We start from the raw sequence: 45,100 nt of genomic DNA, 5'->3' as shown, positions 1-45,100 counted from the left end.
CCCCAAGGGGTGCGGGCCCTTCGCCGGCAGAAGATGCTTGCGGCTGGTAGCGCGTTCAGGCGCTGAGACGAACCATGTCGGCCTGCGGGCCCTTCTGACCCTGCGAGATCTCGAACTCGACCCGCTGGCCTTCTTCGAGGGTGCGGTAGCCGTCCATCTGGATCGCGCTGTAGTGGACGAAAACATCCGCACCACCGTCGACCGCGATGAAGCCGTACCCCTTCTCCGCGTTGAACCACTTGACGGTGCCCTGAGCCATGCCTAACTCCCCTATTACTGGCCCTTGCACAGATCCACACTTCGCGGATCCGGGTCAGACCTCACCCCCCAATGGTTGGGGGCGTGCGCCGGAACGCGTCGACCGCGGCTGAATGTATCTGTCCAACTGCCGTCTGCAACAGGTCAGTCGGACGAGAAATCTGGACGACGCCGGTCCGGAATGTGGCGAGAATTCGCCTGAATCCAGGGCAAGTCGGGCCGCGCAAAGGTCACAAATGCCGCGAAAGGTGCCCACACTTTGGCTACATCCAGTCGGGCCCGCGGCAGGAATTCAGTGTTTCCGATCAGTGGATCGGGAGCGCGTTCCCCAACCCTACCGCGCTCAATCCCATGGAATTGCCCCCTCCGCTTCTCTCACGGAGGGGGCAATGCGCCAAACACCCGGTAACCGTCATTACCGAAGGTAATGATCAGCCGCCGGCCACCGCCGGAATGATCGACACGCCGGCCCCGTCCGGGGTGGCCGTCTCGAGCCCCTGCTCGAACCGCACGTCGTCGTCATTGACGTAGACGTTCACGAACCGCCGCAGCTTGCCCTGGTCGTCCAGCACCCGGGCGGCGATCCCGGTGTGGTTCTTCTCCAGGTCCGAGATGACCTCGCCGAGGGTGGCGCCCTCGGCACTCACCTCGGCCTGCCCACCGGTGTAGGTCCGCAGGATGGTAGGGATACGAACAGTCACGCTCACGACAAAACCTCCGGAAGGGACAGCGCCCTGATGGCGCGGGACGGTGTTCGACATGCGGCTGCCGCCGCGTGGGCGCGACCGGACGCAACGGCCCCGCGGGGACGAACGGCTCAGACGAGCCCGGCTTCACGGAACGAATCCAGGCTGGGACGGATCGTCGCGGTCAGCCCGGTACCGGCCACCGCGTCCAGCGTCTTCAGACCGTCCCCGGTGTTGAGCACCACAGTGGTCAGAGACGGGTCGAGCGCCCCGCTCTCCAGCAGCTTCCTGGTCACGCCGACCGTGACGCCCCCCGCGGTCTCCGCGAAGATCCCCTCGCTCCGCGCGAGCAACTTGATCGCGTCGACGATCTCCCCGTCCGTCACGTCCTCCACGGCCCCGCCCGTCCGACGGGCGATGTCCAGGACATACGGCCCGTCCGCCGGGTTCCCGATCGCCAGCGACTTGGCGATCGTGTCCGGCTTCTGCGGACGTACGACGTCGTGCCCCGCCTTGTACGCGGTGGACACCGGCGAGCAGCCCTCGGCCTGCGCGCCGAAGATCTTGTAGGGCCTGTCCTCGACGAGTCCGAGCCCGATCAGCTCCTGCAGCCCCTTGTCGATCTTCGTGAGCTGCGAGCCGGAGGCGATCGGGATCACGATCTGGTCCGGGAGCCGCCAGCCGAGCTGCTCGCAGATCTCGTACGCGAGGGTCTTCGACCCCTCCGCGTAGTACGGCCGCAGGTTGACGTTGACGAAGCCCCAGCCCTCGCCGACCGGGTCGCCGATCAGTTCGGAGCAGAAGCGGTTCACGTCGTCGTAGTTGCCCTCGATGCCGACGAGCTCACCGCCGTAGACGGCGGCCATGACGACCTTGCCCTGCTCCAGGTCGTGCGGGATGAACACGCAGGACCGGAAGCCCGCACGGGCCGCGGCGGCGCCGACGGCGCCGGCGAGGTTGCCGGTGGAGGAGCAGGAGAGGGTGGTGAAGCCGAAGGCGCGGGCGGCCTCGATGGCCTGGGCGACGACGCGGTCCTTGAAGGAGTGCGTCGGGTTGCCGGAGTCGTCCTTGACGAACAGCTTGCCGGCGTCGACGCCCAGCTCACGCGCGAGGTTGTCGGCCTGGACGAGCTTGGTCCAGCCGGGGTTCAGGTTCGGCTTGGTCGCCACGTCCGCCGGGACGGGCAGCAGCGGCGCGTAGCGCCAGACGTTCGCGGGTCCCGCCTCGATCCGCTTGCGGAGCTCCTCGGTGTCGTAGGCCGAGAAGTCGTACGCGATCTCCAGCGGGCCGAAACACTCCTCGCAGGCGAAGACGGGGCCGAGGGGCACCCGGTGTCCGCATTCGCGGCAGGAGAGCGCGGCGGCGGGGCCCAGATCGACGGAGCCGGCGGCGGAATCGGTGGTGCTTGCAACAGTCTGCACAGCCATGGAGGCGAGGCCCTTTCTCCTCATCTTCCTCACGACGCATCTCGCCGTGAGACGGATTTGGCACCTTCCCTAGCCGGGAGCCTCGCCACGTCTGTGTGACAAGAGCCGACTGGAGGGTTGCCGGGGCTTCATCGGGCCGTGTCCCTCTGCCCCTCTGGATGAGCGGTGTTCAGTTGTCGTCCGCGCGGTGACCCCGGCATGCGGTGGTCATCGGCGTTGTTCAAGACTGTAACCGAAGGCCTGCATGGTTGAGATAGTCGTCCGCACCGCGAGATGGATCACAGGCCAGTGAGGAGTCCGGGACCGTGCTGGAAGAAGTCGAGCGCTGGCTGATCGACCGCTCCTGGTCCGTGGCCGACCGCCCGCTCCACCGGATCCTGGCGGCGAAGCGTGCCACGGGGCAGACGGTGAGCGTGGTGCTGCCCGCGCTCGACGAGGAGGCGACGGTCGGCGACATCGTGTCGGTGATCCGGCACGACCTGGTGCTCCAGGTCCCGCTGGTCGACGAGGTGGTGGTGGTCGACTCGGGCTCGACCGACCGCACGGCCGAGGTGGCGGCGGCGGCGGGCGCCACCGTGGTGCACCGGGACGCGATCCTGCCCCGGATACCGGCGGTGCCCGGCAAGGGCGAGGTGCTGTGGCGGTCCCTGCTCGTCACGCGCGGCGACATCGTGTGCTTCGTCGACGCGGACCTGCGGGAGTTCTCCTCCGACTTCGTCTCCGGCATCGTCGGACCGCTGCTCACCGAGCCGGACGTGCAGCTGGTCAAGGCCATGTACGACCGGCCGCTCACGGTGTCCGACGGACACGCCTCCGGCCCGACTGCGGCCGGCCAGGGCGGCCGGGTCACCGAGCTGATGGCCCGCCCGCTGCTGAACATGCACTGGCCCCGGCTGGCCGGCTTCGTCCAGCCGCTCGGCGGCGAGTACGCGGCCCGGCGGAACCTGCTGGAGCAGCTCCCGTTCCCGGTCGGGTACGGCGTCGAGCTCGGCATGCTGGTCGACGCCCTGCACCTGGTGGGCCTGGACGCCCTGGCCCAGGTCGACGTCGGCGTGCGCAGGCACCGCCACCAGGACGGCCAGGCCCTCGGCCGGATGGCCGCCGCGATCTACCGCACCGCCCAGCTCCGCCTGGCCCGCGGCCACCTGATCCGGCCGTCCCTCACCCAGTTCGAGCGGGCGGGCGACAGCTTCGAGCCCCGTACGTACTCCGTCGACACGGAGGAACGGCCGCCGATGGCGGAGATCGCGGAATACCAGGCGCGGCGGGTGGCCTGACCCGTATACGGCCGATCCGTGCGTTTGAGGCCCGTGGGGCCGGGCTAGGTTGAGGCGTATGGCTGTCACGCAGGCTGCTCAAGGTGCTCAGGTGTTGGTCGCGTCGAACCGCGGGCCCGTCTCGTACACGGTGGAGGACGACGGGTCGCTGCGGGCCAAGCGGGGCGGCGGCGGACTGGTGTCCGGCCTGTCGGCGATCGGCCCGGACGTGGGGGCGCTGTGGGTGTGCTCGGCGCTGTCCGACGGCGACCGCGAGGCGGTGCGGCGCGGGGCCGGCGAGGACGGCGTGCGGATGCTGGACATCCCGGCGGACGTGCACGCGGACGCGTACAACGGGATCGCCAACTCGGTGCTGTGGTTCGTGCACCACATGCTGTACCAGACGCCGCTGGAGCCGGTCTTCGACGCGGAGTTCCGCCGGCAGTGGGCGTCGTACGAGAGCTACAACCGCGCGTTCGCCGAGGCGCTGGCCGAGGAGGCGGCGCGGGGCGCGGCGGTGCTGGTCCAGGACTACCACCTGACACTCGTCCCCGGGATGCTCCGCGAGCTCCGCCCCGACCTGCGCATCGCGCACTTCTCGCACACGCCGTGGGCGCCGCCGGAGTACTTCGCGATGCTGCCCGACGACATCGCGCGGCAGGTGCTGCGCGGGATGCTCGGCGCCGACCGGCTCGGCTTCCTCACCCACCGCTGGGCGGACGCGTTCACCGCGTGCTGCGAGCGGTTCGCGGACGGGCTCGGAAAGACGCGCGTCGGGGTGCACGGCCTCGGCGCCGACGCGGACTTCCTGCGCGCCCGGTCCCACGAGGCGGACGTCGAGGAGCGGATCACCGCGCTGAAGGAGGAGATCGGCGAGGGGCGCCGGACGATCGTCCGGGTCGACCGGACCGAGCTGTCGAAGAACATCGTGCGCGGACTGCTGGCCTACCGGCAGCTCCTGGACGACCACCCCGAGTGGCGCGAGCGCGTCGTGCACGTCGCGTTCGCCTACCCCTCCCGGCAGGACCTCGCCGTGTACCGCGACTACACCGCCGAGGTGCAACGGGTCGCGGAGGAGATCAACGAGCGGTACGGCACGCCCGGCTGGCGGCCGGTCGTCCTGCACGTCAAGGACGACTTCGCGCGCTCGCTCGCCGCGTACCGGCTGGCGGACGTGGCACTGGTCAACCCGATCCGCGACGGCATGAACCTGGTCGCCAAGGAGGTCCCGGTCGTCTCCGACGCGGGCTGCGCGCTGGTGCTGTCGCGGGAGGCGGGCGCCCACGAGGAACTGGGCGAGGACGCGCTCACGGTCAACCCGTACGACGTCGTCGAGACCGCCGGCGCCCTGCACGAGGCCCTGACGATGGGCCCGGACGAACGCGCCGAGCGCGCCAAGCGCCTGGCGGCGGCGGCGACCGCGCTGCCCCCGGCGCGCTGGTTCCTGGAGCAGCTGGAAGCGCTGCGGGAAGGCACGCCCGGCTGACCGGAGGTATGGCCGGTCACGCAGGCGTGCGGGGCGGCGGTCGTGGATAGGTTGGGCGTATGGGCAGCCATACGGATTCCACGGACCCGAACGCCACACCGACGCCCGCCACGCAGGCCGGGCGGGAAGGGCTGGAGGCGCTTCTCTCCCGCCCGGGGAAGGCGCTGATCGGGCTCGACTTCGACGGGACGCTCGCGCCGATCGTGGCCGACCCCGAACAGGCCCGCGCGCACCCGGACGCGGTGGACGCGCTCGCCGCGCTCGCGCCCAAGGTGGCCGCGGTCGCGGTCGTCACCGGCCGGCCCGCGGGGGTCGCGGTCCGGCACGGCGGCTTCGCGGGCGTCCCCGGCCTCGAACACCTCGTCGTTCTCGGCCACTACGGCGCCGAGCGCTGGGACGCCGTCACCGGTACGGTCACCGCCCCCGCCCCGCACCCCGGTGTCGCCACCGTCCGCGCGGAGCTGCCGGGGCTGCTCGACCGGGTCGGTGCGTGGCAGGGCACGTGGATCGAGGAGAAGGGCGGCCGGGCGGTGGCCGTCCACACCCGCCGGGCCACCGAGCCGCAGGCCGCCTTCGAGGCCCTGCGCGAGCCGCTGACCGACCTGGCCACGCGGCACGGCCTGATCGTCGAGCCCGGCCGCATGGTCCTGGAGCTGCGCCCGCCCGGCATGGACAAGGGCGTCGCCCTGATGGAGTACGCGCGGGACATCGGCGCCGAGTCGGTCCTGTACGCCGGCGACGACCTGGGCGACCTGCCCGCCTACACGGCCGTCGACAAACTCCGCGCCGCCGGCGTGCCGGGTCTGCTGGTGTGCAGCGGCAGCGACGAGGTCAGCGAGCTGCGGGAACGCGCGGACCTGGTGGTCGACGGGCCGGCGGGGGTCGTACGGCTGCTGCGGGGGCTGGCGGGGCGGATGCCCTGACGGCCGCCGGCCCCGAGGGTGTTTCGCCCCCGCCGCCCCTTCCCTGCCCGTCCCTGGGGCTGTGCCCCGGACCCCGCCGGCCCTGGACGGGCCTTGTCCTCAAGCGCCGGACGGGCCGGTGGGGCTCAGCGCTCCGTGCGGCGGGTGTCCCGGACGCGGCGGAGGCGGTTGACCGTGACCGGGTCGTGGGCCAGGGCGCGGGGGTCGTCGAGGAGGGCGTTGAGGAGCTGGTAGTAGCGGACGGGGGCCAGGCCCAGTTCCTCGCGGATCGCGCGTTCCTTGACGCCGGGGCCGGAGAAGCCGCGGCGCTCCAGCGCGAGGATGTCCTGTTCGCGGCGGGCCAGTCGCGTGCCGGCCTCGTGCGCCTCGTCCCCCGTGTCCATGCCCCGCAGATTACTCCGCGTTCTCCGCGCGCGTCGCCGTCGCCTGGAGTCCGCCGAGGACGCCGGCGGGGCTGCCGTTCGGGGCGACCGCCTTGCCGATCTGCTTCTTGACGGCCGCGTTGACCGTCGCCCAGGAGGTGTTGCCGACCGGGTAGAGCTCCGAGGTCGTCAGCTGGTCGAGGAAGGGCTTGAGGTCCTTGTCCTGCTCGGAGGAGGCCATCGCCCGGGACGCGGAGGTGGTGACCGGCAGCAGGTTGTACTCGCGGGAGAAGTCGAGCACGTTCTCCTCGCTGTAGACGAAGTCGAGAAACTCACCGACCTGGTCGCGGTGGCCGTTCTCCTTGAAGGCCATCATCCAGTCGGCGACACCGAGCGTGGCCCGGCTCCCGCCGTCGATGCCCGGCGTCGGCACCATGCCGAACTCCACGCCCTTCGCCTTCGCCGTCTCCATCAGCGAGGGGTGCCCGTTGAGCATGCCGACGTCCCCGGCGGCGAACGCCGCGAACGCGTCGGCCCGGTCCAGCTTGCCGGGCGCGACGGGACCGGTCAGGCCCCTGCCGACCAGCTCGTCCTTCAGCCAGGCGAAGGTCTCGACGTTCTGCGCGGAGTCGATGCTGTACGTGCCCATGATGTCGGTGTAGCCGCCGTCGCCGCTGAGCAGCCACTGCATGGTCTCGGCCTGCGCCTCCTCCGGGCCGAGCGGCAGCGCGTAGGGGTACTTCACGCCCTTCGCCTTGAGCGCCTCGGCGGCAGCGGCGAGCTCGTCCCAGGTCCCCGGCGGGGTGATGCCGGCCTCGGTGAACAGCTTCTTGTTGTAGAACAGCACGCGCGTGGAGGAGGCGAACGGCAGACCGTACTGCACGCTGTTGACCTCGCCCGCGGTGCTCAGCTGGGAGAGGAAGTCCGCCTGGACGGGGATGGAGAGCAGGTCGCCGGCCTTGTAGAGCCTGCCCTCGGCCGCGTAGTCGGCGTACGCGCCGATCTGCGCCATGTCCGGCGGGTCGCCCGCGTCGACCATCTCCTTGACCTCGCGGTCGACGTCGTTCCAGGAGTGGACGGTGACGTCGATCTTCACATCGGGGTGTTCGGACTCGTACCGCTCGACCAGGTCGGCCCAGTACTTCTTGGAGCTGTTGGCCGCGCTGTCGCCGTAGTCGGCGGCGACCAGCTTCAAGGTCACCTCGGATGATCCGCCGCCGAATCCGCATCCGCCGAGGACTCCCGTCAGTCCCAGTGCGGACACCACCGCGATCGCCCTTGTCCCGACCCGCCGCTGCACGTGCCTTGCCCCTGCTCCGGCGCATCCGCGCCATCCGAAAGAATTTCGATAATCGGAATAAGGTCTACACCACGCGAGTGGACTAGACCTCTTGCGGGTCCCCGGTCCACACTGTTCCCCGTGAAACACGTCATCGCCCTCGATGTGGGCGGCACCGGGATGAAGGCCGCCCTGGTCGGGGCGGACGGCGAGCTGCTGCACCGGTCCCGCCGGGCCACCGGCCGCGAGCGCGGCCCGGACGCGGTCGTCGCGGACATCCTCGACTTCGCGGCCGAACTGCGCGCCCACGGTGTACGGCGGTACGGCGAGCCCGCATCCGCCGCCGGCGTCGCCGTCCCCGGCATCGTGGACGAGGCGGAGGGCATCGCCGTCTACGCCGCCAATCTCGGCTGGCGCGACGTCCCGCTGCGCGCGCTGCTCACCGAACGCCTCGGCGGCGTCCCCGTCGCCCTCGGCCACGACGTGCGCACCGGCGGTCTCGCCGAGGGCCGCGTCGGGGCGGGCCGGGGCGCCGACCGCTTCCTGTTCGTGGCGCTGGGTACCGGCATCGCGGGCGCCATCGGCATCGACGGCCGGGTGGAGGCGGGCGCGCACGGTTTCGCGGGCGAGATCGGCCACATCGTCGTACGGCCCCAGGGCGCCCCCTGTCCGTGCGGGCAGCGCGGCTGTCTGGAGCGGTTCGCGTCCGCCGCCGCGGTGAGCGAGGCGTGGGCGGCGGCCTGCGGTGATCCCGGCGCGGACGCGGCGGACTGCGCGAAGGCCGTCGAGTCCGGGGACGTACGGGCCCGCCGGGTGTGGCAGGAGGCGGTGGACGCGCTCGCCGACGGGCTGGTCACCGCGCTCACCCTGCTGGACCCCCGCACGCTGATCATCGGTGGCGGGCTCGCCGAGGCGGGGGAAACCTTGTTCACACCCCTGCGGGAGGCCGTCCGGCGGCGGGTCACCTTCCAGAAAACGCCGTCCCTGGTCCCCGCGGCCCTCGGGGACACCGCCGGATGCCTGGGCGCGGGGCTCCTCGCCCGGGATCTGATCGACACCACTGACCCCTCGTACCCCTCGGAGGTAACCACCTGATGGCCCCCACCAAGGTTCTCACCGGCGCCCGGGTGGTACTGCCCACCGGGACCGTGGACGGCGGCCGCGTGACCGTCGAGGGCACGCGGATCGCCTCCACGGGACCCGAGAACGCCGAGACGCTCGACCTGAGCGGCCACTGGCTGGTCCCCGGCTTCGTCGACCTCCACAACCATGGGGGCGGCGGGGCGTCCTTCACCAGCGGCACCGCCGAGGACGTCCTGAAGGGCGTGCACACCCACCGCGCGCACGGCACCACCACGGTGGTCGCCTCCGCCGTCACCGGTGACCTGGACCTCCTCGCCCGGCAGGCCGGGATGCTCGCCGAGCTGGCCCAGCAGGGGGACATCGCCGGCATCCACTTCGAGGGGCCGTTCATCTCCCCCTGCCGCAAGGGCGCGCACGACGAGCAGCTGCTGCGCGACCCCGACCCGGCCGAGGTCCGCAAGCTGATCGACGCCACGCACGGTCAGGCGAGGATGGTGACGCTGGCCACCGAGCTGCCGGGCGGCCTGGACTCCGTACGGCTGCTCGCCGAGCACGGGGTGATCGCGGCGGTCGGGCACACGGACGCCACGTACGAGCAGACGCTGCGGGCCATCGACGCGGGCGCGACCGTCGCCACCCACCTGTTCAACGCGATGCCGCCGCTCGGCCACCGCTCCCCCGGCCCGATCGCCGCCCTGCTGGAGGACGAGCGGGTCACCGTCGAGCTGATCAACGACGGCACCCACCTGCATCCGGCCGCGCTCCGGCTGGCCTTCCACCACGCGGGCGCGGCCCGGGTCGCCTTCATCACCGACGCGATGGACGCGGCCGGCTTCGGCGACGGCCGCTACCTGCTGGGCCCGATGGAGGTCGAGGTCGCGGACGGTGTGGCCCGGCTGGCGGAGGGCGGCTCGATCGCCGGCTCCACGCTCACCCTGGACCGCGCCTTCCAGCGGGCGGTGACGGTGGACGGGCTGCCCGTCGAGGACGTCGTAAGGGCGATCTCCGCCAACCCGGCCCGGCTGCTGGGGATGGACGACCGGATCGGCTCCCTGGAGCCCGGGAAGGACGCCGACCTGGTGGTCCTGGACGACGGGTTCGACCTGGTGGGCGTCATGCGCCGGGGGGAATGGGTGGTCGATCCCCGACTGGGCTGATCCGTCCCGCGGCCGATGGACGACGACCGGTCCGGGGGGTGGGCCGACCGCCGTCCGTTTGGCATGATCGTGACCACGGGTTCCACGGCAGGCGCAGGCACAGAGGGGGAGGTCGGCCCGGTGATCCTCACGGTCACGCTGAACACCGCTCTCGACATCACCTATCGCGTACCGTCCCTGCGGCCGGGGACCTCCCACCGGGTCGCCGAGGTGACGGAACGCCCCGGCGGCAAGGGCGTCAACGTGGCCCGGGTGCTCGCGGCCCTCGGGCACGAGGTGACGGTCACCGGCTTCTCGGGCGGCACGACGGGCCGGATCCTGCGGGACCGGCTCGCCGGGGTCCCGCGCCTGACGGACGCGCTGGTCCCGGTCTCCGGCACGACCCGGCGCACCGTCACCGCGGTCGACGAGCGCTCCGGCGCCACCACCCGGCTCAACGAGCCCGGCCCGGTGATCACCCACGCCGAGTGGTCCGCCTTCCAGGAGGTCTACGAGGACCTGCTGGCCGCCGCCTCGGCGGTGGCCCTGTGCGGCAGCCTGCCCCCGGGCGTCCCGGTGGGCGCGTACGCGGGCCTGATCCGCACCGCCCGCGCGGCCGGGGTCCCGACCCTCCTCGACACCAGCGGCGCGGCACTTCGCCGCGGGGTCGCCGGGCGGCCCGACATCCTCAAGCCCAACGCCGACGAACTGGCCGAACTCACCGGCTCCCACGAACCGCTGCGCGCCACCCAGGAGGCCCGTCGGCGCGGCGCGGGCGCGGTGGTCGCCTCCCTGGGCCCGGAGGGCCTGCTCGCGGTGACCCCCGGGGGCCGCTGGCGCGCGACCCCTCCGCAGCGCCTGCACGGCAACCCGACCGGCGCGGGCGACTCGGCCGTCGCGGGCCTGCTCTCCGCCCTGGTCGAACACCGTTCCTGGCCCGACCGCCTCGCCCGGGCGGCGGCCCTGTCGGCGGCGACGGTCCTGTCCCCGGTGGCCGGCGACTTCGACCGGGCGGCCTACGAGGACCTGCTGACCGGGGTCACGGTGACCGGGGAAGCGAATGCGGCGTAGGGCAGGTCACTTCTTGACCTGGCCCTCCTTCAGCCACAGCTGGTCCAGCAGGACGTTGCACTTGTCGCCGTCGGCGCAGGAGACCGAGATGGTGTTGGAGCCCTTGTTGAGCGTGGGCCAGGCGAAGGTCTGGGTCCAGCCCTTGGAGAAGTCGCCGTCCTTGGCACGGGCGAAGTTGTCCATGTTGAGCTTGGAGCCGAACGGCTTGCCGTTGACGGTGAGCGTCATCGACTGGGGGTCGTCGGTGGTGCTGTAGCGCACGAAGACGGTGTAGGCGCCGTCCTTCGGGATGCCGTCGACGGTCCAGGTGACCGAGGCGCCCGGCTGGTCGAGGCCGGCCACGTAGATACCGCCGTCGGACTGCGCGCCCTCGACGTCCGACGCGAGGGCGGCCGTACCGCCCAGCCGCATCGCCTTCGCGTCGACGGTGGGCAGCTCCGCCGCCTCTTCCTCGTCCGCGCCCTTGCTCGCCGACGAGGTCGGCTCGCCGCTCTCCTGGGACTGGGTCGGCGTGGAGTCCGCCTGGTCGCCGCCCTTGTCGTCGTCGCCACCGATCATGGCCACGCTGATGCCGATCACGACCGCGGCGACCACCGCGACCGCGCCGATGAGCAGGCCCTTGGTGTTCGGGCCGCGGCCCCGGCCGCCCCCGCCGTGCGACGGCTGGTGCGACTGGACGGTGGTGGCGCCGCCGGGCAGCGTCTCCGGGGCGGCGTAGTGGGGGGTGTTCGGCTGGCCGTGGGCGCCCTGCTGCTGTGGTGCCTGCGGGGCGGGACCGGACTGGCCGTACTGGCGGGTCCCGACCGGCCGCACCCGGTTGAGCGAGTTCGGGTAGCCGTAGCCCCCGGACGGCGGCTGGGCCCCGTTGGCCTGCCCGTCGGCGTAGAGGTAGCCGAACGGGTCGTCGTCCTCCGGCGTGCTCGCGCCGTTGTTGCCGGCCGTCATCCCTTGGGTGCTCCTAGCTGCGGATCGGGTGCGGTACGAGGGGGGTGGAGAAAACGAGCCTACCCGCTTCCCCTGGCCCGAACGGGTGACCCAGACCGCATCAAACCACTGACCTGCGGTTCATCCCGCACGCCGGTGCTGTTTGGGACGAGATCGTTTCTCGACGTACATCCGCTCGTCGGCTGACTTCAGCACTTCGTCCGCCGTCATCCCGCAGTGCGCCCACCCGATGCCGAAGCTGGCCCCGACCCGCACGGCCCGTCCCTCGGCCCGGATGGGCTGGATGATCTCGTTGCGCAGCCGTACGGCGAGGTCCTGGGCGTCGGCCCGGCCGAGGCCGTCGGCGAGGATCACGAACTCGTCGCCGCCGAGCCGGGCGACGGTGTCGCCGTCCCGTACGCCGTTGCCGAGCCGGCGGGCGACCTCGATGAGCACCGCGTCACCCGCGTTGTGCCCGAACCGGTCGTTGATGGACTTGAAACCGTCGAGGTCGCAGAAGAGCACCGCGAGCCCCTTGGCGCCGTCGTCGAACTCCGCGGCGGGCGCGACGGCGTGCACGTGGTGGTCGTAGCCGTCGTAGCCCCCGTGCCCCTCCGTGCCCGGCGGGAAGTCGAAGTCGTGACCCCGGTCGAAGGCGGGCGGGCCGTAGGCGGCGTCGAAGGAGTCCGCGGAGTCGAAGGACTCGAAGGGCGCCATGGTGTCGACGGCGGCGGGCAGCCCGCTCTGCGGCGGTTGCCGGCACAGCCGGGCGGACAGCCGGGACCGCAGCTCGGCGGAGTTGGGCAGCCCGGTGAGCGAGTCGTGGGAGGCGCGGTGGGCGAGCTGGAGCTCGCGGCGCTTGCGCTCCTCTATGTCCTCGACGTGGGTGAGGAGGAAGCGGGGGCCGTCGGCGGCGTCGGCGACGACGCTGTTGCGCAGGGACACCCAGACGAAGGTGCCGTCACGGCGGCCCAGGCGCAGCTCGGCCCGGCCGCCCTCGGGGGAGGTGCGCAGCAGGGTGCCTATGTCCTCGGGGTGGACGAGGTCGGAGAAGGAGTAGCGGCGCATCGCGGAGGCGGGGCGGCCCAGGAGGCGGCACAGGGCGTCGTTGGTGCGCAGGATCCGGCCGTGCTGGTCGCCGCCCATCTCGGCGATGGCCATGCCGGAGGGGGCGTACTCGAAGGCCTGCCGGAAGCTCTCCTCGCTGGCCCGCAGCGCCTGCTGGTCGCGCTCCAGGCGGACCAGGGCGCGCTGCATGTTGGCGCGCAGACGCGCGTTGCTGATCGCGATGGCGGCCTGGAAGGCGTACATCTGGAGGGCCTCGCGGCCCCAGGCGCCGGGCCGGCGGCCGTTGCGCGGGCGGTCCACGGAGAGGACGCCGACCAGTTCCCCGGAGGTGCCGCCGCCCTGCGGGCCGGGGGCGTACATCGGGGCGAAGAGCCGGTCGGAGGGGTGCCACTCGTCCTCGAAGCGGGGCGCGGGCCCGTCGGTGTACCACTGCGGGACGTCGTCGTCGTCGAGGACCCAGCCCTCGGTGTGCGGGATGAAGACCAGGTCGCCCCAGCGTTCGCCCATGCTCAGGCGGCGGTCCCAGGACTCGCGGGAGCCGGCCCGGCCGGTGATGAGGGCCTCGGCGGCGGAGTTCCCGGCCAGGGCGGCGACGACCAGGTCGCCGTCGGGACGTACGAGGTTGACGCACGCCAGCTCGTAGTTGAGGGCGCCCACGACGCCGTCGGCGACCGTCTGCAGCGTGTCCGCCAGGCTGCGGGCCGTGTTCATGTCGGCCATGGCTTGGTGGAGTTGTCGCAGCGACGCAAGACGGACGTAGGGTTCCGACTCGGTCTCCATCCTCGCCCTCCCCCCGAGACCTCGCAGCGAATCAAGGGTTGTCTTCGGCGTATCGTCCCAGCAGCTTCCCCGCCACTGAATCACAGCGCGCTGCTCACTCGGTACACAGGGTCAACAATTCTTGCCCCTTGTGACTCAAGTCACAGCTAAACGTGAACAATTGCGTGGCCTTTCCGCGGTTTCCCCGGGTGTTTGACGAACGCAGTTTTTGTGGTGCTTGTGCAGGGACTGTGCCCGTCTCGGGCGTTGGTCCTAGGTCCCGGCTCGGGCCGGGGCCCGATGCGGTGCCTGTGGAGCGGAGATTAGCGTTTCCGGCGTGCCGAACACTTCCGCCCCGTCCACGATCACCGCTGCGCCCGCCGCCCGGCATGCTGAGGGGGTGAGCAACGACGAGTTCCGAGCCGCCCTGTCCCGGCTGGCCGCCGGCGTGGTCCTGGTGACCGCGAAGGAACCGCCCCTGGACCCGGACGACCCCGCGGCGCCGGCCGGCGAGGACGTCGGCATGACGGCCACCGCGTTCCTGTCCGTCTCCCTGGACCCGCCGCTGGTGCTGGTCAGCCTGCGCAACGGCTCCCGCATGGACGAACTCCTCGACGAGCAGCCCCTGTGGGCGGTGTCCGTGCTCTCCGAGAGCCAGCGGCACGTCGCGGGCCGCTTCGCGATGAAGGGCCGGGTCAGCGACCGCCTGCTCTTCGCGGACATCCCGTACCTGCGCGGCGAGCACAGCGGGGCGCCGCTGGTGGGCGGCGCGCTGGCGACCCTGGAGTGCCGCACCGAGCAGCGGGTGCCGGCCGGGGACCACACGCTGGTGATCGGCCGCGTCCTGACCGCCCGGGTGCCGAGCGCGGACGGGGGGCCGCTGACGTATTTCCGTGGCCGTTACCGGCAGTTGGGCTGAACGCTTTGCGTGCGTAGCCGAAATCCCTTTTGAGGGACGGGATTTCCGTGTTTAAGGTGCCCGGGTGACGACGACCACGGCACTCCGCCTCGAAGAGATCACCGCGAAGAACCTGAAGGCCGCCCTCGGCATACGGGTCCGCCCCGACCAGGAATTCGCCGTCGACCCGGTGGCGGACTCCCTCGCCGAGGCCTACGTGCATCCCGGTAAGGCCTGGCCCCGCCTGATCATGGACGGCGACCGTGCGGTCGGCTTCCTGATGGCCTTCCTCGACATCGACTGGCACGACGACGGCAGCGTCATCCGCTCCGGTCTGTGGCGGCTGAACATCGCGGCGGAGGAGCAGGGCAAGGGGTACGGACGGTTCGCCGTGGAGTCGGTGGCCGAGGAACTCCGCCGCCGGGGCATCAAGGAGTTCTACGTCACCTGGCACCCCGGCGACAACGGCCCCGAGGGCTTCTACCTGGGCCTGGGCTTCCGCAGGAACGGCGAGGTCGCCGAGGGCGAGACGGTGGGCGTGCTGCCCCTGGACTGAACGCGGGTGCACTGCCGGGGGAAGCGTCGGGGCGGGCATCACACCCCGAAAGGACACGGCGGAAAACCCTCGAGAGCGGGCATCACACCCCGAAGGGGCGCGGGGAACTGCGCGACCAGCCACGACGGACCCGCAGGGACACTCATCGGGCACCCCCGGACCTCCGGGTCAGCCACCCGCGCAGGAACCACCCGGGACCGGGGCCACGCCCTCGGGGAACTGGGGCCACGCCCCGGGGAACTGGGGCCACGCCCCGGGGAACTGGGGCCACGCCCCGGGGGCAACCGGGGTCACCCCCAGTCCCGCGCGGAGCGCCCCCGCTTGGTATCGGACCGCTGCTTCTTCTCCCGCAACCGCCGCTCGTTGATCCCGCGCGGAATACGGGTCGGCCTGCGCGGCTTCGGCGGCGGCGCGGTCGCCTCCGCGAGCAGCGCCGCGAGGCGCACCGCGGCGGTCTCCCGGTTGCGCCACTGCGAGCGGTGCTCCGAAGCGCGAACGGTGATCACGCCGCCGGTCAGCCGCCCGGCCAGCCGCTCGAGCGCCCGCTGCTTCCACACCTCGGGCAGCGCCTCGGTGCGGGCGAGGTCGAAACGCAGTTCGACCTGGGAGTCGCTGGTGTTCACGTGCTGTCCACCGGGCCCGGACGACCGCGAGAAACGCCACATGAGCTCGGTCTCGGGCAGGGAGACGGAGCCGCGGATGAGATAGGGACCGGACATGCCGTACAGGTTCCCGCGTCTGACCGGGCCACGTCACCCGAATATCCCGGATCGCGGGTAAAGAAAGCAAAGACACCCGGAACCTCTCGCACCCCTCTCCGCGTTCAAGGTGGTAGCTGTAGCTTCTAGCCGTACGTAAACGAGGGAAGGGACTCCCAACAATGGCTGTAAGCCTGTCCAAGGGTGGCAACGTCTCGCTCACCAAGGAGGCTCCGGGCCTGACCGCCGTCACCGTGGGCCTCGGCTGGGACGTCCGCACCACCACCGGCACGGACTTCGACCTCGACGCCTCGGCGATCGCGGTCAACACGCAGGGCAAGGTCTACTCGGACGGCCACTTCGTGTTCTTCAACAACAAGCAGACCCCGGACAACACCATCGTCCACACCGGTGACAACCGCACCGGTGAGGGCGCCGGCGACGACGAGGCGATCAACGTCAACCTCGCCGAGCTCCCGGCCGACATCGACAAGATCGTCTTCCCGGTCTCGATCTACGACGCCGAGAACCGCTCGCAGAACTTCGGCCAGGTGCGCAACGCCTACATCCGCATCGTCAACCAGGCCGGCGGCACCGAGATCGCCCGCTACGACCTGTCGGAGGACGCCGCCACCGAGACCGCCATGGTCTTCGGCGAGCTGTACCGCAACGGCGCGGAGTGGAAGTTCCGCGCCGTCGGCCAGGGCTACGCCTCGGGCCTCGTGGGCATCGCCCAGGACTTCGGCGTGAACGTCTGACGGACACCCCGCTTCCGCATCGGAGCCCCCGGCCCGGCTTCCCGCCCGGCCGGGGGCTCCGGCACACGGTCAGGGCCGCTCCGGCCGCCCCTCCCCGTACAGCCAGTCCTCCCAGATCCCGGCGAAGTCCTCACCGGGGGCCGACTTCTCCACGTACGACGTGAAGTCGCCGGTGTCCGCGTTGCCGTGGCGGTGCTCCCGCGCCCAGCCCCGGAGCAGGGCGCGGAAGGCGTCGTCGCCGACCGTCCGCCGCACCTTGTGCAGCACCATCGCACCGCGCCAGTACACGGGAGTGGCGGAGATGTGCGCCGCGTCCGGCGGCTCCGCGGGCGGGAAGGACCAGAGCGCCTCATTGGTCTCCGCGTCCGGGAAGTACCCGCCGGCATACAGCGCGTCGAAGGTCCGCTGTGCGGTGGCACCGCCGTGGTCCTCCTCCCACAGCCACTGCGCGTACGTCGCGAAACCCTCGTTGAGCCACATGTCCCGCCAGGTCCTCGGAGTGACGGAGTTCCCGTACCACTGGTGGGCGATCTCGTGGACCAGCAGCCCGGTGTCGGGGGCACCGGGGAAGACCGGCCGGTTCTGGGTCTCCAGGGCGTACCCGGCGTCCTCGGGACGCTCGACGATCGCCCCCGCGGAGGAGAAGGGGTACGGGCCGAAGGTCCGCTCCGCCCAAGCCAGCACCTCGGGAATCCGGGCGAGGACCGCACGGCTCGCCCCCGCCTGCTCCGGATCGACGGCCGTGTACACGGGCAGCCCGCCGGCGGTCGCCGTCCGGCGGACGTCGTACCTGCCGATGGCCAACGTCGCGAGATAGCTCGCCATCGGCTCACCGGTACGCCAGCGGTACACCGTACGGCTCCCCTTCCCCTCCTCACCGGCCGGCTCCCCGTTGGACACGGCCCGCAGCCCCTTCGGCACGGTCACCGAGACGCTGTACGTCGCCTTGTCGGAGGGGTGGTGACTGCCCGGGAACCACGCCATCGACCCCACCGGCTCCCCCAGCGCCAGCGCCCCGTCGGCGGTACGCAGCCAGCCCTCCTGGGAGCCGTCCGGGTCGGTGAGGGTCAGCGGGGCGCCGGAGTAGCGGACGGTCACCCGGAAGGTGCCGTCCACCGCCTCGCGCGGGCGGACGGTCAGCTCCTGCCCCGCCCGGCTCCAGCGGGCGGCCGCACCGTCGACGGTGACCTCCTCGACGTCGAGCCCCTTGAGGTCGAGGTTCAGCGCGGAGAGGTCCTCCGTCGCCCGGGCGGTGATCGTCGCGGTGCCGGTGAGACGGTGCGCGCCGGGGTCGTAGGCGAGATCGAGGGCGTAGTGGCCGACGTCGTAACCGCCGTTCCCGGCCTTCGGGAAGTACGGATCACCCACGCCGGGGCGGCCGGCGGCGCCCCCGGCCCCGGCCCCACCCCCGCAGCCGGCCACGGACACCACGAGCAGGACGGCGGCGACGCCGCGGAAGGCAGGGCGGTGGAAGCGCACCCCGGGATCCTATGAGGGCCGACGTGCCACGGCGTGACACCATCACCCACGTGCTCGACATCGGCTACGCCCTCTCCAACCGCTTCCCCGACCCCCCGCAGACCGACTACCGCCGCGCGGACGTCCACGCCCTGCGGCACGACCTGTTCTGCGGGGACGTCTACCTCGCCGACACCGTGTCGGACCGCGAGCTGTCCACAGCCTGGGGATGGGTGCCCGTACTCGACTTCGCGTGGGCGCTGTGCGACATCGTGGAACTCGTCGACCGGGACCCGGCCGGCTCCCGCGCCTCCCGCCCCCAGCACGCGGAGCTGGACTTCACCGAGTCCACCGACCGCCTGCTCTTCGAACGCCGCTTCGGCTGGGTGGACATCGAGGCGGAATGGCTCCCGGCCGCCGAACCCCCGCTGACCTTCTCCCACGCCGAACTCCGCCGCGAAGCCCGCGACTTCCTCCACGACCTCCTCGCCGACCTGACCGACCTCCACGAGGACCTGGGCGAGAACCCGGCCATCTGGACCCTCCAGGCCCGCTATCCCCGCATGGAATAACGCCCCCTCACCCCCTCAGCCCTCCACCTCGATCCCCAGCTCCCCCGCCAGCACCGGCGCCAGATCCAGCAGCTGGGCCGCGCTGATCACCGCCCCCGACAGCCGGTCCACACCCCGCGCGATCTCCAGAGAAGCGGCACCCCGCAGATCCACGTCCCGCAGCGTGGCCCCCGAGAGGTCCACACCCTTCAGGGCACAGTCCACGAACTCCACACGCTCCAGCCGGGCACCCCCGAAATCCGGCTCGACCAGCACACAGCCCTCGAAGACGACGTCCCTGAGCCGAGCCGAGCGCAGGTTCAAGAAGTCGATCTTCCCGCCCCGGACCAGCACCCGCTCCAGCACCGCCCCGTGCAACTGCGTCCCCCCGAGACGCGCGTCGGTCAGCTCGACATCGCGCAGCGTCGCCTCCGCGAGATCGGTGCCCACACCCCGGACACCGGCGAGCACCGAGTCCAGCACCCGTGCCCGGGACAGCCGCGCCCCGCCCAGCGCGCACCCCGTCAGCGCGCAGTCCATGAAACGCGCACCGCCGCCGTCCTGCCCGGTGAGGTCCGCCTCCCGGAACTCCAGCCCGTCGTAATCCCCGTCCGGCTCCAGCCCACCCCCCTCGTACCGCTCCAGCACGGGCAACCGCAGCTCCGGACGCCGCGCCCCCTTCACTCCCGTACCACCCACCGCTCTCCTCGCCATGACCCCATGCTGCACCCCGCCACTGACAATCCCCCGGCCTGGGAAAACCCCGCGCATGTCACATTCCGGCGCCCTCGCTCCGTCTTCTCCACAAAGCCGGAAGACGACCCGACCGAGGGAGACCCCCAGCCATGCACCGCATCACCGTCATCGGCGGCGGCTTCGCCGGACTCACCGCGGCCATCACCGCCGCGGAAGCGGGCGCCAAGGTCACCGTCCACGAAGCCCACCACACCCTGGGCGGCCGGGCCCGCACCGCCGAAGGCCCCTACCGGACCAACGACGGACCACACGCCCTCTACAACGGCGGCCCGCACTGGACCTGGCTCCGACAGCGCGGCCTCATCGGCCCCCTCGCCCCGCTCCCGCCCCTGGAAGCGGCCCGGCTGCGCCTCCGCCACCGGGGCGTCCTGCGCCGCACCCCGCCCTTCGCGATGCTGAAACTGCTGCGCCGCGGCGGCGCCGAGGCCCCCGTCGACACCGACTTCCTCACCTGGGCCACCGAAATCACCGGCGAGGAGGGCGCACGGGCCGCCGCCCACTACGCCGCGGTCGCGCTGTTCCACCACGACCCCGGCGCCCTGTCCGCCGCGTTCGTGCAGGAACGCCTGCGTCGCGCCACCAAACTGCCCCCGGAGGCCCACTACCCGCGCGGCGGCTGGGGCGGGCTCATCGACCGGATGGCCGCCCGCGCATGGAACCTGGGCGTCCGGGTGGAAACCCTGTCCCGCGTCCACACCCTGCCCACCGGCACCCCCGTCATCGTCGCCACCTCGCTCGACTCCGCCCGCCGCCTCCTCGACGACCCCTCGCTGACCTGGCCGAGCGGCCGCACCGCCCTGATCGACCTCGCCGTACGCACCCGGCGCGGCGACGCGTTCGCCGTGTCCGACCTCGACGCGCCCGGCTGGCTGGAACGCTTCACCGCCCAGGACCGCACCCTCGCCCCCACCGGCGAACAACTGATCCAGGGCCAGATCCCCATCGCCCCGCACGAGACCAGGACGGACGGCACCACCCGCGCGGAAGAACTGCTGGACCTCGCCTTCCCGGACTGGCGGGAACGGGTCACCTGGCGGCGGGACGCAGTGGCGAACGGCCGTACCGGCGCCGTCGACCTGCCCGGCACCAGCTGGCGCGACCGCCCCGCCGTCGACCGCGGCGACGGCGTCTACCTCGCCGGTGACCAGGTCGCCGCCCCCGGCGTGCTCTCCGAGGTCTCCTTCAACAGCGCCCTGACGGCCGTCTCCCTCGCCCTCGGCCGGAACACGCTTGACCTCAAGCATGCTTGAGGTCGAAGAGTGGGAGCCGTAGCGGCAACACACCCGGCGACCCGATCCCCTGGGGGAAACCCACATGCACGCCATCCGCCTGCACGCCTTCGGCCCGGCCGAGAACCTCACCTACGAGGAGGTCGAGGACCCACGGCCGGGCCCGGGACAGGTCCGCATCGCCGTCCGCGCGGCCGGCGTCCACCTCCTGGACACGGCCCTGCGCGAGGGCATGCGGGGCCCCGGCCCGGCCCCGGCCACCCTGCCGACCGTCCCCGGCCGCGAGGTCGCCGGAGTGGTCGACGCACTCGGCGAGGGCGCCCCCGAAGACCTGCTCGGCCACCGCGTCGTCGCCCACCTCGGCTTCGCCCCCGGCGGCTACGCGGAACGGGCCGTCACCGACGCCGACCGCCTCCACGAGATCCCGGAACGCCTCGGCTTCGCCGAAGCCGTCGCCATGATCGGCACGGGACGCACGACCATGGGCATCGTGCAGTTCGCCGAACCCGGCCCCGGCGACGTGGTCCTCGTCCCGGCCGCGGCCGGCGGCATCGGCACCCTCCTCGTGCAGTACGCCAAGAACGCCGGCGCCACCGTCATCGGCCTGGCCGGCGGCCCCACGAAGACGGCCCGGGTGACAGCGAACGGCGCCGACCTCGCCGTCGACTACACCGACCCCGACTGGCCCGGACGACTCGACGCCCACCGCGGCAAGGTCACCCTCGTGTACGACGGCGTGGGCGGCGACACCGCCCGCGCGGCGGTCGGTCTCCTCGCCCCCGACGGCCGCCACGTCGTGTTCGGCTGGTCCTCCCAGGGCATCAGCAGCGACAGCCCGTACGTCGTCGAGGGCCTCTCGATCAACGTCCTCGGCCCCGAGATGATGCGCAGGGCCGGCGGCCCCAACCCCGTCCGCACCCTCGAACTGCGCGCCCTCGCGGAGGCCGGCGCGGGCAGGCTCACCCCCGCCGTGCACCGCTTTCCGCTCGCCGAGGCCGCCGCCGCCCACCGGGCCCTGGAGAACAGGGAGACGACCGGAAAAGTCGTCCTGGAGCCGTAGCGGGCGCCACTACTGTGCGAGAGGTGATCGACATCCCCGCGGAACTCGCCGCCGCTCAGGAGAAGTACAACAAGGAGGCGGGCCGCGCCTTCGTCGCCGCCCTCCCGGACCTCACCGCCGCCTTCCTGGACCGCTGGGACCTGCGCGTCACCGGAACACCCATGCACGGCGTGAGCGCCCTCGTCCTCCCCGTCACCCGCGCGGACGGCACGCACGCGGTGCTCAAGCTCCAGATCCGCGACCACGAGACCGACGGCGAACCGGTCGCCCTGCGCCTGTGGGACGGCGACGGAGCCGTCCGCCTCCTCGACCACGACGAACCCACCGGCACCATGCTCCTGGAACGCCTCGACGCCACCCGGATGCTCGCCCACCAGGACGACGTCCACGAGACCGTCCTGGTGATCGCCCGCCTCCTCGCCCACCTCCACGCCACCCCGGCCCCCGAGCACATGCGCCGCCTCGGCGACATCGCCGCGTCCATGCTGGAACGGACCCCCTCGGCCCTGACCCGCGTCCCGGACCCGGCCGCCCGCCGCCTCGTCGCCGACTGCGCCGCCGCCGTACGCGAGGTCACCGACGAACCCGGTGACCGCCTCCTCCACTGGGACCTGCACGACGAGAACGTCCTCGCCGCCGACCGCGCCCCCTGGCTCGCCATCGACCCCAAGCCCCTGGCCGGCGACCCCGGCTTCGACCTCTGGCCCGCCCTGGCCAACCGCTTCGACCCCGACGACGTCATCTGGCGCTTCGACGCCATGACCGACGTCCTCGGCCTGGACCGCGCGCGGGCGCGCGCGTGGACGTACGGCCGGCTGCTGCAGAACTGCCTGTGGGAGACCGAGGACGGCCGCCCGCTGGACGAGGCGGACCTGGAGATCATCCGGCGCCTGCGGGGCCTTACGGCATGAGAAATCCCGGGCCGAAAACGGTCCGGCCCGGGATGGGTGGAGCCCCCTGTCGGATTCGAACCGACGACCTGCTGTTTACAAGACAGCCGCTCTGGGCCGGACTGAGCTAAGGAGGCATCGCACACTACAAGTGCCGTGCGCGAAGGGCTGCTCCACTGTACACAGAGCGCCTTCCACACAGCCACGGAGTTCTCCGTCCCGCACGCTGCAGGAACCGACCGTAACCATCCGTGCACCCGTTCGCCGATCGGTCCGACGCGCTGTTCCGAAGATCGGACCGTCGGGAGGCGATGAAGCGGGAAGCTCTGGGCGAGGTCAGAGGACAGCCGCTCCGGCGAAGGCCCAAAGCGCGTCGCTCTGCCACCCGTCCCGACCCCGGGCCCCCGCAGTCGAAAGTTTCCCCGAAATTCACACCCCTGGAACTACTGACAACCAGGTGAACGCCGGGTACCGTCCTGTGCCAGTTCACTCGTGTGGACCACACCACAACGGAGCACCCGTCGTGGCATCACCTTCCTACTCGGATCGTCCGGCACGTTCCTGCCGGTAGAAGGGGACCATTCACCATGGCCACTGTCACGTTCGACAAGGCGACCCGGATCTACCCCGGTTCCACCAAGCCCGCCGTCGACGCCCTGGAAATCGACATCGCGGACGGCGAGTTCCTCGTCCTGGTCGGTCCGTCCGGTTGCGGCAAGTCCACCTCGCTCCGCATGCTCGCGGGGCTCGAGGACGTCAACGGCGGCGCCATCCGCATCGGCGACCGCGACGTCACGCACCTGCCGCCGAAGGACCGGGACATCGCCATGGTGTTCCAGAACTACGCGCTCTACCCGCACATGTCGGTCGCCGACAACATGGGCTTCGCGCTCAAGATCGCCGGCGTCAACAAGGCGGAGATCCGGCAGAAGGTCGAGGAGGCCGCGAAGATCCTCGACCTCACCGAGTACCTGGACCGCAAGCCGAAGGCGCTCTCCGGTGGTCAGCGCCAGCGTGTCGCGATGGGCCGTGCGATCGTGCGTGAGCCGCAGGTGTTCCTCATGGACGAGCCGCTGTCCAACCTGGACGCCAAGCTCCGTGTGTCCACCCGTACGCAGATCGCGTCGCTGCAGCGCCGCCTGGGCATCACCACCGTCTACGTCACCCACGACCAGGTCGAGGCCCTCACCATGGGTGACCGCGTCGCGGTCCTCAAGGACGGTCTGCTCCAGCAGGTCGACACCCCGCGCAACATGTACGACAAGCCCGCGAACCTGTTCGTCGCCGGCTTCATCGGTTCCCCGGCCATGAACCTGGTCGAGGTCCCGATCGCCGACGGCGGGGTGAAGTTCGGCAACTCGGTGGTGCCGGTGCAGCGTGACGCGCTCTCCGCGACCAGCGACAAGACCGTCACCGTGGGCGTCCGCCCCGAGCACTTCGACGTGGCCGGCGCCGACACCGACAAGGGTCTCGCGGTCACCGTCAACGTCGTCGAGGAGCTGGGCTCCGACGCGTTCGTGTACGGCACCGCGCAGGTCGGCGGCGAGTCCAAGGACATCGTCGTCCGCGTCGGCGGCCGTGAGGTGCCGGAGAAGGGCAGCGTGCTGCACGTCGTGCCGCGGGCGGGCGAGACCCATGTGTTCTCGACGTCGACCGGTGCGCGCCTGTCCGACTGACGCTGTTTCGCCGAAGGGCCCCGCAGGTCACTGCGGGGCCCTTCGCGCTGTCGACAAATACCCCGGCACACCGGTCATTTCGAGCGGTGTACGTCAACACGCCGCCCGGAGTCCGGGGTTCCGGGTCCCTCGTAACGGTGACGGAATGTTTTCTTTCCGCTACCGGGCGCTACCCTCACTCGCGTGAAGCACTCCACTAACCGTCAGACGCGTCGCGGCCGGGGCCCCGCCCGCCGGATCGGCCGTTCCCTCGCCTTCGTCCTGCCCGTCGTCCTGGTGCTCTCCGGGACTCTCGCGGTCGCGCAGGTCAACTGGTCGGGGGCGCCCTCGAGCCCCGTGCTCACGGCCGCCTCCGGCGCGTCCTCCCGTGCCGACGCCCGGGCGCCGCAGCACGTGCTGCGGGACAAGCTGCTGGTCGAACTGCAGGAGGAGAACCCGGGCGTGGCGCTCACCCACCTCCAGCAGGCCGTGAACGACCGCCCGTCGCTGGCGAAGCACTGCGCGTCCATCGCCCGCGCCCTCGGCAAGGCGGCGGTCCGCGTCCACGGCCCCGCCAAGGCCCAGTCCTACGCCCGCCCGGTCTGTGACACCTCCTTCGCCTCGGGGGTCACCACAGCCGACCGCTGACCCCTGTTCCGCGCCGCGTACAGTGCGGGCATGACCGATCCGCGTGCCGTCGCCCGCCCCGTGCAAGCCGTAGTCCTGGCCGGGGGCCAGGGATCCCGGCTTCGTCCGTACACCGACGACCGCCCCAAGCCGATGGTCGAGATCCCCGGCACGGGAACCCCGATCATCGGCCATCAGCTCTCCTGGCTCGCCGAGGAGGGCGTGACGGACGTGGTGGTCTCCTGTGGCCACCTCGCCGAGGTCCTGCAGAAGTGGCTGGACTCCGCCGACCTGCCCCTCTCCGTCACCACCGTCGTCGAGACGGAACCCCTCGGCCGCGGGGGCGGTCTGAAGTACGCCGCCGCCCGCCTCCCGCACCCGGACCGGCCCTGGTACGCCACCAACGGCGACATCTGGACCCGTTTCTCGCTGCGCGACATGGCCGACTTCCACACCGAGCGGGACGCCGTCGCGACCCTCGCCCTGGCCCGCCCGCGCATCCCGTGGGGCGCGGTGCGCACGGACGGCTTCGGGCACATCACCGACTTCATCGAGGCCCCGCCGTCGACCTTCGAGATCAACGCGGGCGTGTACGTCTTCTCCCCCGAGTTCGCCGGTCTGCTCCCGGAGCGCGGCGATCACGAGCGCACCACGTTCCCGCATCTGGCGCGTGAGCGCCGCCTGGCCGGTTTCCCGATCCCCCAGGGCTCCTACTGGCGCGCGATCGACACCGCGAAGGACCTGACGGAGGCGGCCAGGGAACTGGCGTCCCAGGGCCGCTGAATTCTTTCCCTCCGCCCGTCACATCGTCCGGTCGCCGTCCGTCAGTGACGTGACGTGGCGACACCGCCGCGTCGTACGGGTGGAAGGAAGGGACCGCACGATGCTGACCGACGTCATGTACGTGACGATCAACGTGACCGACCAGGACCGGTCTCTGAGGTTCTACACGGAGCAGCTCGGCCTGGAGAAGCGCGTGGACCATCAGGGTCCCGAAGGGCGCTTCCTCACGGTGGGCGTCCCGGGCAGTGCTCTGGAGTTCCTCCTGTGGCCGCACGCGGCGGCCGCGGGGCAGCCGGCCGGGGGAGAGCCGGGCAGTGCGCTCGCTTCGGTCTTCCTCGAGTCGGACGATCTGAGGAAGGACTTCGCGGTGTGGCGCGACCGCGGTGTGCCGTTCGACCGGTCCGAGCCGGAGGACTACCCGTTCGGGGTGCGCATCGAGGCCGTGGATCCGGACGGCAACCGGATCGCGCTGCGCCAGCGCGGCCGGGCGAGCGGGGTGTGACGGCCGGCCGGTCGTAGCGCCGCCCCACGACAACGGGGTCCCGCACGGACGACGTGCGGGACCCCGTTGTCGTACGCGGGTGGCCGCCCCTACCCCAGGAGGCGGCCCACGAGTCCGGGGTCCCCGGAGGAGCCGCCGCTGCCGCCGCTCGGTGTGCCGCTGCCGCCGGAGGCGCCGGCGCCGCCCGAGGTCGGGCCGGAGCTGGTGCTCGGTGCCTGGTCCGCCGGGGAGGACTGCCGGGGCGGGGCCTGGCCGGCGCTGCCCCGGGTCTGGCTGGGCGCGCCGGTGGCCGCGTCGATGCCCTGGGTCGCCCCGGGGGTCGTGGCACCGGCGGACGGGCTCGCCGCGTCCGAAGCGGCGTCCCGGGTGGGCGAGGTGGAGGCGGACGGGGTCCGCTTCTCCTTCCGGAGCTCGCCGGACTCCTCCGGCAGCGGTGAGCCGGGGAGTTCGTTGCGCGGGGCCTCGCCGGGCCCGGGGACGACCACGCGGTCGGCGTCCCGCACGGCACCACCGAGCAGGGAGCCGACGAGCATGCTGAACCCGCAGACCACGAAGGTGACCAGGGCGCCCCGGCGGAGCACGTACCGGCGCAGGTCCCAGATGTCGGCGCGGGGACCGAGCCGGCGCCAGGCCCGGCCCGCGAGGCGGCCGTCGACGGAGTAGACGGGGGCGCCCGCGATGATCAGCGGTGACCAGGCGGCGAGGTAGATGATGTCGGGCGTCTCGTAGGCGGGGACGCTCTTCCAGCTGACGGTGACCAGCAGCGCCGCCGAGAGCGTCGCTCCGACGACGGCGGCCAGGCGTTGCCAGCAGCCGAGAGCGGTCAGGACACCGACGACGACCTGTGCGAAGGCGATGGCCAGGCCGGAGCCGACGGGGTGTTCGAGGGCGAACTGGCGCAGTGGCTCGGCGACTTCCCAGGGGTGCAGGGTGTGCAGCCACGTGACCATGGAGCCGCGCTTGCCGCCCTCGAAGTAGAGGGGGTCGCACAGCTTGCTCATCCCGGCGTAGACGGAGATGCCGCCGAGGAAGACGCGCAGCGGGAGCAGGACGACGCCGAGGTTCATCCGGCGTCCGGGGTAGTAGGCGTGCCGGGCCGCGTCGTCGCCGTGCCGCCTGGCGTGCCGGCCGGTGCTCTCGGACTCGTCGCCGTACGGGGGTTCGTCGTAGGCGGGTTCGTCGTAGGCGCTGCCGACCGTGCGCATCGGGGGCAGCAGGGGTCCGTCGGCCGGGCGGCGCTGGGCGCCGACGAACGGGGTTTCGAGGGGCTGGGTGGCCGGGTCGTCGGCGTGGCCGTACCCGGCGCCGGTGCGCGGGACGACCCGGGTGGCCCCGGCGTCGGTGAACGGCTCGTCGGCGTGGTGGACGCCTTCGTGCCGTACGGCCTGGAGCAGCCGGTGGGCGCCGGTGTCGTCGGGCGCGGACCGGCCGCTCCAGACGACGGGCCGGCGGCGGGCGGGCGCCTGGCCCGGCATGCCCACGGTGGTGACGACGGGGATGCGGGCGGTGTCCTCGGCGGCGCTCACGTGCCGTGCGATCCGCGGCGACGGGGCGCGCCGCGCCGAGACGCCCAGCTGCACGCGGAAGCTGGCGTGATTGACGATGACCTGGGCCGGATCGCTCGGCACCTTCACCATGCTCAGCGCGGGAGCGTCGTCGAGTCCCGACGAGCGGTCCCCCGTGGGTGTGCGGGGTGTTCTGGTGTCCACACTCATCTAACCGAGTGACACGGCGTTAGGACACTGCCTTGACCCGCCGGAAGTGTCCGGACCGCGTCAAGCCTGCCCGGACCACCCGGAACACCCCGCGCGGGTGACCCCGCCGAACACCCGTTCAGCTCCGTCGGCGCGCCGCCTCGTACAGCACGATGCCCGCCGCCACACCGGCGTTGAGCGACTCCGCGCCGCCCGGCATCGGGATCCGTACCCGGACGTCGCAGGTCTCGCCGACCAGTCGGGAGAGCCCCTTGCCCTCGCTGCCCACGACGATGACGACCGGCCCGCCCAGCGCGTCCAGGTCGCCGACCTCGGCCTCCCCGTCGGCGGCCAGGCCGACGACCGCGATCCCGGCCTTCTTGTACGCCTCCAGCGCGCGCGTCAGGTTGGTGGCGCGGGCGACGGGCGTACGGGCGGCCGCACCGGCGGACGTCTTCCAGGCTCCGGCGGTCATCCCGGCGGCGCGCCGCTCGGGCACGACGACGCCGTGGCCGCCGAACGCGGAGACGGACCGGACGACCGCACCGAGGTTGCGCGGGTCGGTGACCCCGTCGAGGGCCACGATCAGCGGGTCCTGCCCCTCGTCGTGGGCGTTCGCGACGAGGTCCTCGGGGTGCGCGTACTCGTACGGCGGGACCTGGAGCACCAGGCCCTGGTGGTTCAGGCCGTTGGTCATGCGGTCGAGCTCGGGACGCGGCGCCTCCATGAGGTTGATGCCGCCGCGCTCGGCCGCGAGCTGGAGCGCCTCGCGCACCCGCTCGTCGTTGTCGATGAACTGCTGGACGTACAGCGTGGACGCGGGCACGCCCCCGCGCAGCGCCTCGACGACCGGGTTGCGGCCGACGACGAGTTCGGAGGTCGAGCGGCCACCGCCGCGCCGCGGCTGCGGACGGCCGCCCTGGGCGCGGCGCACCTTCGCCTGGGCGGCGCGCTGCTTGGCGTGCCCCTTGCGCATCTCGGCGGGCGGCGTGGGCCCCTTGCCTTCCAGGCCCCGGCGCCGCTGGCCGCCACTGCCGACCTGCGCGCCCTTCTTGCCGGACATGCGGCGGTTGTTCGCGGCCATGAGGTATCCGTCTCCGTGAAGTCGTGGGTGGTGCTGCTTTTGTACGTACTTTGTGCGTACGTCTGTGACGTGTGTCTGTGAAGTGTGCCGCCCGGAGGCCCGGACGGCACAGTCGATCTTCGGACGCCCAGGTCAGGGCCGGTGGAGGCCTGGCACCTCAGCGCGGGCCGAGGCTCCAGCGCGGCCCCTGCGGGCTGTCCTCGATGACCAGGCCGGACTGGCCCAGCTGGTCGCGGATGGCGTCCGCGGTGGGCCAGTCCTTGCGGGCGCGGGCGGCCTCGCGCTGGTCGAGGACCATGCGGACCAGGGTGTCGACCGCGCCGTGCAGGTCCTCGCCGCGGTCGCCCTCGCCGGCCCAGTGCGGGTCCAGCGGGTCGAGGCCGAGCACGCCGAGCATGGCGCGGACCTCGGCGAGCCGGGCGACGGCCTCCTCCTTGTCGTCGGCGGCCAGCGCGCTGTTGCCCTGCCGGACGGTGGTGTGCACGACGGCGAGCGCCTGCGGGACGCCCAGGTCGTCGTCCATCGCCTCGGCGAACGCGGGCGGCACCTCGTCGGCGGGTTCGACGACGCCCCCGGCCTTCTCCAGCACGCGCTGCACGAAGCCCTCGATCCGCGCGAACGCGGACTCCGCCTCGCGCAGGGCCTCCTCGCTGTACTCGATCATCGACCGGTAGTGCGGGGTGCCGAGGTAGTAGCGCAGCACGATGGGCCGCCAGCGCTTGACCATCTCGCTGACCAGCACGGAGTTGCCGAGCGACTTCGACATCTTCTCGCCGCTCATGGTGACCCAGGCGTTGTGCACCCAGTACCGGGCGAACTCGTCGCCGTAGGCCTTGGCCTGGGCGATCTCGTTCTCGTGGTGCGGGAAGATCAGGTCGAGGCCGCCGCCGTGGACGTCGAAGGCGCTGCCGAGGTACTTGTGCGCCATCGCCGAGCACTCCAGGTGCCAGCCGGGGCGCCCGCGGCCCCACGGCGTCTCCCAGCTCGGCTCGCCGGGCTTGGCCGCCTTCCACATCGCGAAGTCGCGCGGGTCCCGCTTGCCGGTCTCGCCCTCGCCGGACGGCTGGAGCAGGTTGTCGAGCTCCTGGTTGGACAGCCTCAGGTACTCGGGGAACGAGGCGACGGCGAAGTACACGTTGCCGTCGGCCTCGTAGGCGTGTCCGCGCTCGATGAGGCCGCGCATCATCTCGACCATCTCGGTGATGTGGCCGGTGGCGCGCGGCTCGTAGGTCGGGGGCAGGCAGCCGAGGGCCCGGTAGCCGTCGGTGAAGGCGCGCTCGTTCTCGTAGCCGATGGACCACCAGGGGCGGCCCTGCTCGGCGGACTTGGCGATGATCTTGTCGTCGATGTCGGTGACGTTGCGGACGAACGTCACCTCCAGGCCGCGGTACTCGAACCAGCGGCGCATGATGTCGAAGTTCAGGCCGGAGCGGATGTGGCCGATGTGGGGTGCCGCCTGCACGGTGGCACCACACAGGTAGATCGAGACGCAACCCGGCCGGAGCGGGGTGAAGTCACGGATCTGCCGGGCGCTGGTGTCGTACAGGCGAATAGTCACGACACCAGGGTAGTAGGCGTGGACGTGTGCGCGGTGCGCCTCGCTGTTTCGACGACCTTTGTCACGGGCAGGCCCGGTTGTCTGTCGCCTGCGCGCCCGGTGGGGGCTGGTCGCGCCCACGCGGCGGAGCCGCATGTCGACACGGCCCCGCGCCCCTTCAGGTGGGACCACTTACCCCTCTTGCACGACGAGCGCCGTCGCTACTGCCATGAGGCCCTCTTCCCTGCCCGGGAAGCCCAGGCCGTCGGTGGTGGCTCCGGAGACCGAGACCGGAGCACCCGCTGCCTCCGAGAGAAGTTTCTGCGCCTCGTCCCTGCGCCTGCCGATCTTCGGGCGGGGGCCGACGACCTGTACGGCGATGTTGCCGACGCGGAAGCCGGCTTCCCGGACGACGCGCGCGGCCTCGGTCAGCAGGGTGACGCCCGACGCGCCCGACCACTCGGGGCGGCCGGTGCCGAAGTGCTGCCCCAGGTCGCCGAGGCCGGCGGCGGAGAAGAGGGCGTTGCAGGCGGCGTGGGCGACGACGTCCGCGTCGGAGTGGCCGGCGAGGCCGGGGCCCTCGCCCTCCCACTTCAGGCCGGCGCACCACAGCTCGCGGCCGTCCTCGAAGGCGTGGATGTCGGTGCCGATGCCGACCCTGGGCAGGGGGTACGGCTGCTCAGAAGCCATCGTTGAGCCTCCTGCGGGCCAGGACCGCCTCGGCGAGGACCAGGTCGAGGGGGCGGGTGACCTTGAAGGCCTCCTCGTGCCCGGGGACGGTGACGACGGTGAGGCCGAGCTGTTCGACCATGCTCGCGTCGTCGGTGACGTCGTCCTTCACCGTCTCGTGCGCGCGCACGAGGGTGGCCCGGTCGAAGCCCTGCGGGGTCTGCACCGCCCGCAGCAGCGACCGGTCCGGGGTGGCGACCACGGGTTCCGGCTCGCCCGGGGCTGCGGGCTCGACCTGCTTGACGGTGTCGGCGAGCGGCAGCACGGGCACGACGGCCGGCGCTCCGTCGCGTACGGCCTCGATGACGGCGTCGACGGTGTCCACGGGGACGAGCGGGCGGGCCGCGTCGTGCACCAGGACGATGTCGTAGCCGGGCGGCAGCGCGTCCAGACCGCGTTTCACGGACTCCTGGCGGCTCTCGCCGCCGGGGACCACGACGAAGTCGGTGCGGTCGGGCAGCGCGTGCGCGTCGAGCAGCGACTTGACCTCGGGGGCGCCGTCGGACGGGGCCACGACGACCACCAGGGAGACGGCGCGGGAGTCGGCCATCGCGCGGACGGCGTGGACGAGCATGGGCGTGCCGCCCAGCGCGCGCAGCGCCTTGGGGGCGCCCGGGCCGAGGCGTACACCACGGCCGGCGGCCGGGATCACCGCCGCCGTACGGGCGGTGGTACGGCCGGGTGCGGGGTTCGGCGACGGCGGGGGGAGCGGATCGTCAGACATCGGTTCCTGTCAGGTTTGTGTGCTCGGCCCAGGTGGGTATGGCCTGGGCGTACCCCCTGCTCCCGGAGCGGGGGGAGTGCCGGGCGTTCCGCCCTGACCAGCCCCTTCCGTGATGCTGGTCGAGTCGACCGCCCGGGTCCGGTACGCCAGGGGCGGGGACGTGAGTCATGACACATTCCCCGGTGCGGCGCAAGTGCGACGCGGACAAGGCGTCCGGGTGCGGACATGCCGCAGCGCCCGGCGACGTCCATGACGTCATCGGGCACCGCGGCATTTCGATGTACTGAGTGCTGAGAGTGGGCTGCACACCAAGACGGCGACCCACGGGCTGCGACTCAGGAATCTCAGGAGGCGAGAACCTCGTCGAGCAGGGCCTCGGCCTTGTCCTCGTTGGTGTTCTCCGCGAGGGCGAGCTCGCTGACCAGGATCTGACGCGCCTTGGCGAGCATGCGCTTCTCACCCGCGGAGAGTCCGCGCTCGCGCTCACGACGCCACAGGTCACGCACGACTTCCGCGACCTTGATGACATCGCCCGAAGCGAGCTTCTCCAGATTTGCCTTGTAACGACGGGACCAGTTCGTGGGCTCCTCGGCATACGGAGCGCGCAGCACCTCGAAGACCCGGTCCAGCCCGTCCTGACCGACCACATCACGTACGCCGACGAACTCCGCATTGTCCGCTGGCACACGTACCGTCAGGTCACCCTGGGCGACCTTCAGCACCAAGTAGGTCTTGTCCACGCCTTTGATCTGGCGAGTTTCGATAGCCTCGATCAGCGCGGCCCCGTGATGGGGATAGACCACGGTGTCGCCAACCTTGAACGTCATGTGACAGGTACCCCTTCCGTGGCTATCCAGGGTAACACGGATACGGCGTCTTCTGAATGGCGTTTTCGCAGGTCAGGGCCATTCTCGGGGCTTGACAACAGCGACAGGAACGTGCTGCGGACGCCTAGCGGAAGCAGGTATTCGCAGGTCGGAGCGGCTCTTCGGCGCAAGCGAAACGCGTACGGTACACGCATCCGGAGCCCCGCACGAGCAGCCGAACATCCCCATATGTCCGGTTCCAAGTGCTCGACTTCCGCTACTCCGTTCGGTGCGCGGAGCCGGGTTCCGGTCGAATCCGGAATTGATCACGCGGTGCGAGGATGAGCGGCCGGTGATCAATTCCGGAGTCCTCCGCTCATTCCTTCGCGGGAAATGCGCGATCACTATGGGAAATGGCGCGGGAGTACGGCGGGAAAGTGACCCAAGTGACTGGTGAGTCACTTGGGTCTCAAGAGGCGGAGCGCGCCCGTCCTCCACTGCCGATGAGGCCGTGCCGGGGGTTCCTGGCACGCCTTCCCCGGCCGACACGGGACGTCTCGGGAGGGTCGGGTGCGGCCGCGCGGGAACGGCTCGGTAACCTGAGGCCGCTGACAGACACTTAGGGCGGCTTCATCCGGTCGCCGAACGACTCGAGTCAAGGAGTTGCCGCCGCCGTGAGCAGCAGCCTTCGACGCGGCGCTCTCGCCGCCGCCGCCATCGCGTTCTCGATCGCCTCGCTCTCCGCGTGCGCGGCCGGCAACAACGCCCAGAGCCTGCAGATCCAGCCGGACAACGCGTCGACGACCGTCGGCGACATCAAGGTCCAGAACGCCGTGGTCATCACCCAGCCCGACCTGGAGTCGACGGGCCCGGCGGTCGTCTCCGCCACCCTGTTCAACGAGGGCCGCACCGACCAGACGCTGGAGTCGGTCACCGTCCCCGGCACCGGCAAGACCGCCGAGCTGACTCCCGCCGAGGGCGGCAGCCTCACCGTCCCGGCCGGCGGCTCGCTGATCCTCGGCGGCGAGGGCAACGCCTCCGCCGTTCTGCCCAGCAGCCGTGAGGCCGTCCGGGACGGCAATGCCCAGAAGGTCACCTTCACCTTCAGCAAGACCGGTGACGTGAGCCTGCGCGCGATCGTCTTCCCGGCCGAGCACTTCTTCGAGAGCTGGGGCCCGACCGAGGCCGCGGCCGCGCCGGGCGCCTCGACGGAACCGTCCACGGAGCCCTCGGCGGAGTCCTCCGGCGAGCCGGCCGACGGCAGCACGGACGAGGCCGGCGGCGCCCCGGAGGACACCGGGACCGGCGAGACGACGGAGACCGACGCCCCCTCGGGCACCCCGACCGACGCGGCCTCCGCAAGCGCGCAGACCGGCCACTGAGCACGCGCACGACAAGAACACGCTGAAGGGCGGGACCCCTGAGGGGTCCCGCCCTTCACGTCACCGCGGGCCGTACGTGCCGCGTCAGCTGCGGGCAGTCGTGCCTCCCTCAGTGCCTCAAGGGCCTGGGAGGTACCCCCCAGGGCGGCACGGGTGGGCGCGACGGCGCCCCGCGAACGCGGGCCGCGCGACACCCCCCGCTCAGCACCCGCACCGGCACCCGCGCCAGCACCGGCCACCGCAGCGCCGCAGGCCTACGGCTCGAACTTGTACCCCAGCCCCCGAACCGTCACCAGATACCGCGGCGCCCCCGGATCCGGCTCGATCTTGGCGCGCAGCCGCTTGACGTGGACGTCGAGCGTCTTGGTGTCACCGACGTAGTCGGCACCCCACACCCGGTCGATGAGCTGCATCCGGGTCAGCACCCGCCCCGCGTTCCGCAGCAGCATCTCCAGCAGATCGAACTCCTTCAGCGGCAGGTCGACCTTGGTGCCGCCCACGGTCACCACGTGCCGGTCGACGTCCATCCGCACCGGCCCGGCCTCCAGGGCCGCCGGAGCGACCTCCTCCGGCTCACCGCGCCGGCGCAGCACCGCGCGGATACGGGCCACCAGCTCCCGCGAGGAGAACGGCTTGGTGACGTAGTCGTCGGCCCCTATCTCCAGCCCGACAACCTTGTCGATCTCGCTGTCCTTGGCCGTCACCATGATGACGGGAACGTTGGAACGGCCGCGCAGCTGGCGGCACACCTCGGTGCCCGGCAGCCCGGGCAGCATCAGGTCGAGCAGAACGAGGTCGGCGCCGTTGCGCTCGAACTCGTCGAGTCCGTCGGGCCCGGTGGTCGCGACAGCGACCTCGAAGCCCTCCTTGCGGAGCATGTACGACAGGGCGTCGGAGAAGGACTCCTCGTCCTCGACGACGAGCACTCGGGTCACGGAAGGACCTCCGGGGAGGGAAGCGTTTCGTACGCGGATGGATCGGAAGAGTGGGGGGATGGGTGGGACGACCGGCCGGCCTCGCTGTCGAGGCCTTCGCTGTCGTCCCGGTGGGACATCTGATGGGCGCGGGCGCGGGCCGCGCCGGCCTCCGGCAGCCGCAGGGTGAAGGTGGATCCCTGGCCCTCGGCGCTCCACACCGTGACCTCCCCGCCGTGCGAGGCGGCCACGTGCTTCACGATCGCGAGGCCCAGCCCCGTACCGCCGGTGGCACGGGAGCGGGCCGGGTCGACGCGGTAGAAGCGCTCGAAGACGCGCTCCTTGTCCTTCTCCGAGATGCCGATACCCTGGTCGGTCACCGCTATCTCGATCAGGTCCCCGCCGGGCTGGGCGACCGTACGGGCCGCGATGCCCACGCGGGTACGGGCGGGTGAGTAGTTGACCGCGTTCTCGACGAGGTTGCCGAGCGCGGCGGCGAGCTGGCCGCGGTGGCCCCACACGTGCAGGTCGGCGGTGCCGCCCGCGGCCATGGTGATCTCCTTGGCGCCCGCCTGGTGCCGGCAGCGGTCGATCGCCTCGGCGACCAGTTCGTCGACGCGGATGGGTTCGGCGTCCTCCAGCGGGTCGTCGTTCTGCACCCGGGAGAGGTCGATGAGCTCCTGCACCAGGTTCGTCAGCCGGGTCGCCTCGATCTGCATGCGCCCGGCGAACCGTTCCACCGCCTCGGGGTCGTCGGAGGCGTCCATCACCGCCTCGGAGAGCAGCGAGAGCGCCCCGACGGGGGTCTTCAGCTCGTGGCTGACGTTGGCGACGAAGTCGCGTCGTACGGCTTCGATGCGGCGGGCCTCGGTGAGGTCCTCGACGAGCAGCAGGACGAGCCGGGAGCCGAGCGGCGCCACCCGCGCGGACACCGCGAGGGCCTCGCCGCGTCCGGTCCCCCGGCGGGGCAGGTCCAGCTCGACCTGGCGTATCTCGCCGTCGCGCCGGGTGTCGCGGGCCATCTGCAGCATGGGCTCCACGGCGAGCTTGCCGCCGCGGACCAGCCCGAGGGCGTACGCGGCGGAGCTGGCCTTGACCACGCCGTCGGCCTCGTCGAGGACGACGGCGGACGAGCGCAGCACGGACAGGACGGTGTCCACACCCGGCGGAAGCACCGGGTCCGTGTGCAGCGAGGTGCGCGTGGGGCGCCTCTGCTCGCGCTCGCTGAAGCGGAACGCCAGCATGGCGATGACGCCGGTGAGCACTCCGGCGATCGCTGCCACTGCGGCGACCGCCGCGTTCACGTCCATGCCTCCAGGTTAGGCATGGTGCGGCCGATGCCCACAGCCGTCGGTGGGCGACCTCGAACACTCGTCGCCCAGAGTTCACCTTGGAGCCAGGGGTGATTCATTTGAGGGGCCGGAATCGGACGCGTACGGGACGGAACGTGGGAGCGTGGGGAGGAGACCAGGCCCCTGAAGCCCGGACGGAAACGCACGAGAGGAACCCTGATGCGGGACGCGTACCACGAGGAACTGGATTCGATCGGCGACGGTCTGGTGGAGATGGCCCGGCTGGTCGGGTCGGCGATCGGACGCGCCACGACGGCCATCCTCGACGCCGATCTGAAGCTGGCGGAGAACGTGATCGAGGCCGACCAGAAGGTCGACGAGCTCCAGCACGACCTGGAGGCCCGGGCCATCGCCCTGCTGGCCCGCCAGCAGCCGGTGGCGACCGACCTGCGCATAGTCGTCACCTCGCTGCGGATGTCGGCCGACCTGGAGCGCTCGGGCGACCTGGCCCAGCACGTGGCGAAGCTCGCCCGGCTGCGTTACCCGGAGCGCGGGGTCCCGCGGGACCTGCACGCCACGATCCTGGAGATGGGCCAGCTCGCGCAGCGCCTGATGGCGAAGGCGGCCGAGGTGATCATCACCAAGGACGTCGACCTGGCGCTCCAGCTGGAGCAGGACGACGACGCGATGGACCTGCTGCACCGCACCCTCTTCCAGCACCTGATGGACGACCGCTGGAAGCACGGCATCGAGACGGCCGTCGACGTCACGCTGCTGGGCCGGTACTACGAGCGCTTCGCCGACCACGCGGTCTCGGTCGCCAAGCGGGTGGTGTACCTGGTCACCGGCGAGCACGCGGACGAGATCCAGGCGGACCTGCAGCCGGAGATCCAGGCGGTGCCGGGGGCGGAAGGGGCCTGATCAGGGGCGCACCCGCGCGACGGGGCCCGGCCGGAGGGCGTACGAGCCTCAATGCGCCGTTGATGCGCCCGGCCGGGCGGGCGTCCAATGGGGGCAGGTGTGCACAGGTGCCAGCCCCGAGGAGGGACCCATGGCCGATTCCCCCAGCACGACACCCGACCCCGCGCGGGAGCGCGAGACCGAGCAGCCCGCCGAGATCAGGAACCTCACCCTGATCGCCGCCTGCGGCTGCGGCTCGGGCTGCGGCTGCGGCTGCCAGTCGGGCAGCCCCTGCCAGTGCGGCTGACGGCGTACGCACCCGCCCCGTACCGACCGAGGACCCCGGCGCCCACGACGGCGCCGGGGTCCTCCGCGTGCCGGTGGACGCGGTGGGGCGCAGCATGGGAGGTGGGTGGCGGAGACGCGACTCGGAATCCGGAAGGAGGTGCGAGCCATGACCCAGTTCATGGACGTCCACCACGGCATGGAGGGCATCACGGAGGAGAAGCTGCGGCAGGCCCATGAGGCCGACCTCGCGATACAGCAGGAAGAAGGCGTGTACTTCCGGCAGGCCTGGGCGGACCCGGAGTCCGGCACGATCTACTGTCTCTCCGAGGCCCCCTCCGCCGAAGCGGTCCAGCGCATCCACGAACGCACCGGCCACAAGGCCGACGAGATCCACGCGGTACCGCTGTCGGTGTGAGGTCGTCGGCATGAAGCCGTCGACATGCACGGGACGCCCGGCATCCTCGCGGAGGCCGGCGCTCCTCAGGAAGCGCCGACCTCCGCGGCCCTCGTCACCGCCACCGCCTCCTTCTCGTCCCCCTCCCCCGCCTTCTCGTCATCCTCCCCCGCCTCTTCCGACAGCCGCCGCATCAGCAGCCCGTACCCGAGACCCGCGACCGTACCGACGACGGCGCACAGCCCCCACAGCCACTCGGCCCCGAACCGGTCGATGACGAACCCCGCCATCAGCGGGGCGACCAGGGCGGCCACGGCCCAGGACATGGTGTACATGCCCTGGTAACGCCCGCGCCCGTGCACCGGGGAGAGCCGCACGACGAGGCCGGTCTGGGTCGGCGCGTTGACGATCTCGGCGAGGGTCCACACGCAGACCGTGAGGGCGAAGACGCCGACCGACCCGGCGAACGCGGTGAGGCCGAGGCCGTAACCGGCGAGCAGCGAGGAGATCACCAGCAGCCGTCCGGGGTCCCGGTGTTCGATGAACCGGGTGACCGGGATCTGCAGTACGACGATGAGGACACCGTTGACGGCGATGGCCATGCCGTAGTCGGCCGGGGTGAACCCGGCCTCGCCCATCGCGATGGGCAGGCCGACGGACGCCTGCTGGAAGATCAGCGCGATGAGGAAGGACAGCCCGACGACGCCCATGAACCGTCCGTCGCGCAGCACGGTCCCCAGCCCCACGTTCTCCTCCCGCGCCGCCTCGGCGCTCCGCACGGGCTTCGACTCGGGCAGCTTCAGGAAGACGACGACGGCACACACCAGGGTCATCAGGGCCTCGATCAGGAACCCGGCGAGATAGCTGTGCTCGGCGATGAAGCCGGCCGCCGCGGAGGAGATCGCGAAGCCGAGGTTGATGGCCCAGTAGTTGAGCGAGAAGGCCCGGATACGGTCCTCCGGCCGCACGATGTCCGCCATCATCGCCTGCACGGCCGGCCGGGAGGCGTTGGAGGCCATGCCCACCAGGAAGGCGACGGCGGCGATGCCGACCGGGTCGCGCACGAACCCGAGAGCCGCCACGGACACGGCCGTGGAGACCTGCGCCACGAGCAGCGTGGGCCGCCGGCCGAGCCGGTCGGTCATCACCCCGGCGCCCAGGGACGAGATCACCCCGCCGAGCCCGTGCAGCGCGGCGACGAGACCGGCGTACGTGGCGGAGTAGCCGCGGTCCAGGGTCAGGTAGAGCGCCATGAAGGTGGCGACGAAGGCACCGAGCCGGTTGACGAGGGTGCTGGTCCACAGCCACCAGAACGCCGGAGGCAGTCCGGAGACGGTCTCCCTGACAGCACGCCTCGCACGGACGATGGACGACATGGAAGGACCCCCGAGATGTAAGCGGCCAAGACGGCAGGCACAACTTACAAATGCGCGCTCCGCGGGAACCACTCAATTAACAGTTCTCGTCAACCGTCCGCCAAGCGGGCAGGGCGCGCGGCCCGTCCAGGACGTCGATTACGCTCGGGCACATGGCCGACGCACCGTACAAGCTGATCCTCCTCCGCCACGGCGAGAGCGAGTGGAACGAGAAGAACCTGTTCACCGGCTGGGTGGACGTCAACCTCACCCCGAAGGGCGAGAAGGAGGCGACGCGCGGCGGCGAGCTGCTCAAGGACGCCGGCCTGCTGCCCGACGTGCTCCACACCTCCCTCCAGAAGCGCGCGATCCGCACCGCGCAGCTCGCGCTGGAGGCCGCCGACCGCCTGTGGATCCCGGTGAACCGCAGCTGGCGCCTGAACGAGCGTCACTACGGCGCCCTCCAGGGCAAGGACAAGGCGCAGACCCTCGCGGAGTTCGGCGAGGAGCAGTTCATGCTGTGGCGCCGCTCCTACGACACCCCGCCGCCGGCGCTCTCCAACGACGCCGAGTACTCCCAGTTCTCCGACCCGCGCTACGCGACCCTCCCGCCGGAGGTGCGGCCGCAGACGGAGTGCCTGAAGGACGTCGTCGTCCGGATGCTCCCGTACTGGTTCGACTCGATCGTCCCCGACCTCCTGACCGGCCGCACGGTCCTGGTCGCCGCCCACGGCAACAGCCTGCGCGCCCTGGTCAAGCACCTCGACGGCGTCTCGGACGCCGACATCGCGGGCCTGAACATCCCCACGGGCATCCCGCTGCACTACGAACTCGACTCCGACTTCAAGCCGGTCACCCCCGGCGGCACGTACCTCGACCCGGAGGCGGCCGCGGCGGCGATCGAGGCGGTCAAGAACCAGGGCAAGAAGAAGTAAGCGCTCGCCAGTAAGCCCCCTGCCTGCGGTTTCTCCGCCGGTAGGGGGCTTACCGGTTGGACTGGGCCGCCTCGCCCAAGGCTGAGGAGAAGGGCTGGGCTGAGGGCTTTCAGCTCTCCGCCCAGGTGGAGGGCCAGGTGTCAGCCGGCTCGAAGGAGACGACCGTTCCCCCGAAGCGGCTCGGTCCGGAGTCCCGGGAAGCGGCGATGGAGTCGACCAGACCTTCAGAGGGCGTCAAGTCCGTTTCTATAGGCGGTGCCTTGGTCGTGAGGACCGGGCCGGGGTCGGATATTCCGGTGTCCTGCCCGCCCCCTGAGGACGCAAGATGGCGCGCATGACTTTGGCCACTCCCACACTGCACACCGCTCGCCTGCGACTGCGGCCCTTCACCGACGCCGACGCGGACCTCCTCTTCGCGCTGCACAGCAGCGCCTACGTGCTGCGCTACTGGGACTCCCCGCCGTGGACCGAACGGGCTCGCGCCGAGCGCTTCATCGCGATGTGCGGAAAGCTGGCGGACGAGGGCACCGGGGCGCGGGTGGCCATCGACCGTGCTTCTGACGGGGCCTTCGTCGGCTGGTGCGGTCTGACCGGATGGAACCCGGACCACCGCAGCGCGTCGTTGGGCTACTGCCTCGACGATGCGATGTGGGGCCACGGCTACGCGACGGAGGCCGCGCACGCCGTGCTGCGGTGGGCATTCGACACACTGGACCTGAACCGGGTTCAGGCCGAGACCGACACGCGTAACGTGGCATCTGCCCGGGTTCTGGAGAAGATCGGGTTCGTGCGGGAAGGGACGATGCGAGAAGACTGCGTCGTGAACGGCGAGGTGTCCGACTCGTGGGTGTTCGGGTTGCTGAGGCGGGAGTGGCGGCCGTCGACCGTGCCGCAGCACCAGCCCGTTAGGGTCCGTCGCGAAAGTGGATTTTGATCATTGGTGATCGTCTTTCGTGGGGCGTCGTGATCACAGCCGGTCAGTGAGGTGACTCGCCGCCATTCGAGCCGGTCCTGGAAGCCATCCGGGTACCTCGCCCCGGCCCGGGCAGGCAAGGCGTACGACTCCCGTCGTAACCGGGCCCGCCTGCGCAGACGTGGGATCAAGGCGGCCGTTTCGGTCCCCTCCGACCGCGTCCGCGACCGCCGGAAGCTCGGCTCCCGAGGCGGTCGGCCGCCGAGGTCCGGCAGAACCGACCACCGCGAACGGCATGCCGTCGTGTGCGGGATCAACCGCCTCAAGCGCCACCGGGCAGGGGCCACGAGATACGACAGGCTTGTCGTCCGCCACGAGGCGACCGTGCCGGCCGCAGTCCTCGACGAGTGGCGGTGACAAGTGAGTTCGCCGCCGGCCTCAATCTGCCGGCGCCGGCACGGCGCAGGCGTCGGCGACAGCCCGTGTATCCCAGTAGAACGGACGGACCTCGGTGATCCGCCCGTCCTTGACCGTGATCGCCTGCAGAATCGGGAAGCTGAGTTCACGGCCGGTCGCACGAGCGCGAGCACGGACCTGTGTGAGTACGACCGCAGTCTCACCGGTGGCGAGAAACTCCTGCTCCACCATGTCGAACGACTCCCACACTTCTCCCATCACGAGGAAGAACTGCGCCAGACCGTTGTGCCCACGCCAAGTACCTCCATAGGGCAGGGCATCTGCTTGATGCAGTTCGACATCCGGCGCGAAGAAGGGGGCGAGCAGGTCGAACGAAGCCTCGCCAGGACCTCCTGCCGCCAGGTACTCCGCCTCAGCCGCATACATACCGGCGAGGACTGTCGCTGACTCCGTAGTGGATGACATCATCATGCCGCCAGCATGAACACCACGGCAGGACCTCGCTGGCGGCAATCAGACATCGTTGTGCGTCGCGGTCGGCACTTCCACAACCTCACAGGGCAATACACCCAGAGCTGCGCATCAGGAGCCCGAGTGCAAAGGGCTGCTCGTCGGGGCAGGCCCTTCGGCCGCTCAGGCAACCGTCCGCCGAGACCTGCCCGTCGACGTGCTCGGACCACCGGCCCCGGTCGGCTTGCCGCTCCTGGAACCAGGCCACGAAGCCGGCCTCGGGCCCGCTTCCCTCCCTCACGTCCGCGTAAGGAGCCGCACCTCCGTCGGATCGATGACGAGCAGGGCGAAAGTCCTACGGTCCCGGTGGGGCCGGCCGTTTCCCCGAACCGGGCTCGAAGCTCTTCGAACCGCGATGCGGGCGCATCGGAGATGCCGTAGCGGCCGAGGACACCCGCCTCTCGAAGCCGCACGCCGAGGCACCGGGCGAGCGGCCTGGCAGGCGGTACTGGGCTCTACTCCATGAAGTCGGACCAGATCGTCTGCTGGGTGCCGGAGGCCGTGATGCCTCCGGAGTGGCCGCGCAGGCGGAGGTAGTCGGTGAAGAGGTCGGCGTGGCCGTCACGGTCGGAGTCGCGCAGGCGCAGCCGTTCGCCGAAGGACTCGCCGGCTTCCAGGCCGTCCGGCACGCCCGCGGTGTCGCGGTCGATGAACTGCGACTTGGATCCGGTGAGCCCGGAGGCGCTGCCGCGCAGGATGTGGACGGCGCCCGCGTCGGCGTGGCCGCGGAGGTCCTCTCCGGGGGCGGCGACGGCGAGGTCCGGGTAGCCGTCGCGGTTGACGTCGCCGACGGAGATCCGTGCGCCGAAGCGGTCGCCGGCCTCCATGCTGCCGGAGACGCCCGCGGTGTTCTGGTTGACGCGGGTGACGCTGCCGGGGCCGCTGGAACCGCCACGCCAGACGAGGACGCCGCCCGCGCCGTTGGCGTTGGGGTGTCCGAGCGCGATGTCCCCGTAGCCGTCCTTGTTGAAGTCGGCGATCCGGGCGTCGACCTCCCAGCTGGTGTCCTCACCGGTGCCGAGCTTGTAGGTCTTGCCCCGGGTGAGCGTGCTTCCGCCGCGGATGAACCAGGCGCCGCTGACGGTGTGTTCGGTGCCGTCCACCCCGCCGACGACCACGAGGTCGGAAGCCTTGTCCTTGGTGACCCTCCCGGCGGTCAGGTGCTCGGCGAACATCTTGTCGTTGGTGAGCTTGGTGACCTTGCCGCTGAAGCCGGATCTGGTGAACGAGCCGGCGTACACGTGCGCGGTGTGGTCGTTGATCAGGGCCAGGTCGGGCTTGCCGTCGCCGTTGAAGTCCCCGGCGGCGAGGTCGAGACCCATCTGGCCGTACTTTCCGGGCGCCTTGTTCGGGACGGTGGTGCCTCCGGACAGTCCTGACGCGGACCCCCAGATGATCGTGGTCCCGCCCTGCTCCTTGCTCGCGCCGACGTCCTCGCCGTAGACGCCGACGGCCAGGTCGGCGTATCCGTCGCGGTTGAAGTCGGCGGCCGCCATCGCGTTGCCGAAGCCGTCGTCCCACTCGTTGGCGCCGGGGATGCCCGCGCTGTTCTGCGTGATGTTCTGCTTGCGCCCGTCCGGTCCGGTGGCCGTGCCGTAGATGATGCCGACCGTTCCGGAGCCGTCCGAACCCGCGTCGGTCACGCTCCCGCCGTACGCGTAGTCGCGGTAGCCGTCACCGTTGAAGTCGTCGGCGTACTTGGCGGGGGCGGCGGACGCGGCGGGGGCGGCGAGGATCGGCGTGCAGAGCGCCGCCACGAGTGCGGAAGCGGCTGCGAGGGCGGTACGCGAGGAGGGCATGATTCTCCGAGGTCCGAGAAGCGTCCTGTGGACGGACGCTTGAACTGTGATCTTGGACGCGCGCGGACCGTCAATGGTTGTACACCGGCAACGACCGCTTTCCCCTCGCATCGTCCTCGCGCACGTACTGACGCAGATCGGCGAAGCGGATACGGCGATGACGCCCCACGAGCCGGAAGGGGATCTCGCCGGACTCCAGAAGCCCGATCAAGCAGGGGCGGGACACGTCCAGTATGTCGGCGGCCTGCTGGGCCGTCGGCTCCGTTTCGGCCGGCATGACTTGAACGCCCTGTCCGTCGGCAAGGGCTGCCGGTATCGATGCGGACATCTCCGCCACGAGCCGCGGCAGGACTAGGGCTTCGTCGTCGGGGGCCCGTCTCCGGGTGGACCCGGATTTGCCGGATCGGCAAACGCGCTCGGGCTTTCGGAACGGCCTTCCGCATGATCGGATTACGGAAGACCACCGGTCCTTGAGGAGGACGCATGCACCAGAAAGCCACGGAGACCTCCCACCGGCTGATTCCCTCGCCGGGAGGGCGGATCCATCTCGTGGAACAGGGAAGCGGGCCGCTGGTGCTGCTCGTGCACGGGTTCCCTGAGTCCTGGTACTCCTGGCGCCACCAGTTGCCGGCCCTCGCCGCGGCGGGGTACCGCGCGGTCGCCGTCGATGTGCGGGGGTACGGGCGCTCCTCCAAGCCGGCCGCGACGGACGCGTACCGGATGCTCGATCTCGTGGAGGACAACGTCGCCGTGGTGCACGCCCTCGGCGAGGAGTCGGCCGTGGTCGTCGGACACGACTGGGGCTCGGTCATCGCCGCGAACTCCGCCCTGCTGAGGCCGGACGTCTTCCGCGCGGTGGGGCTGCTGAGCGTTCCCTACACTCCGCGCGGCGGGCCCCGGCCCAGTGACGTCTTCGCCGGGATGGGCGGCGACGAGGAGTTCTACGCCTCGTACTTCCAGCAGCCGGGCCGCGCCGAGGCGGAGATCGAGCCGGATGTACGGGGCTGGCTCGCGGGCCTCTACGCGGCGCTGTCCGCCGACACCATGGCCGCGCCCGGCGCTCCCGATCCGCACTTCGTCGGCAAGGGCGGGGCCATGCGCGACCGGTTCCCCGTGGGCCGGCTGCCCGGCTGGCTGAGCGAGCGGGAACTCGACGTCTACGCGGCGGAGTTCGAACGAACGGGCCTCACCGGCGCGCTCAACCGCTACCGGAACATGGACCGCGACTGGGAGGACCTGAAGGCCTTCGACGGTGCGCCCATCACTCAGCCGTCCCTGTTCGTCGGCG

At 71.5% G+C, this 45,100-nt stretch carries 47 protein-coding genes, 1 tRNA gene and 1 riboswitch (1 of these 49 running past the window's edge); of the genes, 24 read left to right on the top strand and 24 right to left on the bottom strand.

The features are described 5' to 3' along the window. Positions 1 to 55 precede the first annotated feature (55 nt). The 3 genes from ACFXAE_RS20275 to thrC all read right to left on the bottom strand — a co-directional run bounded on the left by ACFXAE_RS20275 (position 56) and on the right by thrC (position 2,371). Positions 56 to 259 (bottom strand): cold-shock protein, encoded by a 204-nt coding sequence (locus ACFXAE_RS20275; RefSeq protein WP_004929928.1) that lies wholly within the window; start codon positions 257 to 259, stop codon positions 56 to 58. Between the two features lie 430 nt (positions 260 to 689). Continuing rightward, a complete protein-coding gene (locus ACFXAE_RS20270) occupies positions 690 to 965 on the bottom strand; it encodes a ubiquitin-like small modifier protein 1 (RefSeq protein ID WP_030864454.1) in 276 nt (91 codons plus the stop codon). Between the two features lie 110 nt (positions 966 to 1,075). Continuing rightward, positions 1,076 to 2,371, bottom strand: a complete 1,296-nt coding sequence (gene thrC / locus ACFXAE_RS20265) for a threonine synthase (protein WP_384716441.1) — start codon at positions 2,369 to 2,371, stop codon at positions 1,076 to 1,078. A gap of 17 nt (positions 2,372 to 2,388) precedes the next feature. Continuing rightward, positions 2,389 to 2,536, bottom strand: a riboswitch (SAM riboswitch). 140 nt (positions 2,537 to 2,676) lie between these two features. On the opposite strand from thrC, the gene ACFXAE_RS20260 reads away from it, so the two are divergent. The 3 genes from ACFXAE_RS20260 to otsB are packed head-to-tail and all read left to right on the top strand — an operon-like array spanning position 2,677 to position 6,036. Continuing rightward, positions 2,677 to 3,648, top strand: coding sequence for a glucosyl-3-phosphoglycerate synthase (locus ACFXAE_RS20260; protein WP_384716438.1), 972 nt, complete (start codon positions 2,677 to 2,679; stop codon positions 3,646 to 3,648). 58 nt (positions 3,649 to 3,706) lie between these two features. Continuing rightward, positions 3,707 to 5,113 (top strand): trehalose-6-phosphate synthase, encoded by a 1,407-nt coding sequence (locus tag ACFXAE_RS20255; protein WP_384716436.1) that lies wholly within the window; start codon positions 3,707 to 3,709, stop codon positions 5,111 to 5,113. Between the two features lie 59 nt (positions 5,114 to 5,172). Continuing rightward, the gene (otsB, locus tag ACFXAE_RS20250; RefSeq protein ID WP_384716433.1) at positions 5,173 to 6,036 is read left to right on the top strand and encodes a trehalose-phosphatase; all 864 of its coding nucleotides are present in this window, start codon (positions 5,173 to 5,175) and stop codon (positions 6,034 to 6,036) included. A gap of 125 nt (positions 6,037 to 6,161) precedes the next feature. On the opposite strand, the gene ACFXAE_RS20245 is transcribed toward otsB, so the two are convergent. Both ACFXAE_RS20245 and ACFXAE_RS20240 read right to left on the bottom strand, forming a co-directional pair. Next, a complete protein-coding gene (locus ACFXAE_RS20245) occupies positions 6,162 to 6,419 on the bottom strand; it encodes a DUF3263 domain-containing protein (RefSeq protein ID WP_384716431.1) in 258 nt (85 codons plus the stop codon). A gap of 10 nt (positions 6,420 to 6,429) precedes the next feature. Then, the gene (locus ACFXAE_RS20240) at positions 6,430 to 7,698 is read right to left on the bottom strand and encodes an extracellular solute-binding protein (RefSeq protein ID WP_384716428.1); all 1,269 of its coding nucleotides are present in this window, start codon (positions 7,696 to 7,698) and stop codon (positions 6,430 to 6,432) included. Positions 7,699 to 7,818: 120 nt separating this feature from the next. On the opposite strand from ACFXAE_RS20240, the gene ACFXAE_RS20235 reads away from it, so the two are divergent. The 3 genes from ACFXAE_RS20235 (at position 7,819) to ACFXAE_RS20225 (ending at position 10,967) form a co-directional block, all read left to right on the top strand. Continuing rightward, entirely contained in the window at positions 7,819 to 8,772 is a 954-nt protein-coding gene (locus ACFXAE_RS20235) for an ROK family protein (protein WP_384716425.1), read from the top strand. Continuing rightward, a complete protein-coding gene (gene nagA, locus ACFXAE_RS20230) occupies positions 8,772 to 9,917 on the top strand; it encodes an N-acetylglucosamine-6-phosphate deacetylase (protein WP_384716422.1) in 1,146 nt (381 codons plus the stop codon). The genes ACFXAE_RS20235 and nagA overlap by 1 nt, the downstream gene beginning before the upstream one ends. A gap of 120 nt (positions 9,918 to 10,037) precedes the next feature. Then, positions 10,038 to 10,967 (top strand): 1-phosphofructokinase family hexose kinase, encoded by a 930-nt coding sequence (locus tag ACFXAE_RS20225; protein WP_384716419.1) that lies wholly within the window; start codon positions 10,038 to 10,040, stop codon positions 10,965 to 10,967. Between the two features lie 6 nt (positions 10,968 to 10,973). On the opposite strand, the gene ACFXAE_RS20220 is transcribed toward ACFXAE_RS20225, so the two are convergent. Together ACFXAE_RS20220 and cdgB are read right to left on the bottom strand one after the other, a co-directional pair. Next, entirely contained in the window at positions 10,974 to 11,912 is a 939-nt protein-coding gene (locus ACFXAE_RS20220) for a carbohydrate-binding protein (RefSeq protein WP_384716416.1), read from the bottom strand. Positions 11,913 to 12,032: 120 nt separating this feature from the next. Next, on the bottom strand, positions 12,033 to 13,739 hold the full coding sequence (gene cdgB / locus ACFXAE_RS20215) for a diguanylate cyclase CdgB (RefSeq protein WP_384716413.1): 1,707 nt from the start codon (positions 13,737 to 13,739) through the stop codon (positions 12,033 to 12,035). Positions 13,740 to 14,055: 316 nt separating this feature from the next. On the opposite strand from cdgB, the gene ACFXAE_RS20210 reads away from it, so the two are divergent. Both ACFXAE_RS20210 and ACFXAE_RS20205 read left to right on the top strand, forming a co-directional pair. Then, complete coding sequence (locus tag ACFXAE_RS20210; protein ID WP_384716411.1) at positions 14,056 to 14,637, top strand: flavin reductase family protein; 582 nt, start codon at positions 14,056 to 14,058, stop codon at positions 14,635 to 14,637. A 64-nt stretch (positions 14,638 to 14,701) separates the two neighbouring features. Further along, positions 14,702 to 15,172 carry a GNAT family N-acetyltransferase gene (locus tag ACFXAE_RS20205; RefSeq protein ID WP_384716408.1) on the top strand — a complete coding sequence of 157 codons (471 nt, stop codon included), beginning with the start codon at positions 14,702 to 14,704 and terminating at the stop codon, positions 15,170 to 15,172. Positions 15,173 to 15,462: 290 nt separating this feature from the next. Here the strand turns inward: ACFXAE_RS20205 and arfB are convergent, their stop codons facing one another. Next, complete coding sequence (arfB, locus tag ACFXAE_RS20200; RefSeq protein ID WP_384716450.1) at positions 15,463 to 15,900, bottom strand: alternative ribosome rescue aminoacyl-tRNA hydrolase ArfB; 438 nt, start codon at positions 15,898 to 15,900, stop codon at positions 15,463 to 15,465. Positions 15,901 to 16,052: 152 nt separating this feature from the next. Here arfB and ACFXAE_RS20195 point away from each other — a divergent pair, with 152 nt between their 5' ends. Further along, positions 16,053 to 16,628 carry a TerD family protein gene (locus tag ACFXAE_RS20195; protein ID WP_384716404.1) on the top strand — a complete coding sequence of 192 codons (576 nt, stop codon included), beginning with the start codon at positions 16,053 to 16,055 and terminating at the stop codon, positions 16,626 to 16,628. A gap of 69 nt (positions 16,629 to 16,697) precedes the next feature. Here the strand turns inward: ACFXAE_RS20195 and ACFXAE_RS20190 are convergent, their stop codons facing one another. Next, positions 16,698 to 18,107, bottom strand: coding sequence for a M1 family metallopeptidase (locus tag ACFXAE_RS20190; protein ID WP_384716401.1), 1,410 nt, complete (start codon positions 18,105 to 18,107; stop codon positions 16,698 to 16,700). A gap of 50 nt (positions 18,108 to 18,157) precedes the next feature. Here ACFXAE_RS20190 and ACFXAE_RS20185 point away from each other — a divergent pair, with 50 nt between their 5' ends. Then, positions 18,158 to 18,658, top strand: a complete 501-nt coding sequence (locus tag ACFXAE_RS20185; RefSeq protein ID WP_384716447.1) for a hypothetical protein — start codon at positions 18,158 to 18,160, stop codon at positions 18,656 to 18,658. A 15-nt stretch (positions 18,659 to 18,673) separates the two neighbouring features. Here ACFXAE_RS20185 and ACFXAE_RS20180 read toward each other — a convergent pair whose 3' ends face one another. Beyond that, entirely contained in the window at positions 18,674 to 19,351 is a 678-nt protein-coding gene (locus ACFXAE_RS20180; RefSeq protein ID WP_384716398.1) for a pentapeptide repeat-containing protein, read from the bottom strand. Positions 19,352 to 19,482: 131 nt separating this feature from the next. Between ACFXAE_RS20180 and ACFXAE_RS20175 the strand changes: the two genes are divergently transcribed. The 3 genes from ACFXAE_RS20175 to ACFXAE_RS20165 all read left to right on the top strand — a co-directional run bounded on the left by ACFXAE_RS20175 (position 19,483) and on the right by ACFXAE_RS20165 (position 22,593). Beyond that, positions 19,483 to 20,643 (top strand): FAD-dependent oxidoreductase, encoded by a 1,161-nt coding sequence (locus tag ACFXAE_RS20175; RefSeq protein WP_384716395.1) that lies wholly within the window; start codon positions 19,483 to 19,485, stop codon positions 20,641 to 20,643. Between the two features lie 64 nt (positions 20,644 to 20,707). Beyond that, positions 20,708 to 21,682 (top strand): zinc-binding dehydrogenase, encoded by a 975-nt coding sequence (locus ACFXAE_RS20170; protein ID WP_384716392.1) that lies wholly within the window; start codon positions 20,708 to 20,710, stop codon positions 21,680 to 21,682. Positions 21,683 to 21,696: 14 nt separating this feature from the next. Continuing rightward, positions 21,697 to 22,593: an aminoglycoside phosphotransferase family protein gene (locus ACFXAE_RS20165; RefSeq protein ID WP_384716389.1), complete on the top strand. Its 897-nt coding sequence runs from the start codon at positions 21,697 to 21,699 to the stop codon at positions 22,591 to 22,593. 37 nt (positions 22,594 to 22,630) lie between these two features. Here ACFXAE_RS20165 and ACFXAE_RS20160 read toward each other — a convergent pair. Next, positions 22,631 to 22,709, bottom strand: a tRNA-Thr gene (locus ACFXAE_RS20160). Positions 22,710 to 23,159: 450 nt separating this feature from the next. On the opposite strand from ACFXAE_RS20160, the gene ACFXAE_RS20155 reads away from it, so the two are divergent. From ACFXAE_RS20155 to ACFXAE_RS20140, 4 genes are all read left to right on the top strand, one after another. Then, positions 23,160 to 24,248 (top strand): ABC transporter ATP-binding protein, encoded by a 1,089-nt coding sequence (locus tag ACFXAE_RS20155; RefSeq protein ID WP_384716386.1) that lies wholly within the window; start codon positions 23,160 to 23,162, stop codon positions 24,246 to 24,248. Positions 24,249 to 24,431: 183 nt separating this feature from the next. Then, positions 24,432 to 24,875, top strand: a complete 444-nt coding sequence (locus ACFXAE_RS20150; RefSeq protein ID WP_384716383.1) for a hypothetical protein — start codon at positions 24,432 to 24,434, stop codon at positions 24,873 to 24,875. A gap of 30 nt (positions 24,876 to 24,905) precedes the next feature. After that, positions 24,906 to 25,637, top strand: a complete 732-nt coding sequence (locus ACFXAE_RS20145) for an NDP-sugar synthase (RefSeq protein WP_384716379.1) — start codon at positions 24,906 to 24,908, stop codon at positions 25,635 to 25,637. A 100-nt stretch (positions 25,638 to 25,737) separates the two neighbouring features. Continuing rightward, the gene (locus ACFXAE_RS20140; protein ID WP_384716376.1) at positions 25,738 to 26,139 is read left to right on the top strand and encodes a VOC family protein; all 402 of its coding nucleotides are present in this window, start codon (positions 25,738 to 25,740) and stop codon (positions 26,137 to 26,139) included. Positions 26,140 to 26,228: 89 nt separating this feature from the next. Here the strand turns inward: ACFXAE_RS20140 and ACFXAE_RS20135 are convergent, their stop codons facing one another. From ACFXAE_RS20135 to ACFXAE_RS20110, 6 genes are all read right to left on the bottom strand, one after another. Next, complete coding sequence (locus tag ACFXAE_RS20135; RefSeq protein WP_384716373.1) at positions 26,229 to 27,854, bottom strand: DoxX family protein; 1,626 nt, start codon at positions 27,852 to 27,854, stop codon at positions 26,229 to 26,231. A gap of 118 nt (positions 27,855 to 27,972) precedes the next feature. Next, a complete protein-coding gene (rlmB, locus tag ACFXAE_RS20130; protein ID WP_384716370.1) occupies positions 27,973 to 28,917 on the bottom strand; it encodes a 23S rRNA (guanosine(2251)-2'-O)-methyltransferase RlmB in 945 nt (314 codons plus the stop codon). A gap of 157 nt (positions 28,918 to 29,074) precedes the next feature. After that, positions 29,075 to 30,475 (bottom strand): cysteine--tRNA ligase, encoded by a 1,401-nt coding sequence (gene cysS / locus ACFXAE_RS20125; RefSeq protein WP_384716367.1) that lies wholly within the window; start codon positions 30,473 to 30,475, stop codon positions 29,075 to 29,077. Positions 30,476 to 30,646: 171 nt separating this feature from the next. Then, on the bottom strand, positions 30,647 to 31,144 hold the full coding sequence (gene ispF / locus ACFXAE_RS20120; protein WP_384716364.1) for a 2-C-methyl-D-erythritol 2,4-cyclodiphosphate synthase: 498 nt from the start codon (positions 31,142 to 31,144) through the stop codon (positions 30,647 to 30,649). Further along, positions 31,134 to 31,907 carry a 2-C-methyl-D-erythritol 4-phosphate cytidylyltransferase gene (gene ispD, locus ACFXAE_RS20115; protein ID WP_384716361.1) on the bottom strand — a complete coding sequence of 258 codons (774 nt, stop codon included), beginning with the start codon at positions 31,905 to 31,907 and terminating at the stop codon, positions 31,134 to 31,136. Before ispD ends, ispF begins: the two co-directional genes overlap by 11 nt. Before the next feature lie 344 nt (positions 31,908 to 32,251). Continuing rightward, entirely contained in the window at positions 32,252 to 32,734 is a 483-nt protein-coding gene (locus tag ACFXAE_RS20110) for a CarD family transcriptional regulator (protein ID WP_003953493.1), read from the bottom strand. A gap of 653 nt (positions 32,735 to 33,387) precedes the next feature. On the opposite strand from ACFXAE_RS20110, the gene ACFXAE_RS20105 reads away from it, so the two are divergent. Then, positions 33,388 to 34,095, top strand: a complete 708-nt coding sequence (locus ACFXAE_RS20105) for a DUF461 domain-containing protein (RefSeq protein ID WP_384716358.1) — start codon at positions 33,388 to 33,390, stop codon at positions 34,093 to 34,095. Positions 34,096 to 34,349: 254 nt separating this feature from the next. On the opposite strand, the gene ACFXAE_RS20100 is transcribed toward ACFXAE_RS20105, so the two are convergent. Both ACFXAE_RS20100 and ACFXAE_RS20095 read right to left on the bottom strand, forming a co-directional pair. Beyond that, positions 34,350 to 35,030: a response regulator transcription factor gene (locus ACFXAE_RS20100; protein WP_030829297.1), complete on the bottom strand. Its 681-nt coding sequence runs from the start codon at positions 35,028 to 35,030 to the stop codon at positions 34,350 to 34,352. Next, a complete protein-coding gene (locus ACFXAE_RS20095; protein ID WP_384716355.1) occupies positions 35,027 to 36,319 on the bottom strand; it encodes a sensor histidine kinase in 1,293 nt (430 codons plus the stop codon). The genes ACFXAE_RS20100 and ACFXAE_RS20095 overlap by 4 nt, the downstream gene beginning before the upstream one ends. A 201-nt stretch (positions 36,320 to 36,520) precedes the next feature. Here ACFXAE_RS20095 and phoU point away from each other — a divergent pair, with 201 nt between their 5' ends. The 3 genes from phoU (at position 36,521) to ACFXAE_RS20080 (ending at position 37,904) form a co-directional block, all read left to right on the top strand. Continuing rightward, positions 36,521 to 37,222 (top strand): phosphate signaling complex protein PhoU, encoded by a 702-nt coding sequence (gene phoU / locus ACFXAE_RS20090; RefSeq protein WP_384716353.1) that lies wholly within the window; start codon positions 36,521 to 36,523, stop codon positions 37,220 to 37,222. 130 nt (positions 37,223 to 37,352) lie between these two features. Continuing rightward, a complete protein-coding gene (locus ACFXAE_RS20085; protein ID WP_217128661.1) occupies positions 37,353 to 37,508 on the top strand; it encodes a hypothetical protein in 156 nt (51 codons plus the stop codon). 147 nt (positions 37,509 to 37,655) lie between these two features. Then, positions 37,656 to 37,904 (top strand): SCO4226 family nickel-binding protein, encoded by a 249-nt coding sequence (locus tag ACFXAE_RS20080; RefSeq protein ID WP_384716349.1) that lies wholly within the window; start codon positions 37,656 to 37,658, stop codon positions 37,902 to 37,904. Between the two features lie 65 nt (positions 37,905 to 37,969). Here the strand turns inward: ACFXAE_RS20080 and ACFXAE_RS20075 are convergent, their stop codons facing one another. Continuing rightward, positions 37,970 to 39,259, bottom strand: a complete 1,290-nt coding sequence (locus tag ACFXAE_RS20075; RefSeq protein ID WP_384716346.1) for an MDR family MFS transporter — start codon at positions 39,257 to 39,259, stop codon at positions 37,970 to 37,972. 152 nt (positions 39,260 to 39,411) lie between these two features. Here ACFXAE_RS20075 and ACFXAE_RS20070 point away from each other — a divergent pair, with 152 nt between their 5' ends. Continuing rightward, positions 39,412 to 40,173 carry a phosphoglyceromutase gene (locus ACFXAE_RS20070; RefSeq protein WP_384716343.1) on the top strand — a complete coding sequence of 254 codons (762 nt, stop codon included), beginning with the start codon at positions 39,412 to 39,414 and terminating at the stop codon, positions 40,171 to 40,173. Between the two features lie 109 nt (positions 40,174 to 40,282). Here the strand turns inward: ACFXAE_RS20070 and ACFXAE_RS20065 are convergent, their stop codons facing one another. Further along, positions 40,283 to 40,411 carry a hypothetical protein gene (locus ACFXAE_RS20065; protein WP_384716453.1) on the bottom strand — a complete coding sequence of 43 codons (129 nt, stop codon included), beginning with the start codon at positions 40,409 to 40,411 and terminating at the stop codon, positions 40,283 to 40,285. Positions 40,412 to 40,507: 96 nt separating this feature from the next. Here ACFXAE_RS20065 and ACFXAE_RS20060 point away from each other — a divergent pair, with 96 nt between their 5' ends. After that, on the top strand, positions 40,508 to 41,107 hold the full coding sequence (locus ACFXAE_RS20060; protein WP_384716444.1) for a GNAT family N-acetyltransferase: 600 nt from the start codon (positions 40,508 to 40,510) through the stop codon (positions 41,105 to 41,107). 417 nt (positions 41,108 to 41,524) lie between these two features. Here ACFXAE_RS20060 and ACFXAE_RS20055 read toward each other — a convergent pair whose 3' ends face one another. The 3 genes from ACFXAE_RS20055 to ACFXAE_RS20045 all read right to left on the bottom strand — a co-directional run bounded on the left by ACFXAE_RS20055 (position 41,525) and on the right by ACFXAE_RS20045 (position 44,140). Further along, the gene (locus ACFXAE_RS20055; protein ID WP_384716340.1) at positions 41,525 to 41,974 is read right to left on the bottom strand and encodes a nuclear transport factor 2 family protein; all 450 of its coding nucleotides are present in this window, start codon (positions 41,972 to 41,974) and stop codon (positions 41,525 to 41,527) included. A gap of 494 nt (positions 41,975 to 42,468) precedes the next feature. After that, entirely contained in the window at positions 42,469 to 43,812 is a 1,344-nt protein-coding gene (locus tag ACFXAE_RS20050; RefSeq protein ID WP_384716337.1) for an FG-GAP repeat protein, read from the bottom strand. A 70-nt stretch (positions 43,813 to 43,882) separates the two neighbouring features. Then, positions 43,883 to 44,140: a helix-turn-helix domain-containing protein gene (locus ACFXAE_RS20045; protein ID WP_384716334.1), complete on the bottom strand. Its 258-nt coding sequence runs from the start codon at positions 44,138 to 44,140 to the stop codon at positions 43,883 to 43,885. A gap of 155 nt (positions 44,141 to 44,295) precedes the next feature. On the opposite strand from ACFXAE_RS20045, the gene ACFXAE_RS20040 reads away from it, so the two are divergent. Next, a protein-coding gene (locus ACFXAE_RS20040) for an alpha/beta fold hydrolase (protein ID WP_384716331.1) crosses the window boundary here: on the top strand, positions 44,296 to 45,100 show its 5' portion. It continues 179 nt past the right edge of the window; 805 of the gene's 984 nt are visible here — the first part of the coding sequence; its start codon is at positions 44,296 to 44,298; the stop codon falls past the right edge of the window.

Origin of the sequence: Streptomyces sp. NPDC059454, assembly GCF_042749965.1 — a bacterium.
Classification (GTDB): Bacteria; Actinomycetota; Actinomycetes; order Streptomycetales; family Streptomycetaceae; genus Streptomyces.
Note: the sequence above shows the minus strand (reverse complement) of the source record. Positions and strands in the feature narration are given on the sequence as shown.

Excerpts from the sequence above, each read along its gene's own strand:
- phoU (WP_384716353.1), top strand. The coding sequence starts at position 36,521 with ATGCGGGACGCGTACCACGAGGAACTGGATTCGATCGGCGACGGTCTG.
- ACFXAE_RS20145 (WP_384716379.1), top strand. The coding sequence starts at position 24,906 with ATGACCGATCCGCGTGCCGTCGCCCGCCCCGTGCAAGCCGTAGTCCTG.
- ACFXAE_RS20080 (WP_384716349.1), top strand. The coding sequence starts at position 37,656 with ATGACCCAGTTCATGGACGTCCACCACGGCATGGAGGGCATCACGGAG.
- ACFXAE_RS20170 (WP_384716392.1), top strand. The coding sequence starts at position 20,708 with ATGCACGCCATCCGCCTGCACGCCTTCGGCCCGGCCGAGAACCTCACC.
- ACFXAE_RS20245 (WP_384716431.1), bottom strand. The coding sequence starts at position 6,419 with ATGGACACGGGGGACGAGGCGCACGAGGCCGGCACGCGACTGGCCCGC.
- otsB (WP_384716433.1), top strand. The coding sequence starts at position 5,173 with ATGGGCAGCCATACGGATTCCACGGACCCGAACGCCACACCGACGCCC.
- ispF (WP_384716364.1), bottom strand. The coding sequence starts at position 31,144 with ATGGCTTCTGAGCAGCCGTACCCCCTGCCCAGGGTCGGCATCGGCACC.
- ispD (WP_384716361.1), bottom strand. The coding sequence starts at position 31,907 with ATGTCTGACGATCCGCTCCCCCCGCCGTCGCCGAACCCCGCACCCGGC.
- rlmB (WP_384716370.1), bottom strand. The coding sequence starts at position 28,917 with ATGGCCGCGAACAACCGCCGCATGTCCGGCAAGAAGGGCGCGCAGGTC.
- ACFXAE_RS20075 (WP_384716346.1), bottom strand. The coding sequence starts at position 39,259 with ATGTCGTCCATCGTCCGTGCGAGGCGTGCTGTCAGGGAGACCGTCTCC.
- ACFXAE_RS20195 (WP_384716404.1), top strand. The coding sequence starts at position 16,053 with ATGGCTGTAAGCCTGTCCAAGGGTGGCAACGTCTCGCTCACCAAGGAG.
- ACFXAE_RS20135 (WP_384716373.1), bottom strand. The coding sequence starts at position 27,854 with ATGAGTGTGGACACCAGAACACCCCGCACACCCACGGGGGACCGCTCG.
- ACFXAE_RS20095 (WP_384716355.1), bottom strand. The coding sequence starts at position 36,319 with ATGGACGTGAACGCGGCGGTCGCCGCAGTGGCAGCGATCGCCGGAGTG.
- ACFXAE_RS20175 (WP_384716395.1), top strand. The coding sequence starts at position 19,483 with ATGCACCGCATCACCGTCATCGGCGGCGGCTTCGCCGGACTCACCGCG.
- ACFXAE_RS20060 (WP_384716444.1), top strand. The coding sequence starts at position 40,508 with ATGACTTTGGCCACTCCCACACTGCACACCGCTCGCCTGCGACTGCGG.
- cdgB (WP_384716413.1), bottom strand. The coding sequence starts at position 13,739 with ATGGAGACCGAGTCGGAACCCTACGTCCGTCTTGCGTCGCTGCGACAA.
- ACFXAE_RS20180 (WP_384716398.1), bottom strand. The coding sequence starts at position 19,351 with ATGGCGAGGAGAGCGGTGGGTGGTACGGGAGTGAAGGGGGCGCGGCGT.
- ACFXAE_RS20255 (WP_384716436.1), top strand. The coding sequence starts at position 3,707 with ATGGCTGTCACGCAGGCTGCTCAAGGTGCTCAGGTGTTGGTCGCGTCG.
- ACFXAE_RS20050 (WP_384716337.1), bottom strand. The coding sequence starts at position 43,812 with ATGCCCTCCTCGCGTACCGCCCTCGCAGCCGCTTCCGCACTCGTGGCG.
- ACFXAE_RS20140 (WP_384716376.1), top strand. The coding sequence starts at position 25,738 with ATGCTGACCGACGTCATGTACGTGACGATCAACGTGACCGACCAGGAC.
- ACFXAE_RS20055 (WP_384716340.1), bottom strand. The coding sequence starts at position 41,974 with ATGATGATGTCATCCACTACGGAGTCAGCGACAGTCCTCGCCGGTATG.
- ACFXAE_RS20070 (WP_384716343.1), top strand. The coding sequence starts at position 39,412 with ATGGCCGACGCACCGTACAAGCTGATCCTCCTCCGCCACGGCGAGAGC.
- nagA (WP_384716422.1), top strand. The coding sequence starts at position 8,772 with ATGGCCCCCACCAAGGTTCTCACCGGCGCCCGGGTGGTACTGCCCACC.
- ACFXAE_RS20220 (WP_384716416.1), bottom strand. The coding sequence starts at position 11,912 with ATGACGGCCGGCAACAACGGCGCGAGCACGCCGGAGGACGACGACCCG.
- ACFXAE_RS20045 (WP_384716334.1), bottom strand. The coding sequence starts at position 44,140 with ATGTCCGCATCGATACCGGCAGCCCTTGCCGACGGACAGGGCGTTCAA.
- ACFXAE_RS20275 (WP_004929928.1), bottom strand. The coding sequence starts at position 259 with ATGGCTCAGGGCACCGTCAAGTGGTTCAACGCGGAGAAGGGGTACGGC.
- ACFXAE_RS20110 (WP_003953493.1), bottom strand. The coding sequence starts at position 32,734 with ATGACGTTCAAGGTTGGCGACACCGTGGTCTATCCCCATCACGGGGCC.
- ACFXAE_RS20085 (WP_217128661.1), top strand. The coding sequence starts at position 37,353 with ATGGCCGATTCCCCCAGCACGACACCCGACCCCGCGCGGGAGCGCGAG.
- ACFXAE_RS20155 (WP_384716386.1), top strand. The coding sequence starts at position 23,160 with ATGGCCACTGTCACGTTCGACAAGGCGACCCGGATCTACCCCGGTTCC.
- thrC (WP_384716441.1), bottom strand. The coding sequence starts at position 2,371 with ATGGCTGTGCAGACTGTTGCAAGCACCACCGATTCCGCCGCCGGCTCC.